The 54,132-nt window shown below is 70.9% G+C and carries 59 protein-coding genes (1 of these 59 cut by a window edge); 33 read left to right on the top strand and 26 right to left on the bottom strand.

Annotation, left to right across the window (positions count from 1 at the left end):
* Positions 1-82 precede the first annotated feature (82 nt).
* Genes G5B46_RS17735 through G5B46_RS17720 form a run of 4 tightly spaced genes read left to right on the top strand, consistent with a single transcriptional unit; the run spans position 83 to position 3,790 of the window.
* Entirely contained in the window at positions 83-430 is a 348-nt protein-coding gene (locus G5B46_RS17735; RefSeq protein ID WP_165260893.1) for a YciI family protein, read from the top strand.
* 3 nt (positions 431-433) lie between these two features.
* The gene (locus G5B46_RS17730; protein ID WP_165260891.1) at positions 434-748 is read left to right on the top strand and encodes a YciI family protein; all 315 of its coding nucleotides are present in this window, start codon (positions 434-436) and stop codon (positions 746-748) included.
* The gene (locus tag G5B46_RS17725; protein WP_346764946.1) at positions 745-1,974 is read left to right on the top strand and encodes a DUF6596 domain-containing protein; all 1,230 of its coding nucleotides are present in this window, start codon (positions 745-747) and stop codon (positions 1,972-1,974) included. The genes G5B46_RS17730 and G5B46_RS17725 overlap by 4 nt, the downstream gene beginning before the upstream one ends.
* Before the next feature lie 31 nt (positions 1,975-2,005).
* Complete coding sequence (locus G5B46_RS17720; RefSeq protein WP_165260889.1) at positions 2,006-3,790, top strand: feruloyl-CoA synthase; 1,785 nt, start codon at positions 2,006-2,008, stop codon at positions 3,788-3,790.
* Here G5B46_RS17720 and G5B46_RS17715 read toward each other — a convergent pair.
* Positions 3,777-4,421, bottom strand: coding sequence for a lysoplasmalogenase family protein (locus tag G5B46_RS17715; RefSeq protein ID WP_165260887.1), 645 nt, complete (start codon positions 4,419-4,421; stop codon positions 3,777-3,779). The two genes, G5B46_RS17720 and G5B46_RS17715, sit on opposite strands and share 14 nt — an antisense overlap.
* Before the next feature lie 123 nt (positions 4,422-4,544).
* Between G5B46_RS17715 and G5B46_RS17710 the strand changes: the two genes are divergently transcribed.
* On the top strand, positions 4,545-6,086 hold the full coding sequence (locus G5B46_RS17710) for an acetolactate synthase large subunit (protein ID WP_165260885.1): 1,542 nt from the start codon (positions 4,545-4,547) through the stop codon (positions 6,084-6,086).
* Between the two features lie 309 nt (positions 6,087-6,395).
* Here the strand turns inward: G5B46_RS17710 and G5B46_RS17705 are convergent, their stop codons facing one another.
* Positions 6,396-7,730 (bottom strand): hypothetical protein, encoded by a 1,335-nt coding sequence (locus G5B46_RS17705; protein ID WP_165260883.1) that lies wholly within the window; start codon positions 7,728-7,730, stop codon positions 6,396-6,398.
* 163 nt (positions 7,731-7,893) lie between these two features.
* Between G5B46_RS17705 and G5B46_RS17700 the strand changes: the two genes are divergently transcribed.
* Positions 7,894-8,973, top strand: coding sequence for an MBL fold metallo-hydrolase (locus tag G5B46_RS17700; RefSeq protein WP_165260881.1), 1,080 nt, complete (start codon positions 7,894-7,896; stop codon positions 8,971-8,973).
* Between the two features lie 6 nt (positions 8,974-8,979).
* On the opposite strand, the gene G5B46_RS17695 is transcribed toward G5B46_RS17700, so the two are convergent.
* Complete coding sequence (locus G5B46_RS17695) at positions 8,980-9,255, bottom strand: hypothetical protein (RefSeq protein WP_165260879.1); 276 nt, start codon at positions 9,253-9,255, stop codon at positions 8,980-8,982.
* Between the two features lie 120 nt (positions 9,256-9,375).
* On the opposite strand from G5B46_RS17695, the gene G5B46_RS17690 reads away from it, so the two are divergent.
* Both G5B46_RS17690 and G5B46_RS17685 read left to right on the top strand, forming a co-directional pair.
* The gene (locus G5B46_RS17690; RefSeq protein WP_165260877.1) at positions 9,376-9,837 is read left to right on the top strand and encodes a MarR family winged helix-turn-helix transcriptional regulator; all 462 of its coding nucleotides are present in this window, start codon (positions 9,376-9,378) and stop codon (positions 9,835-9,837) included.
* A complete protein-coding gene (locus G5B46_RS17685) occupies positions 9,834-10,604 on the top strand; it encodes an enoyl-CoA hydratase (protein ID WP_165260865.1) in 771 nt (256 codons plus the stop codon). The genes G5B46_RS17690 and G5B46_RS17685 overlap by 4 nt, the downstream gene beginning before the upstream one ends.
* A gap of 152 nt (positions 10,605-10,756) precedes the next feature.
* Here G5B46_RS17685 and G5B46_RS17680 read toward each other — a convergent pair whose 3' ends face one another.
* Positions 10,757-11,671 carry a DUF4350 domain-containing protein gene (locus tag G5B46_RS17680; RefSeq protein WP_165260863.1) on the bottom strand — a complete coding sequence of 305 codons (915 nt, stop codon included), beginning with the start codon at positions 11,669-11,671 and terminating at the stop codon, positions 10,757-10,759.
* Between the two features lie 110 nt (positions 11,672-11,781).
* The gene (locus G5B46_RS17675; protein ID WP_165260861.1) at positions 11,782-12,465 is read right to left on the bottom strand and encodes a cytochrome c family protein; all 684 of its coding nucleotides are present in this window, start codon (positions 12,463-12,465) and stop codon (positions 11,782-11,784) included.
* A 169-nt stretch (positions 12,466-12,634) separates the two neighbouring features.
* Here G5B46_RS17675 and G5B46_RS17670 point away from each other — a divergent pair, with 169 nt between their 5' ends.
* Both G5B46_RS17670 and G5B46_RS17665 read left to right on the top strand, forming a co-directional pair.
* Positions 12,635-13,369, top strand: a complete 735-nt coding sequence (locus G5B46_RS17670) for a 3-deoxy-manno-octulosonate cytidylyltransferase (protein ID WP_165260859.1) — start codon at positions 12,635-12,637, stop codon at positions 13,367-13,369.
* An 8-nt stretch (positions 13,370-13,377) separates the two neighbouring features.
* A complete protein-coding gene (locus tag G5B46_RS17665) occupies positions 13,378-14,226 on the top strand; it encodes a prephenate dehydratase (RefSeq protein WP_165260857.1) in 849 nt (282 codons plus the stop codon).
* Here G5B46_RS17665 and G5B46_RS17660 read toward each other — a convergent pair.
* Together G5B46_RS17660 and G5B46_RS17655 are read right to left on the bottom strand one after the other, a co-directional pair.
* A complete protein-coding gene (locus tag G5B46_RS17660; RefSeq protein WP_165260855.1) occupies positions 14,223-14,789 on the bottom strand; it encodes a type II toxin-antitoxin system VapC family toxin in 567 nt (188 codons plus the stop codon). The genes G5B46_RS17665 and G5B46_RS17660 overlap by 4 nt on opposite strands.
* Position 14,790: 1 nt before the next feature.
* Positions 14,791-15,084, bottom strand: coding sequence for a hypothetical protein (locus tag G5B46_RS17655; protein ID WP_205691741.1), 294 nt, complete (start codon positions 15,082-15,084; stop codon positions 14,791-14,793).
* A 129-nt stretch (positions 15,085-15,213) separates the two neighbouring features.
* Between G5B46_RS17655 and G5B46_RS17650 the strand changes: the two genes are divergently transcribed.
* Complete coding sequence (locus G5B46_RS17650) at positions 15,214-16,623, top strand: FAD-binding oxidoreductase (RefSeq protein WP_165260853.1); 1,410 nt, start codon at positions 15,214-15,216, stop codon at positions 16,621-16,623.
* On the opposite strand, the gene G5B46_RS17645 is transcribed toward G5B46_RS17650, so the two are convergent.
* The 4 genes from G5B46_RS17645 to G5B46_RS17630 form a co-directional block, all read right to left on the bottom strand.
* Positions 16,620-17,315, bottom strand: coding sequence for a hypothetical protein (locus G5B46_RS17645; protein ID WP_165260851.1), 696 nt, complete (start codon positions 17,313-17,315; stop codon positions 16,620-16,622). The genes G5B46_RS17650 and G5B46_RS17645 overlap by 4 nt on opposite strands.
* Positions 17,305-17,616: a hypothetical protein gene (locus tag G5B46_RS17640; protein ID WP_165260849.1), complete on the bottom strand. Its 312-nt coding sequence runs from the start codon at positions 17,614-17,616 to the stop codon at positions 17,305-17,307. The genes G5B46_RS17645 and G5B46_RS17640 overlap by 11 nt, the downstream gene beginning before the upstream one ends.
* A 46-nt stretch (positions 17,617-17,662) precedes the next feature.
* Positions 17,663-18,169 (bottom strand): hypothetical protein, encoded by a 507-nt coding sequence (locus G5B46_RS17635; RefSeq protein WP_165260847.1) that lies wholly within the window; start codon positions 18,167-18,169, stop codon positions 17,663-17,665.
* A 226-nt stretch (positions 18,170-18,395) separates the two neighbouring features.
* Positions 18,396-18,560, bottom strand: coding sequence for a hypothetical protein (locus G5B46_RS17630; protein WP_165260846.1), 165 nt, complete (start codon positions 18,558-18,560; stop codon positions 18,396-18,398).
* 120 nt (positions 18,561-18,680) lie between these two features.
* On the opposite strand from G5B46_RS17630, the gene G5B46_RS17625 reads away from it, so the two are divergent.
* The 9 genes from G5B46_RS17625 (at position 18,681) to G5B46_RS17585 (ending at position 26,822) form a co-directional block, all read left to right on the top strand.
* Positions 18,681-19,829, top strand: a complete 1,149-nt coding sequence (locus G5B46_RS17625) for a hypothetical protein (protein WP_165260844.1) — start codon at positions 18,681-18,683, stop codon at positions 19,827-19,829.
* A gap of 242 nt (positions 19,830-20,071) precedes the next feature.
* Entirely contained in the window at positions 20,072-20,287 is a 216-nt protein-coding gene (locus G5B46_RS17620) for a ParD-like family protein (RefSeq protein WP_165260842.1), read from the top strand.
* Positions 20,284-21,030 carry a type I methionyl aminopeptidase gene (map, locus tag G5B46_RS17615; RefSeq protein ID WP_165260840.1) on the top strand — a complete coding sequence of 249 codons (747 nt, stop codon included), beginning with the start codon at positions 20,284-20,286 and terminating at the stop codon, positions 21,028-21,030. Before G5B46_RS17620 ends, map begins: the two co-directional genes overlap by 4 nt.
* A 221-nt stretch (positions 21,031-21,251) precedes the next feature.
* Entirely contained in the window at positions 21,252-22,019 is a 768-nt protein-coding gene (gene yaaA, locus G5B46_RS17610; RefSeq protein WP_165260838.1) for a peroxide stress protein YaaA, read from the top strand.
* A 96-nt stretch (positions 22,020-22,115) separates the two neighbouring features.
* Positions 22,116-22,913: a 3-hydroxybutyrate dehydrogenase gene (locus G5B46_RS17605; RefSeq protein WP_101711567.1), complete on the top strand. Its 798-nt coding sequence runs from the start codon at positions 22,116-22,118 to the stop codon at positions 22,911-22,913.
* Between the two features lie 89 nt (positions 22,914-23,002).
* Positions 23,003-24,064, top strand: a complete 1,062-nt coding sequence (locus G5B46_RS17600; protein ID WP_165260836.1) for a patatin-like phospholipase family protein — start codon at positions 23,003-23,005, stop codon at positions 24,062-24,064.
* On the top strand, positions 24,061-24,492 hold the full coding sequence (locus G5B46_RS17595; RefSeq protein WP_101717207.1) for an NUDIX hydrolase: 432 nt from the start codon (positions 24,061-24,063) through the stop codon (positions 24,490-24,492). The genes G5B46_RS17600 and G5B46_RS17595 overlap by 4 nt, the downstream gene beginning before the upstream one ends.
* A 114-nt stretch (positions 24,493-24,606) precedes the next feature.
* Positions 24,607-26,571, top strand: a complete 1,965-nt coding sequence (locus tag G5B46_RS17590) for an alkaline phosphatase family protein (RefSeq protein WP_165260834.1) — start codon at positions 24,607-24,609, stop codon at positions 26,569-26,571.
* 110 nt (positions 26,572-26,681) lie between these two features.
* Positions 26,682-26,822 (top strand): hypothetical protein, encoded by a 141-nt coding sequence (locus G5B46_RS17585; protein ID WP_165260832.1) that lies wholly within the window; start codon positions 26,682-26,684, stop codon positions 26,820-26,822.
* 179 nt (positions 26,823-27,001) lie between these two features.
* Here G5B46_RS17585 and G5B46_RS17580 read toward each other — a convergent pair whose 3' ends face one another.
* On the bottom strand, positions 27,002-28,087 hold the full coding sequence (locus G5B46_RS17580; RefSeq protein ID WP_165260830.1) for a hypothetical protein: 1,086 nt from the start codon (positions 28,085-28,087) through the stop codon (positions 27,002-27,004).
* Between the two features lie 157 nt (positions 28,088-28,244).
* Between G5B46_RS17580 and G5B46_RS17575 the strand changes: the two genes are divergently transcribed.
* Positions 28,245-29,210, top strand: a complete 966-nt coding sequence (locus G5B46_RS17575; RefSeq protein ID WP_165260828.1) for a nitronate monooxygenase family protein — start codon at positions 28,245-28,247, stop codon at positions 29,208-29,210.
* 26 nt (positions 29,211-29,236) lie between these two features.
* Here the strand turns inward: G5B46_RS17575 and G5B46_RS17570 are convergent, their stop codons facing one another.
* Complete coding sequence (locus tag G5B46_RS17570) at positions 29,237-30,241, bottom strand: L,D-transpeptidase (RefSeq protein WP_165260826.1); 1,005 nt, start codon at positions 30,239-30,241, stop codon at positions 29,237-29,239.
* Positions 30,238-30,633, bottom strand: a complete 396-nt coding sequence (locus tag G5B46_RS17565; protein ID WP_165260824.1) for a DNA breaking-rejoining protein — start codon at positions 30,631-30,633, stop codon at positions 30,238-30,240. Before G5B46_RS17565 ends, G5B46_RS17570 begins: the two co-directional genes overlap by 4 nt.
* 112 nt (positions 30,634-30,745) lie before the next feature.
* Between G5B46_RS17565 and G5B46_RS17560 the strand changes: the two genes are divergently transcribed.
* From G5B46_RS17560 to G5B46_RS17545, 4 genes are all read left to right on the top strand, one after another.
* Entirely contained in the window at positions 30,746-31,762 is a 1,017-nt protein-coding gene (locus G5B46_RS17560) for a 2-hydroxyacid dehydrogenase (RefSeq protein WP_165260822.1), read from the top strand.
* A 148-nt stretch (positions 31,763-31,910) separates the two neighbouring features.
* Entirely contained in the window at positions 31,911-32,558 is a 648-nt protein-coding gene (locus G5B46_RS24500; RefSeq protein ID WP_165260820.1) for an RcnB family protein, read from the top strand.
* 23 nt (positions 32,559-32,581) lie between these two features.
* Positions 32,582-33,112: a hypothetical protein gene (locus tag G5B46_RS17550; RefSeq protein WP_165260818.1), complete on the top strand. Its 531-nt coding sequence runs from the start codon at positions 32,582-32,584 to the stop codon at positions 33,110-33,112.
* An 18-nt stretch (positions 33,113-33,130) separates the two neighbouring features.
* The gene (locus tag G5B46_RS17545; protein ID WP_165260816.1) at positions 33,131-33,658 is read left to right on the top strand and encodes a hypothetical protein; all 528 of its coding nucleotides are present in this window, start codon (positions 33,131-33,133) and stop codon (positions 33,656-33,658) included.
* A 34-nt stretch (positions 33,659-33,692) separates the two neighbouring features.
* Here the strand turns inward: G5B46_RS17545 and G5B46_RS17540 are convergent, their stop codons facing one another.
* The 6 genes from G5B46_RS17540 to G5B46_RS17515 form a co-directional block, all read right to left on the bottom strand.
* Positions 33,693-33,953 carry a YjhX family toxin gene (locus tag G5B46_RS17540; protein ID WP_165260814.1) on the bottom strand — a complete coding sequence of 87 codons (261 nt, stop codon included), beginning with the start codon at positions 33,951-33,953 and terminating at the stop codon, positions 33,693-33,695.
* A gap of 165 nt (positions 33,954-34,118) precedes the next feature.
* On the bottom strand, positions 34,119-34,922 hold the full coding sequence (locus G5B46_RS17535) for a CPBP family intramembrane glutamic endopeptidase (protein WP_205691740.1): 804 nt from the start codon (positions 34,920-34,922) through the stop codon (positions 34,119-34,121).
* 2 nt (positions 34,923-34,924) lie between these two features.
* On the bottom strand, positions 34,925-35,719 hold the full coding sequence (locus G5B46_RS17530; protein WP_165260812.1) for a MipA/OmpV family protein: 795 nt from the start codon (positions 35,717-35,719) through the stop codon (positions 34,925-34,927).
* 144 nt (positions 35,720-35,863) lie between these two features.
* Positions 35,864-37,000: a helix-turn-helix transcriptional regulator gene (locus tag G5B46_RS17525; protein WP_165260810.1), complete on the bottom strand. Its 1,137-nt coding sequence runs from the start codon at positions 36,998-37,000 to the stop codon at positions 35,864-35,866.
* A 276-nt stretch (positions 37,001-37,276) separates the two neighbouring features.
* Positions 37,277-38,038 carry a Crp/Fnr family transcriptional regulator gene (locus G5B46_RS17520; protein WP_165260808.1) on the bottom strand — a complete coding sequence of 254 codons (762 nt, stop codon included), beginning with the start codon at positions 38,036-38,038 and terminating at the stop codon, positions 37,277-37,279.
* A 70-nt stretch (positions 38,039-38,108) separates the two neighbouring features.
* The gene (locus G5B46_RS17515; RefSeq protein WP_101711549.1) at positions 38,109-38,318 is read right to left on the bottom strand and encodes a hypothetical protein; all 210 of its coding nucleotides are present in this window, start codon (positions 38,316-38,318) and stop codon (positions 38,109-38,111) included.
* 211 nt (positions 38,319-38,529) lie between these two features.
* Between G5B46_RS17515 and G5B46_RS17510 the strand changes: the two genes are divergently transcribed.
* From G5B46_RS17510 to G5B46_RS17480, 7 genes are all read left to right on the top strand, one after another.
* The gene (locus tag G5B46_RS17510; protein WP_165260806.1) at positions 38,530-38,976 is read left to right on the top strand and encodes a TIGR02301 family protein; all 447 of its coding nucleotides are present in this window, start codon (positions 38,530-38,532) and stop codon (positions 38,974-38,976) included.
* Positions 38,977-39,053: 77 nt separating this feature from the next.
* Positions 39,054-40,013 carry an SPFH domain-containing protein gene (locus G5B46_RS17505; protein WP_165260985.1) on the top strand — a complete coding sequence of 320 codons (960 nt, stop codon included), beginning with the start codon at positions 39,054-39,056 and terminating at the stop codon, positions 40,011-40,013.
* A gap of 4 nt (positions 40,014-40,017) precedes the next feature.
* Positions 40,018-40,482 carry an NfeD family protein gene (locus tag G5B46_RS17500; protein ID WP_165260804.1) on the top strand — a complete coding sequence of 155 codons (465 nt, stop codon included), beginning with the start codon at positions 40,018-40,020 and terminating at the stop codon, positions 40,480-40,482.
* Between the two features lie 169 nt (positions 40,483-40,651).
* Entirely contained in the window at positions 40,652-42,508 is a 1,857-nt protein-coding gene (locus G5B46_RS17495; protein ID WP_165260802.1) for an ATP-binding protein, read from the top strand.
* Between the two features lie 117 nt (positions 42,509-42,625).
* Positions 42,626-42,985, top strand: a complete 360-nt coding sequence (locus tag G5B46_RS17490) for a hypothetical protein (protein WP_165260800.1) — start codon at positions 42,626-42,628, stop codon at positions 42,983-42,985.
* A 79-nt stretch (positions 42,986-43,064) separates the two neighbouring features.
* Positions 43,065-43,991 carry an ABC transporter ATP-binding protein gene (locus G5B46_RS17485; protein ID WP_165260798.1) on the top strand — a complete coding sequence of 309 codons (927 nt, stop codon included), beginning with the start codon at positions 43,065-43,067 and terminating at the stop codon, positions 43,989-43,991.
* Positions 43,988-44,749, top strand: a complete 762-nt coding sequence (locus G5B46_RS17480; RefSeq protein ID WP_165260796.1) for an ABC transporter permease — start codon at positions 43,988-43,990, stop codon at positions 44,747-44,749. Before G5B46_RS17485 ends, G5B46_RS17480 begins: the two co-directional genes overlap by 4 nt.
* Positions 44,750-44,753: 4 nt before the next feature.
* Here the strand turns inward: G5B46_RS17480 and G5B46_RS17475 are convergent, their stop codons facing one another.
* The 5 genes from G5B46_RS17475 to G5B46_RS17455 form a co-directional block, all read right to left on the bottom strand.
* Positions 44,754-45,332 (bottom strand): TetR/AcrR family transcriptional regulator, encoded by a 579-nt coding sequence (locus G5B46_RS17475; protein ID WP_165260794.1) that lies wholly within the window; start codon positions 45,330-45,332, stop codon positions 44,754-44,756.
* Positions 45,333-45,437: 105 nt separating this feature from the next.
* The gene (locus tag G5B46_RS17470; RefSeq protein WP_165260792.1) at positions 45,438-45,950 is read right to left on the bottom strand and encodes a hypothetical protein; all 513 of its coding nucleotides are present in this window, start codon (positions 45,948-45,950) and stop codon (positions 45,438-45,440) included.
* A gap of 63 nt (positions 45,951-46,013) precedes the next feature.
* On the bottom strand, positions 46,014-46,991 hold the full coding sequence (locus G5B46_RS17465) for an L-threonylcarbamoyladenylate synthase (RefSeq protein WP_165260790.1): 978 nt from the start codon (positions 46,989-46,991) through the stop codon (positions 46,014-46,016).
* A complete protein-coding gene (locus G5B46_RS17460) occupies positions 46,922-48,265 on the bottom strand; it encodes a YceI family protein (protein ID WP_165260788.1) in 1,344 nt (447 codons plus the stop codon). Before G5B46_RS17460 ends, G5B46_RS17465 begins: the two co-directional genes overlap by 70 nt.
* A 27-nt stretch (positions 48,266-48,292) precedes the next feature.
* The gene (locus G5B46_RS17455) at positions 48,293-48,916 is read right to left on the bottom strand and encodes a YceI family protein (protein WP_165260786.1); all 624 of its coding nucleotides are present in this window, start codon (positions 48,914-48,916) and stop codon (positions 48,293-48,295) included.
* A 196-nt stretch (positions 48,917-49,112) separates the two neighbouring features.
* On the opposite strand from G5B46_RS17455, the gene G5B46_RS17450 reads away from it, so the two are divergent.
* On the top strand, positions 49,113-50,861 hold the full coding sequence (locus G5B46_RS17450) for an acyl-CoA dehydrogenase (RefSeq protein ID WP_165260784.1): 1,749 nt from the start codon (positions 49,113-49,115) through the stop codon (positions 50,859-50,861).
* A gap of 75 nt (positions 50,862-50,936) precedes the next feature.
* On the opposite strand, the gene G5B46_RS17445 is transcribed toward G5B46_RS17450, so the two are convergent.
* Positions 50,937-54,132, bottom strand: partial view of an autotransporter outer membrane beta-barrel domain-containing protein gene (locus G5B46_RS17445; RefSeq protein WP_165260782.1) — the 3' portion only. It continues 2,852 nt past the right edge of the window; 3,196 of the gene's 6,048 nt are visible here — the last part of the coding sequence; its start codon lies off the right edge, out of view — the gene reads right to left on this strand; its stop codon occupies positions 50,937-50,939.

Below are 54,132 nucleotides of genomic sequence, written 5' to 3'. Positions count from 1 at the left end.
CTGGCGCTGTCGAATGGCGCGTGTCCGGCGCGTCTCTCCCACGAAGGCGGCGCACAGGGCGTTTGCCGGACGGAGACCCGCCATGAAGTACATGCTGCTGATCTACGAGACCGAGGCCCACTACGCCGGCGAGGCCGGCCAGAAGCTGCTGGCCGACGTCATCGCCGGGCACATGCGGTTCACCGACGAACTGCAGGCGGCGGGGCTCGACTGGAGCGGGTCGGAGCTGGCCCCCACCGGCGCGGCCTCGACCCTGACCCAGGACGGCGTCGTGCACGACGGCCCGTTCGCCGAGACCCACGAGCAGCTGGGCGGCTTCTACCTGGTCGACGTGGCCGACCACGCCGCGGCGGTGGACTGGGCGCGCAAGATCCCGCTGTCGCCCGGCGGCAAGATCGAGATCCGGCCCACCGGCGACAACTGCGGCTAGGCCGTGCGCTACGCCCTGCTGATCTACGAGGACGAGGCGGCCGCCGCCTCGCTGGCGCCGGTCCGCCGGACCTTCGCCGCCGCCCTGGCGGCGGCGGGGGTCCTGCGGGGACAGGCGCTGCTGAAGAGCCCGGACACGGCCACCACCCTGCGGCGGGACGCCCCGCTGCACGACGGCCCCAAGGCCGAGACTGACCAGCCGCTGGCCGGCCTCTACCTGATCGAGGCCGGCGACCTGGACGCGGCCCTGGCCTGGGCCCGCCGCCTGCCTCTCGGCGAGGGCGCGGTCGAGGTGCGGCCGCTGGCCCAGGCGGCGTGAGCGCCGAGCTCGACCTGGCGGCGCGCGAGGCCGGCGGCAGGATCATCGCCGCACTCGCCGCCGGGTTTCGCGACCTCGACCTGGCCGAGGACAGCTTCGCCGAGGCCTGCGCCCGCGCGGCGGCGACGTGGCCGCGCGACGGCGTCCCGCGCCAGCCGACCGCCTGGCTCTACGCCGCCACCCGCCGCTGCGCGCTCGACGCCCTGCGCAGGCGGGCCGTGCGCTCGCGGCTGGCGCCCGACGCGCCGGAGCCGGAGCCGACGGTGGAGGACGCCATGGCCTCGGACGACCGGCTGATCCCCGACGAGCGCCTGCGGCTGATCTTCGTCTGCTGCCATCCGGCCGTGGCCCCGGAATCGCGGGCCGCGCTCACCCTGCGCCTGGTCTGCGGACTGTCGGTGCAGGAGATCGCCCGCGCCTTCCTGGTCGGCGAGGCGGCGATGTTCCAGCGCCTGACCCGCGCCAAGAAGAAGATCGCCCAGGCGGGCGTGGCCTTCGAGGTCCCGGGCCCGGACGCCTGGCCCGAGCGGTTTTCGGCGGTGCTCTCGACGCTGGAGGTCGCCTACGCCAAGGCCCACGAGGACGCCGCCGGCGCCGGGGCCCACGCAGGTTACGCCCGCGAAATCCTCGACCTGACGGCGGCGCTGGCCGAGCTGGCGCCGGGCGAGGCCGAGTGCCTGGCCCTGGCGGCGCTGGTCCGCTACGCCGAAGCCCGGCGGCCGGCCCGGCTGGACGAGACCGGGGCCATGACGCCCCTCTCGCAGCAGGACCCGGCCCTCTGGCGGCGGCCGATGATCGACGAGGCGGAAGCCTATCTGCGCCGGGCCGCCGATCTCGACCGGCCCGGCCCCCGTCAGCTGCAGGCGGCGATCCACGCGGTGTGGAGCCATCGCAGGAGCCTGGCCGAACCGCCGCGCTGGGGCGCGGTGCTGGCGCTTTACGACGCCCTGCTGGCCTGGCGCGACGACGCCGTGGTGCGCCTCAACCGCGCCGTGGCCCTGGCCGAGGTCGCCGGCCCGCCCGCCGCGATGGCCGAGCTGGACGCCCTGGACGCCGCGCGCCTGGACGCCTTCGGCCCGTTCCACGCCGTGCGCGCCGACCTGCTGGCCCGCCTGTCGCGACCCGCCGAGGCCCGTGCCGCCTACGACCGCGCCCTGGCGCTGGACCCCGCCCCGGCCGAGCGGCTGTGGCTGGAACGTCGGCGAACGATGCTCGGCCAGGATTGAACGGGCGTTTGCGGCGGGACATAACTGGGCGATGGAATCCCTCGACGACGCCCCTTTCCGTGACGCCCGCTACGCCCCGCGCGCCCTGGAGGTCGAACGTCGCGGCGATGCGCTGATCCTGCGCAACCCCATGCCCTATTCGAAGGCCGTGCGGACGGTCACAGCCCCCCTGGCCCGCTGGGCCGGCCAGGCCCCCGACCGCGTCTGGCTGGCCGAACGGATCGAGGGCCAGGACGGCTGGCGCACGATCACCTATGGGCAGGCCGAAAGCCGCGTGGCGGCCCTGGCCGGCGGCCTTGCGACCCTGGGCCTGTCGCGCGGCAAGCCGCTGCTGATCCTGGCCCGCAACGGCGTCGACCACGCCCTGATCGCCTACGCCGCCATGCGCCTGGGAGCGCCGGCCGCGCCGGTGTCGCCGCAGTACGGCCTTTCGGGCGCGGATCTCTCGCGCCTGGCCCACGCGGTGGAACGACTGAAGCCCGCGGCGGTCTATGTCGACGACGCGGCCGCCTTCGCCGGAGCCCTGGATCACGACTGCCTGGACGGCCTGCCGGTGATCGCCAGCCGCAATCCGCGTCCCGGCGACCAGCTTTTCGAGGCCCTGCTGGCCAGCCCGCCCGCGCCCGACGTGGCCGAGGGGGACGACGTGGCCAAGCTGCTGCTGACCTCCGGCTCGACCGGACGGCCCAAGGCGGTGATCTGCACCCACGCCAACATCGCGCTGAACGCCGCCCAGATCGAGGCCTGCTACGCCGACCCCGATCCGCCGGTGCTGGTCAACTCCGCGCCCTGGAGCCACAGCCTGGGCGCCAACGCCATCCTGCACATGGTGCTGCACCGGGGCGGCACGCTCTATATCGACGCCGGCCAGCCCGTGCCGGGGCGCTTTTCCGAAACGCTGCGCAACCTGCGCGAGGTTTCGCCGACCTATCACAACATGGTGCCGGCCGGCTGGGGCCTGCTGGTCGGCGAGCTGGAGCGCGACCCGGCGCTGGCGCGGACCTTCTTTTCGCGGGTGCGGGTGCTGCAGTACGGCGGGGCCTCGATGGCCCAGTCGATCCTCGACCGCGTGCAGGCGCTGGCCCTGGCCGTCACCGGCGAACGCATCACCTTCGCGGCCGGCTACGGCGCCACCGAGACCGGCCCGACCGCCTGCAACATCCACTGGCTGAACGCCCGCTCGGGCATGGTCGGCCTGCCCACGCCCGGCACGGCCGTGAAGCTGGTCCCGGCCGGCGAGAAGCTGGAGATCCGGGTCGAGGGCCCGCAGGTCTCGCCCGGCTATCTGGACCAGCCCGAAGCGACCCGCCAGGCCTTCGACGAGGACGGCTTCTACCGCCTGGGCGACGCGGCGCGGCTGGCCGATCCGGACGACCCGACCGCCGGCCTCGTCTTCGACGGACGCCTGGTGGAGAACTTCAAGCTGGCCAGCGGGGCCTTCGTGGCCGCCGGCGCCCTGCGGGTGGCGGCGATCTCGGCCATCGGCGGGGCGGCGTCCGACGCCGTGGTCTGCGGCGAGGGCCGCGAGGGCGTGGGCCTGATGCTGTTCCTGGAGCCGCGCACCTGCGAGGCGCTGGGCGGCGAGGCCGCGGCCCGGGCGGCGGTGCGCGCGGGCCTCGAGGCGTTCAACGCGGCCGGCAAGGGCGGGACCGGCAGGATCGCCCGCGCCCTGATCCTGCCCGGCGCCCCCGACGCGGCCAGCGGCGAGCTGACCGACAAGGGCTACATCAACCAGGCCCTGGCCCGCGAGCGCCGTCCCGGCGAGATCGAGCGCCTGTTCGCCGCCGAGCCCGACGACGCGGTCATGCGGTTCTAGGCTCGTCCAGAGCCCCGGCCACGCCGACGCAGATCAGCAGCTGGCCCAGATAGTAGAACCCCCAGACGCCCAGGCCGGTCAGCAGTCCGTCCGGCAGCGGCCCCAGGCGCGCGAAGATCAGAAGGTCGGAGACCACGAACAGCAGCGCCCCCAGCTTGACCGTCCGCCAAGGAAAGTCGCTGAGCAGGGCGGCCGCCGCCATGGTCGCCAGGCCCGTGGCGTAGAGGGCGATCCCCCCGGCGCCGGCGCGCTCGGCCGGCAGTCCGTAGGACAGCGCCGCCACGGCCGGGATCAGCAGCACCGGCAGGGCCTTTCCGGGGATCCGGTAGCGAAGGTAAAGCCAGGCCGCTACCCCGTGGCCGGCCAGGAAGGCCACCGCCCCGACCGTCAGGCCCGCCACGTCCAGCAGCACGTCGCCCAGGGCGCCCAGGGCCATCGCCGCCGTCAGCAGCCAGCCGTCGAAGCCTCGCGCCCGCAGCAGCGCATGCAGGGCCAGCAAGCCGACGCCCGCGCCCTTCCAGCCGGCCTCCAGCGCCGGCGGCAGGTCCAGCCGCCAGGTGACGACATAGCTCGCCCCGGCGACCACCGAGGCGATCAGCGCCCAGCGCGCGGCCGCGCCCATCGTCCGCATGGAAACTTTCCCCCCGTTTTCCGTCCAGACTGCGACGATCGCCCCCGCGGGCGCAATCGTGTTGCGCGCCCATGCCGAAATGTCGGAGACAGGGAGCGGGAGACGACTGGTACGGAGAAGACCATGAACGGCGCCGACGCCCTGATCACCACCCTGGCCGACAACGGCGTGACCGCCTGCTTCGCCAACCCGGGCACCAGCGAGATGCAGTTCGTCTCGGCCCTGGACCGCGAGCCGCGCATGCGCTCGATCCTGTGCCTGTTCGAGGGCGTGGCGACCGGCGCCGCCGACGGCTACGGGCGGATCGCGGGCAAGCCGGCCTGCACGCTGCTGCACCTGGGTCCTGGCTACGCCAACGGCGCGGCCAACCTGCACAACGCCCGCCGGGCCTTCACCCCGATCGTCAACGTCGTGGGCGACCACGCCACCTATCACCGTGGCTTCGACGCGCCGCTCAACAGCGACATCGCCGCCCTGGCCGCGCCCAACTCGCTGTGGGTGAAGTCGGCCGAGTGCGCCGACAGCGTCGGCCCGCTGACCGCCGAGGCGATCACCGCCGCCTATGGAACGCCGGGCGGAAACGCCTGTCTGATCCTGCCGGCCGACGCGGCCTGGAACGAGGCGACCGTGCACGGCGGCGTGGCCGAGGTTCCCGCTCCCTCGGCCCCCGACGCCGAGACCGTGGCGGCCGTCGCCCACGCGGTGAAGGCGGCCAGGGCGCCGGTGCTGCTGCTAGGGTCGGGCGCCTGCCGCGAGGACGGGCTCGCCGCCGCCGGCCGCCTGGCCGCCCTGGGGATCCGCGTGCTGACCGACACCTTCACCGCCCGCCAGGCGCGCGGCGAGGGGCGCTTCCGTCCCGACAAGCTGCCCTATTTCGGCGAGATGGCCCTGAAGGACCTCGACGGGGCCGACCTGATGGTGCTGGTCGCCACCGAGCGGCCGGTGGCCTTCTTCGCCTATCCCGACCGGCCCAGCGTGCTCGTGCCCGAGCACTGCGGACTGGAGACGCTGTGCGGCCGCCAGGTCGACGCGGCCGCGGCGCTGAACGCCCTGGCCGACGCGCTGGAAGCGCCCGCCGCCGGCCACGTCGAGACCTACGCCCCGCCGCCGGCCCCGGCCGGCAAGCTGGACGCCTGGGCCATCGGCGCCAGCATCGCCCGGCACATGCCGGCCCAGACGGTGATCTCCGACGACGCGGTGACCGCCGGCCTGCCGATCTTCACCCAGACCCGCGCCGCCCGGGCCCACGACTGGCTGTCGCTGACCGGCGGCGCGATCGGTCAGGGCATCCCGCTGGCCGTCGGCGCGGCCGTGGCGCGGCCCGAGGCCAAGGTGCTGGCCCTGACCGGCGACGGGGCGGGCATGTACACGGTGCAGGGCCTTTGGACGATCGCCCGCGAGCAGCTGGACGTCGTGGTCGTGGTCTTCGCCAACCACGTCTATCGCATCCTGGGCATCGAGCTTGGCCGCACCGGCGCGGGTAATCCCGGCCCCGCGGCGAGCCGGCTGCTGGACCTTGGCGATCCGCGCATCGACTGGGTGGCGGTATCCGAAGGCATGGGCGTGCCGGCCCAGCGGGTCGACACCGCCGAGGCCTTCGACGAGGCCTTCGCCCAGGCCATGGCGGCCAAGGGCCCGCGACTGATCGAGGCGGCGCTGGCCTAGGGTCTGGACTCAGTTGGCGTGCAAGGAAACGTGTCTTCCCGGCCGGAGGAGCGCGTCAGCGATCCGTAGAGCCGGGATCTCCCACGTCGGCAGGTTCTGAACTGTGGGAGATCCCGGCGCTCCGCTGCGCTGCGGCCGGGATGACAACTACTATAAGCTATTGAAACAGATAACTCATTGCCTTCGGCCAATTGAGTACCGACCCTGTCCCCTCCGGCCCTCCGGGCCACCTCCCCCTTCGGGGGGAGGATTAAAAAAACCCCGCCGGTTCGCACCGGCGGGGTTCTTCGTCAGAGCTCCGAGGAACTCTTACTTCTTGATGTTGGTCGGCAGCTTGCAGCCGCCGCCGACGCCCTTGGCCTGCAGGCAGGACAGGAGCTCGTTCGGCTTGGGCGAAGCCTGGTTCAGCGGGTAGGACAGCACCCAGCCCGGCAGGCCGTCGGCGCAGGCCACTTCGACGAAGCCGCTGGTGTCGGTGCGGCCGATGATGCGCGCGCCCGAGACCTGGCAACCGGCCTTGTTGTAGCTCTTGAGGTCGTCCCACAGGCGGGTGAACTCGACGTCCGGCTTGGTGTAGCTGCAGCGGAAGCCGTTCAGTTCGCCGGTGACGCAGTCATAGACGCGGTTGTCGGCCACCGAGAAGACGCCGATGCCGCCCCGCGGGGTGTTCGAGCACTTCAGCTCGACGATTTCCTTCTTGGGGTCTTGCGACGGGAACAGGCCGTAGGACTCGACCTTGCAGTCGTAGCCGGCCTTCTTGGCCAGGCTGGTGTAGAGGCCGGCCTGCTCGGTCTTGGCCGCGCGGCTGTCGGTCAGGGTGCACTCGGCGCCGCCCGGAGCGTTGGCGCAGTCGATGGCGCGAACCAGCGAACCGCCGGCCACGGCCTGCTGCAGCACGTAGCCCTTGCCATCCTGGCAGGCGACTTCGAAGTAGTTGTCGGTCTTGGTGGTCAGGATGTAGCGCTTGTCCTTGACCGCGCAGTTGTTCTTGGCGGCGGCCGCCAGGGTGTCGACGATCTGCAGCTGGGTGGCGCGATCGGTCAGCTTGCACGAGATGTTGCCGCCTTCCTCGTACAGCAGGCAGCTGTTGGCCACCGTGCCCTCGAGCTTCATCGGCACCGGGATCTGGACGATGTAGCCCGTGCCGCCGGCGCAGGAGACTTCGAAGAACGAGTTGTTGTTGCCGGTGCCGATGGCGCGGGCGTTCTGCAGGTCGCAGGTCGCGCCGGCCTTGGCCAGGTACGGCTTGAGGCCCTGCTTGGCGTCGGCGTTGGCCGGCAGCAGGCACTTCAGGCCCGATTCCTTGCCGTCAGCGCCGGGCTGGCCGGTTTCGACGCACGAGAAGGCCTGCGGAGCGGTGTCCTTCTTGGACACCAGCGCGTAGCCCATGCCCTCTTGGCAGGCCACTTCGTAGTAGGAGGTGGCCGACTTCTTGTCGGCGCCGATCAGGCGGGCGTCCGACACCTGGCAGGCCACGCCGGCCTGGGCGACCAGGGGCGGAGCTTCCTTCATACCGGCTTCACGCGACTTGGCGTCGACGGCGGCGGCGGCGGGCTTGGCATCCTTCGGCGCCGCAAAGGCGGCGGCCGGAACGAGCGCGGCGACCGCGAGGGCGGCCGTCAGGCCGATCGCGAATGGCCTCATGTCTGTAGTCTCCTGGGGGTGGATTCCTCGGGGCGGACTTAAGCCCCCCCTTGCATCGAGGGTCAAGATGTCGTCCGACGGGGGCGCAATCATGGCGCGGCTTGACCATGAAAAATGGGCTGGCGAGACGGCCAGGACGCGCGGCGCGGGGAGTTGAACGGCGATGAGCGACGGGTTCGAGGATGCCGGGGGCGACAACGAGGCGCCGCGCCGGCCGCGCCTGGTCTATCCGTTCGAGGTCGAGCCCGAGCCCGGCTCGGGCCAGGCGGTCGAGGTCGCGCCGGGCGTCCTGTGGCTGCGCCAGCCGCTGGGCGGGTCGCTGGGCTTCATCAATGTCTGGGCGCTGGAGGACGGCGAGGGCTGGGCGATCGTCGACACCGGCATGGCCACCAAGGACACCAGCGCCGCCTGGAAGGCCGCCTTCGCCGGCGCGCTGGCCGGCCGCCCCGTCACCCGCGTCATCGTCACCCACCTGCATCCCGACCATGTGGGCCTGGCCGGCTGGCTGACCCGGCGGTTCGACTGCCGCCTGTGGATGACCCGGCTGGAGTACTTCCAGTGCCGGATGCTGGTGGCCGACACCGGCCGCGAAGCCCCCGAGGACGGCGTGCGGTTCTTCCACGCGGCCGGCTGGGACGACGACGCCGTCGACAACTACAAGACCCGCTTCGGCGGCTTTGGCCGAGCCATCCACGCCCTGCCCGACAGCTATCGGCGGATGAGCGACGGCGAGACCTTCCGCATCGGCCAGCACGACTGGACGGTGGTGACCGGCCAGGGCCACTCGCCCGACCACGCCTGCCTGTGGAGCCCGTCGCTGGGCCTGCTGATCTCGGGCGACCAGGTGCTGCCCAGGATATCGTCCAACGTCTCGGTGTTTCCCACCGAGCCCGACGCCGACCCGCTGGCCGACTGGCTGACCTCGCTGGCCAAGGTCAAGGCGGCCGTGCCCGACGAGGTGCTGGTGCTGCCGGCCCACAACGCGCCGTTCCGCGGCCTGCACGCCCGCATCGACCAGCTGATCGCCGGCCACGAGCGGGGCCTGTCGCGCCTGCTGGGCAAGCTTGCGGAGCCGCGCCGGGCGGTCGACACGTTCGGGGCGCTGTTCGCCCGGCCGATCGGCCCGGACCTTCTGGGCATGGCCACCGGCGAGGCCCTGGCCCACCTCAACTGCCTGATCGCCCGCGGCCAGGCCGTGCGCGAGGTCGATGAGACGGGCGTGGCCTGGTATCGGGCCGGCTAGCCTGGATCAGGCCGCCTTCTTGGGCAGGTAGACGACGCGGCAATCGCCATCGATCGTGGTGTAGCGGCCGTTGGCCGCGTCGACGAACGAGATGCGGCCGGTGTCGCCGTACGAGACCTTGCCCGTCGACCGCCCCTTGAAGACCTCGGTCCCGTAGCTCCAGCAGGTGACATCCGCCGGCAGGTCGCTCCAGGTGGCGTCGTTGCGGGCGCGACGGCTGTCGGTGCAGGCCGAGGAGGCCAGGACGCCGAGCGCGGCGAGGCAGAGAAGTGCGGTTTTCATGGGCGCACCCTTCCATGAGCCGGCGGCGGCCGAAAGCGGAAGTTGAGCGCCCGGCGATGGTCTGCGTCGATCACCGAAACATCCGTTTGATATTTCGCACGCGAAGCATATAGTCGGCGCATGTCGACGCCGCCCTCGCCCGCACCGGACAAACGCTTCGTCTTCCTGCTCGCCGCCGGCCACCGGCGCGTGCAGCGCTGGATCGAGGCCAAGCTGGCGACCGAAGGAAACGGCCTGACCTCGGCGCAATCGGGGGTGCTGTTCTATCTGGGCGCCGCCGACGGGGCGCTGATCGGCGAGGCGGCCGAGGCCCTGGACCTGGCCCCCTCGGCCATGACCGGCCTCGTCGACCGCATGACCCGCGCGGGCCTGGTCGAACGCCGGCCCGATCCCAAGGACGGCCGGGCCCTGCGCCTGCACCTGACCGACCACGGCCGCGCGGCGCGCGAGGAGGCCAAGGCGGGCCTCGCGCACCTCAACGCCCACCTCACCGAGGGCTTCACGGACGACGAGATCGCCGTGGTCGCCCGCTGGCTTTCGAGCCTGCAGACCAAGTTCCCCAAAGGAGACGCTCCCCAATGACCGAGCACGTGAAGACCAGCCTCGAGGCCGGCGTGCTGACCATCACCCTGTCGCGTCCCGAAAAGAAGAACGCGCTCAGCAACGCCATGTACGGCGCCCTGGCCGACGCCCTGGAAGGGGCCGAGACCAATCCCGAGATCCGGGTGGTGGTGTTCCAGGCCGACGGCGACAGCTTCAGCGCCGGCAACGACCTCGGCGACTTCGTGGCGCAGGCCACCGGCGCCTTCACCGAGGAGCGCCACGTGTGGCGGTTCCTCAAGGCCCTGGCCAACGCCACACGCCCGCTGGTCGCCGCCGTCCACGGCCAAGCCGTCGGCGTGGGCACGACCATGCTGCTGCACTGCGACCTGGTGTTCGTCGCCCCCGACGCGCGCCTGACCGTGCCGTTCGTCAACCTGGCTCTGGCCCCCGAGGCCGCGTCGAGCTGGCTGCTGCCGGCCCGCATCGGCCACGCCCGCGCCTACGCCATGTTCGCCCTGGGCGAGGCGGTGGACGGAACGACGGCCGCCGCCTGGGGCCTGGCCAACGCCGTGGTCCCGGCCGACGAGCTGCGCGCCAAGGCCCGCGCCGCCGCCGACCAGTTGGCCAAGCGTCCGCTGGGCGCCCTGACCGTCACCAAGGGCCTGATGCGCGACGCCGAGGCCATCGCCGCCCTGATGGACAAGGAAGGCGCCCTGTTCGCCGAGCGCCTGCAGACCGCCGAGGCCCGCGAAGCCTTCATGGCCTTCGCCGAGCGCCGCGCGCCCGACTTCAGCAAGGCGGGGTGAGATCGATAGAACCTCCCCCTCTGGGGGAGGTGTCGCCGAAGGCGACGGAGGGGGGCCGTTTTCAGCTTCCACTGAGTGGGCTGGCTTCGTGATTACTCCCCCCCAACCGATCGCTAACGCGATCGCCTCCCCCATAGGGGGAGGTTCCTTGTTCAGACCTTTCCCGATAACCACCGCAGCACGTTCAGCAGGAACGCCTTGTTCCGCGAGGCCGTCGGGGCGTTGAAGCCCATCTTGCGGCCCTGCGGCCCGGCGAGCTGGGCGGTGAACATCGCCGCCTCGCCCATGGCCACGACCCGGCCCTTGCCTGCCGACAGGGCCGCGCCGCGCAGCAGGCCCTCGCCGTCGTGACGGGGGGTCTTGTCGTCGAACACCCAGGCCTTCTGCGGCATGGCCACGCTCCAGCCGCCGCGCAGCACCAGCAGCGGCTGGGCCTGCGGCGGGGCGCGGAACGACGAGCCGGTGAAGCTCTGCACCCGGTCGATCCCGCGCGTGATCGGATGGTCCAGCAGCGAGCCGTCGGCGCGCTGGAAGAACTCGGGCCCGCCGCCGGTCCTCTGGGCGAAGCCGTTGTCGAAATCGAAGCCGAAGGCCTTGGCCAGGGGCTGGGCCCCGCCGGGGAACGGCATGTGGTCGGCGATCAGCAGCAGGGCGCCGCCGGCCTCGACCCAGGCCTTAACGGCGGCGGCTTCTTCGGGGGTGTAGGCGCCGGGGTTGGGCAGGCTCCAGTCGCCGACGTTCACGGCGGCCAGCGGATTGGCCACGACCAGCAGGTCGACCCCGGCCAGGCTCTGCGCCGACAGCGGGCCGGTCAGGCCCGAGACCCGGTAGCCGTCGGCCCGGGCCACAGCAGCGAACGGGGCGAAGCGGCCGTCCACGGTGTGGAAGTTGTTGTGCCCGCCGTCGATGGCCAGGCGCGGCCCCTTGCCCTGGGGGTAGGCCGGCTTGGCGACGGAGGTGTCGACATCGGGGTCGGGCGCCTGCTGGCGGGCCTGGGCGAGCCCGCCCGGCGAGGCGCCGAGCAGGGGGACGCAGGCGGCGGAAAGCAGGACCTGACGACGACGCATGGCGCGGATCCCCCGGGAACTTCGCGGGCGAGCCTATCGCGCGTCGGGACAAAGAAAAGGCCGCGGAGCGCAAGCCCCGCGGCCTTCTCGTTTCGATCGTTCGGCCTGGCCTAGTGCGTGGCCGGGGCCGGAGCAGCAGCAGCCGGAGCAGCGCCGACGGCCGGAGCCGGGGCGGCGCCTTCGGCCGGGGCCGCGCCTTCAGCGGCCGGAGCCGCAGCCGCGTCGGCGGCCGGAGCGGCCGCGGGCTTGGGAGCCGGCACCGGCAGGGTCGAGCCCAGGCTGTGCAGGTAGGCGATGATGGCGATGCGGTCCTCCTGCTTCTTCAGGCCCGCGAAGGTCATCTTGGTGCCCGAGATGTACTTGCCCGGGGCCTTCAGGAACTGGTCGACGTGGTCGTAGTCCCACACCGGGTTCTTGCCGCCGAAGTCGGTCATCGAGCCCGAATAGCCGAAGCCCGGGTGCGTGCCCGGCTTCTTGCCCAGGGTGCCGAAAAGGTTGGGACCGGTGCCGTTGGGGCCGCCCGAGGTGAAGGTGTGGCACGAAGCGCACTTGGCCGAGACGGCCTTGCCGGCCTCGATGTTGGCCGGCAGCAGCAGCACCGAACCCCAGTCGGGCGGAACCTCGGCGGCCGCGGCGCCTTCGCCGCCGGTGTCTTCCTGGACGGCGATCGCGTAGCCGGGCTTTTCGACTTCGTGCTTCTTGAAGACGATGTCGGACGCCTCGCGCAGACCGAAGATGACCAGACCGGTCAGAAGCGCGCCGCCGAAAATCTTGTTGAACGTAAGGTCGCTCATCTCAGCCTTGTCAGCCTCTTTATAGACCCGTCTTGCGTGGACGGAGCCGATTTATGAGCGCGGGTCCCCCCATGGTCTCCCCACGCGCGTGTTGCGCTCCGGTCTCTGACACGCTACCGCCCCGTGCGCAACCCGGGCGAACCGCGTTTCGCCTTCCAGACGTGACACCATGAACCCGATCGTCCTCATCCCCGCCCGCATGGCGGCCACCCGCCTGCCCAACAAGCCGCTGGCCGATATCGGCGGCCTGCCGATGATCGTGCGCGTGCTGCGCCAGGCGCAGGCCGCCGGCATCGGCCCGGTGGCCGTGGCGGCCGGCGATCCCGAAATCGTCGCGGCGGTGGAAGCCGCCGGCGGCCGCGCCGTGCTCACCGACCCGGCCCTGCCCTCGGGCTCGGACCGCATCCTGGCGGCGCTGGCCGTACTGGATCCGGACGGCGCGCACGACGTGATCATCAACCTGCAGGGCGACATGCCGTTCGTCGACCCGGCCGTGCTGTCGGCCTGCGCCAGCCAGCTGGCCGACCACGCCGACGCCGACATCGCCACCGTGGTCGCGCCGGAGGCGTCCAGCGCCGACCGCGCCAACCCCGACGTGGTCAAGGCCGTGCTGGCCATGGACGCCGGGGGCCAAAGCGGCCGCGCCCTCTACTTCACCCGCTCGACCCTCTATGGCGACGCGCCCGTCTGGCGCCACATCGGCATCTACGGCTATCGCCGCGCCGCGCTGGAAGCCTTCAACGCCGCCGCCCCTTCGCCGCTGGAGCAGCGCGAGAAGCTGGAGCAGCTGCGGGCCATGGAACTGGGCCTGACCATCCGCGCGGCGGTGGCGGACGAGGCCCCGATCTCCGTCGACAATCCGTCCGACCTGCAGGCCGCCCGCGACCACGCCGAAAAGAACTGAAGAGCTAGATGAGCACCCTCAAGACCATCGCCTTCCAGGGCGAACTCGGCGCCAACAGCCACGAGGCGTGCCGCACCTACTTCCCCGACTACGAGGTCCTGCCCTGCGCCACCTTCGAGGAGGCGTTCGAGGCCATCAAGACCGGCGCGGCCCAGCTGGGCATGATCCCGATCGAGAACTCGATCGCCGGCCGCGTCGCCGACGTGCACCACCTGCTGCCGGCTTCGGGCCTCAAGATCATCGGCGAGCGCTTCAAGCCGATCCGCTTCCAGCTGATGGCCAACAAGGGCGTCGGTCTCGACAGCGTGAAGACCGCCGTCTCGATGCCGATCGCGCTGTCGCAGTGCCGGCATAGCTTGAAGCGCCTGGGCCTCGCCACCGAGGGCGCGGGCGACACCGCCGGCGCGGCCAAGGCCCTGGCGGCCAAGCCCGACCCGACCCGCGCCGCCGTCGCGCCCGCCCTGGCCGCCGAGATCTACGATCTCGACATCCTGGCGCGCGACATCGAGGACGAGCGCCACAACACCACCCGCTTCCTGGTGATGACCGCCGACCCGGCCCCGCCGGCCCCGTCGTTCACCCACCGCTGCGTGACCAGCTTCGTCTTCCGGGTGCGCAACCTGCCGGCCGCGCTCTACAAGGCGCTGGGCGGCTTCGCCACCAACGGCGTCAACATGACCAAGCTGGAAAGCTACATGGAGAACGGCGCCTTCACGGCCACCTTCTTCTACGCCGAAGTCGACGGCCGCCCCGAAGACCGCAGCCTGGCGCTGGCCTTCGACGAGCTGAAGTTCTTCTCCGAGCGCTTCGAGATCCTGGGCGTCTATCCGGCCGACCCGTTCCGCGACCGGGGCTAGACCTTCCGATAGAACAGCACCCGGCCCGTCGGAACCAGCTGCAGCAGGATATCGAACTCCCGAACATTGGCCGTCAGCACGGTCAGGCCCAGCTTCAACGCCTGTAGGAACAGCACGCTGTCCTGCAGCGCCTTGAGGCGGGCGTCGGCGCCGTAGCCCTGCAGGCGGCAGATCATCCCCGCCAGCAATGCGGCACGGCCCAGCACCTCCACGTCGGGCTCGAACAGGCGATGGTCGGGCATGGCCTTGATCTGGCGCTCGATGGCGCTGATCGCGGCGACGCTCCGTGGATCGCCGGGTCGCAGCGCCCCAACGGCGTGCATCAATTCCTGAAGCGCGACGGTCGAGTGGTTGACCTGACGGGTCGCAACCAGGCCGCTGACGACTGGCGGTGAGCGCCCCTGCATCCGGTCAATATAGACGCAGGTGTCGAGCAGCAGGGACGAACCTGCAAGGTCGCCGTCATCGGCGAACGGCAGTTGTGCGTCGCCGCGGCGCGCCAAGGTTCGCCCCGGATCGAAGCGCGCCCAGCGTCGGGCGGCGTCGAAATCGAACCCCGCCAAGTCAGAACCCCAGCTTGAGGTCCGGATCCACCGTGCCGCCGACCGCCTCGAAGGCCTCGGCGAACCGATCTTCAAGCGCCAGGCTGGCCAGGGCAAACTCCAGAAGTTCGGTGTCGCTGACGATGCCGGTATTGGCCTTGGCCTGCTCGATCAGCGCGGCGCTGAGACGACCGCCAATGCGACCATCCTTTTCGGTCATGAGCCCGGAGCGCTGAGCGCTGTTCATCACGGCGACGAACCGGCCGCTCGACGATCGCGGCGGAACGGGCGCGGCGGCGCTGGAAGCTTCCATCATTCCACGTGCGCGCCTAGCCATGCCGATCGTCCAACAAAATTCCATTTTGTCTAACATACATCAAAACTGACGACGACTGAAGGCTGCGCAGCCTTCACCCCCTCCCCGTTCCGCCCTATCCTGGCGGCCATGACCAAGCCCGTTCCCGCCGATGTCGTCTCGCGCCTGAAGTCCGTGCTGGGCGAGGGCGGATGGAGCCAGGATCCTGAGCGTCTGGCGCCCAAGCTGGTCGAATGGCGCGGGCGCTGGAAGGGCGAGACGCCGCTGCTGGTCACCCCGCGCACCACCGCCGAGGTCGCCGCCGTCGTGGGGATCTGCGCGGCCGAGGGCGTAGCGATCACCCCGCAGGGCGGCAACACCGGCCTGGTGGCCGGCCAGATCCCGCAGGGCGAGATCCTGCTGTCGACCGAGAAGCTGCGCGCCGTGCGCGACGTCGACGCCCTGGACGACGTGATGGTGCTGGAGGCGGGCGTCACCCTCCATGAGGCCCACCAGCAGGCCGCCGCCGTCGGCCGCCGCTTCACCGTGGGCGTGGCCTCGGAAGGCTCGTGCACCATCGGCGGCCTGATCTCGACCAACGCCGGCGGCACGGCCGTTCTGCGCTACGGCATGATGCGCGAGCAGGTGCTGGGGATCGAGGCGGTGCTGCCCAATGGCGAGATCTGGAACGGCCTGAAACGCCTGCGCAAGGACAACACCGGCTATGACCTCAAGCAGCTCTTGATCGGGGCCGAGGGCACGCTGGGGATCGTCACCGCCGCGGCCCTGAAGCTGCACGCGCCGCTGGCCTCGCGGGCCGTGGCGATCGTGGGGCTGTCCTCGCCCGCCGACGCCATCCAGCTGCTCGCCCGCGCCAAGGACGAGACCGGCGGCGCGGTCGAGGCCTTCGAGCTGATGGGCCGGCTTGGCTTCGCCCTGACGGTCAGGAACGTGCCGGGCCTGCGCGATCCTCTGCCTACGGAGCACCCCTGGTACGTGCTGATCGAGATCGCCAGCGGCGAGCCCGGCGCGGCCGAGGCGGCGCTGGAACGCCTGCTGGCCGGCGCCCTGGAAAGCGGCCTGATCGCCGACGCCGCCGTGGCCCAGACGCAGACCCAGATGAAGGCCTTCTGGCACATCCGCGAAGGCCATTCGGCCGGCCAGAAGCCGGAGGGCGCGGTGTGGAAGCACGACGTGTCGGTGCCGGTCTCCAAGATCCCCGACTTCATCGGCCAGGCCGACGCGGCCATCGCCAGAGCCTTCCCCGGAACCCGCATCGTCGCCTTCGGCCACGTGGGCGACGGCAACGTCCACTACGATGTGCTCAAGCCCCAGGGTGGCGACGACGACGCCCATGACGCAGCCCGCGAGGCCGGCGCCCACATCGTCCACGACATCGCCGCGGGCTTCCACGGCTCGATCAGCGCCGAGCACGGCCTGGGCGCGATGAAGTCGGCCGAGGCCCTGGCCTACAAGGATCCGGTGGAAGTGGCCGCCCTGCGCGCCATCCGCGCCGCGCTGGACCCCCAGCGGATCATGAACCCGCGGGTGCTGTTCTAGACCTGCGCCAGGCGGCCGAACCACGCACGCAGGCGCATCCACGGCGAGCGCCGGATCGGCAGCGGCGGCGGGCGATAGGGCGGCTCGGCCAGGACCGCGGTCAGCCATGCCGAGACATCGGCCCAGGGGCCGCTCCGGGTGGGCGCATCTCCTTTGCCGCGACCGATCACCTGGCCATCTGGCAGCATGAAATAGCCGACCTGACCCGTGTAGCTGACGTTGCGCGAAGCGAAGAGCACGGCTTCAGGATCCGCCTCCTCATAGCCGTATCGCCAATGGGCGCCGCTCCCGACATCGAGCGGCGCACGGCTCGACCTCGTCAGCAGGGGCGGATCCTGGATCATCGACAGGGGCGCGCCATAGATGTTCAGTTGGAACAGTTCGGCGCCGTTCAGGTGGCGCAACAGTTCGGCCAATGCGGGCGGGAACGCTATTTCGTGCAGGCTCTGATAGGCCTCGATAGCCGACGCCGACAGCCCGGGATAGAGCAGCACGTCATAGGCCTCCGATCCCCGGTCCAGTTGATGCCCGGCCAGCAGAGCGCCGCCCTCGTCCTCCCAGGCGCCGCCTTGCGCAGCAGCCTTTGCGGCGCCGGCGACGGCCGCCAGGCAGGGCGGAAGGCGCGACAGGCGGGCCTCGACGTCTTCGACCGCCAGAGGCCTTTTCGCCCACCCCATGCGTTCAGGCTTCACTCGCCGCCTTGGCCTTGCGGCGGGCGAAGTAGACGGCGATCAGCGACAGCACCGCGCCGGCCGGGAAGGTCGACTTCAGGAAGCCGCCGGCCTGGCCCGGGCCCAGGATGTTGACCGCGAAGGGCACGAAGCCCCACTGGCCGGTGGACGGCTGCATCCAGAAGGCGCCGACGCCCACGAAGCACAGCACGGCCCAGATCAGCCGCAGCTTCAGGGCCCTGGTGCGGGCCACGAAATAGAGGGCCACGATCATCGGCAGCGGCCAGGCCAGGGCGGCTGCGAGGGCGAGGGTCTCGTTCATCCCGCCTTCCTAGCGAGCGTCGCGCGAAAGGAAAGAGCGGTTCGCCTCACGGCCTGGCGCTCACCCGCTGGAGGTCGCGTTCGCGGAAGGTCGCAAGGCGCTCGTAGTGCAGGCTGCAGAGTTCGCCGCCGAGACCGACCAGCATCCGCACCCGCGTCTGGCGGGGCTCGTCATGCCAGATCACCACGCGGAAGATCACGTCGTCCAAGGCCATAAGGGGCTGGCCATATCGGTCGAGCATGGCCTGGACCAGCTTGGGGCAGACGCTCGCGCCCTTCCCGCTCTTGACCGCGTCGACCGAGACCTGCTCCAGGCCCCCGGGTCCGTAATAAAGCTTGGCCCTCCCCTTCAGGCCGTTCACCGCGTGGGGCCCGCTGCTCAGGGCCCGGCCAACATCCAGCGTGTCGCCGAACCGCAGGGCCTTCAGCTCGGGCATGGCGGCCTGCGCCTGCTCGGGCGTCATGCCCCATTCGGTGGCTTCCCAGCCGGCGAAGGCCGCTCCTGGCGCGAGACCCAGGACGAAGGCGAAGACGAGAGCGAGGGCCGGGCGCATGGGAAAACTCCGTTCGCCCAGCAAAACCCAAACCTGCAAAGCTTGGCAATACACCTCAGGAGATTCAGCCGACCTGGCCATGTTCACCGATCTCCCCCGCGAAGGCGGGGGCCAAGCCGCCTTTCAAGGGCTGGCGGGGCCGCGGACGGCCCGCAGGCGCCGCTTGGGTCCCCGCCTTCGCGGGGAAGAACGGGGCTTTGGGAAGCGCCTGTCGCGTGACAACACCTTATCCCTCCTGCACGCCCGCAATCATCGCCTTCAGCGCCGCCAGGTGACCGTTCAGCGCCTTGCGCAGAGTCGCGAAATCGATGGTGTCGACGCCGGCCAGCATGCAGCAGATCTGCAGGCGGTCGGGGGCGTGGATCACCGGGTCGAGGGCGGCCGCGCTCACAGCGCCGCGCCGTCGCGCAGGTCACTGCGGAGCCGCGGCCGATGTGCGGGCGATCACATCCGCAAGTTGAAGACGTGCTAGCCTCTCCGCGACGTCCACGCCCAGCCATGCGAGGCGACCATGCCGCAGACCTCCGCGACCGCCCTGACCCTGCAGCAGCAGGCCTTCTGCCTGTCCTGGCTGTCGAACGCCGCTTCGGACAAGGTCGACACCCTGGCCAACCTGGAAGCCCACGTGCGCCAGGCGGTCCAGGCCTTCCTGGCCGACAACGCCGGCAGGATCGCCGACTGGTCGATCGCCTGGGGGCCGGTCGCGTCCAGCCACGAGGGATCCGACCCGACCGCGCTCTACTACGCCGACAACATGCTGTACGCGGCCAGCGCCACGGTGGCCGGCGCGCCCTGCCTGGTGGTGGCCATGGCCGGCACCAACGAGGACGACGCCTACGACTGGCTGGCCGAGGACTTCTCGATCGTCCGCCAGGTGGACTGGCCCTACGGCAATGGCGGCTTCGACGGCGCGGCCTCGCCCAAGATTTCGCACGCCACGGCGACCGGGATCGCCGCCCTGCTGGCCCTGAGCGATCCGGCGTCCGGCGGGATCGCGGCCTTCGTCACCGGCTGGACCAAGGCCAATCCCGGCGGGACGGTGATCTTCACCGGCCACAGCCTGGGCGGCGCCCTGTCGCCCAGCCTGGCGATGGCCGCGATCGGCAAGAACGGCGGCCCCTTCGCCGGCGCCACCGTGCTGACCCTGCCCAGCGCCGGGCCCACGCCGGGCAACCCCGACTTCGCCGCGCTCTACGCCAGCTTCTTCCCAGCGCCCGCCGCGGGGTCGGCCGACGGCGGGCCGGTCCCGTTCAACACCGACCTGGTCAACGCCCACGACATCGTGCCCACGGCCTGGAACGACGTGAAGCTGACGGGCTTCTTCACCAACACCGGCGACATCGCCTTCAAGCTGGCGATGGACGCCCTGCTGGCGTCGCTGGACGGCCTGGCCCACGGCCTGATCGGCTTCAACACCTACCAGCCGATCGCCCACCAGACCTTCGCGGCCGATCCGCCCGACGTCGACTACGACAGCCTGCAGGGCTATTTCGGCCTGATCGTCACCAACCACCTGGCGGCCTATCCCACCTATGTCGGCGTCGATGACGCGCTGACCGACACCACCGCGGCCATGACCCGCGCCACGCTGCGCCAGGTGCAGACCCACGCCAAGCGCCTGACGGCGGCGGCCAAGGCGCAGACCCCGCCGGCGAGCTGACGCTCGACCCGCACGCGCTCGCGACACTTTTATTGCCGATATTACCGAGCATCCCCGCGAAGGCGGGGATCCAAGCGGCGCTTGCGATCTGGAGCCGCCTCGCCTCCTCCTGAACGTCTGCTTGGGTCCCCGCCTTCGCGGGGAAGTACGGATCTGGCAGTTGCGCACGCGACCCGCCCTTGCCCCCGGCCGTCGCTCGACCATATAAGACATATACGAAACGTATATTCGAAAGCGAAGCCATGGGCATCGTCAACATCGAGGACGAGCTGCATGAGCAGCTGCGCCGCGCCAGCAAGGCCTCGTACCGGTCGATCAACGGTCAGGCGGCGTTCTGGATCAGGATCGGCATGCTCAGCGAGCTCAATCCCGGCCTGACCTTCCAGGAACTGGTGGCCCGCGAGCTGAAGGAGGCCGGCGTCGACGCGCCCGACCTGGCGGCGACCACCAGCGCATGACCATCGACAACGAGGACCAGCTGGACAAGCTGCGGGCGGTCGGCGCCCTGGTGGCCCGCACGCTGGCGGCCATGGGGGCTGCGCTGGAGCCGGGCATGACCACCCGCGAGCTGGACGACATCGGCCGCGCCCTGCTGGAGGCCGAGGGCGCCCGCTCGGCGCCGGAGCTGACCTACGACTTCCCCGGCGCGACCTGCATCTCGGTGGGTCCCGACTGCGCCCACGGCATCCCCGGCGACACGGTGATCAAGGCCGGCGACCTGATCAACATCGACGTCTCGGCCGAACTGGACGGCTTCTTCGGCGACACCGGCGCCAGCTTCTCCGTGCCGCCGACCACCAAGCGCATCGAGCGCCTGTGCCGCGACGGCCGGCGGGCGATGTGGGCCGGCATCCGTGCGGTGCGACCCGGCGGCCGGCTGAACGAGATCGGCCGCTCGATCGAGGCCTTCGCCGACAGGAACGGCTACAGCCTGGTGCGCAACCTGGCCAGCCACGGGGTCGGCCGCTCGCTGCACGACGCGCCCAAGGAGATCCCCACCTGGCACGAACCGCGCGACCGCCGGGTGATCACCGAGGGCCTGGTCTTCACCATCGAGCCGTTCCTGTCGCTCGGCGCCGACTGGGTCGAGGAGCTGGACGACGGCTGGACCCTGCGCCCGCCGGGCCGCGAGGCCACGGTGCAGTACGAGCACACCCTGGTGGCGACGCGGAACGGACCGCTGGTGCTGACGCTGGCTTGAACAAAGGGCTGTCATCCCGGCCGGAGGAGCGCGTCAGCGATCCGTAGAGCCGGGACCTCCCACGTTTCGAATGTGTCCACCGTGGGAGGTCTCGGCGCTCCGCTGCGCTACAGCCGGGATGACAAAAGGGGTGCGGCAAGCGCAGGCGATAGCGCCTTAAGGGTCGGCTCCTCCGTCCCCACCGCTGGCGAAGCGGGACCAAAGCCTCTATCTGCACCCCCATGCTGATGGTCATCTCGCCCGCCAAGTCGCTAGACTTCACCGCCCCGGATCAGGTCCTGCCCCTGACCACCCCGGCCCTGAAGCCGCAGATCGCGGAACTGGCCAAGGTCACCCGCAAGCTGACGGCCGCCGACCTGCGCCGGCTGATGCACATCTCCGAGAAGCTGGCCGACCTGAACCGCGAGCGGTTCCAGCATTTCGACCCCGAGGTCGAAGACGGGCTGCAGGCCGTGATCGCCTTCAACGGCGACGTCTATGCCGGCCTGGCCGCGCGCGAGCTGGACCGTCCGGCCCTGGAGTGGGCGCAAGGCAGCTTGCGCATCCTGTCGGGCCTCTACGGCGTGCTGCGGCCGCTGGACGCCCTGCAGCCCTACCGCCTGGAGATGGGCACCCGCCTGAAGACCAAGCGCGGCGCCAACCTCTACGACTTCTGGGGCGAGACCATCGCCAAGACCCTCAACGAGGCCGCCGCCGGCCACGAGGACCCGACGCTGGTGAACCTGGCCAGCCAGGAATATTTCGGCGCCGTCGACGCCAAGGCGCTGAAGCTGCCGGTCGTCACCTGCCACTTCAAGGAAGAGAAGGCCGGGGCGCTGAAGGTGCTGGGCTTCTACGCCAAGAAGGCGCGCGGCCGCATGGCCCGCTACGCCATCGAGGGCCGCGTCGAGAAGGCCGAGGCGCTGAAGGCCTTCGACCTCGACGGCTATCGCTTCCGCCCCGACCTCTCGACGGAAGCCGACTGGGTTTTCGCTCGCCCGCAGCCCTAATTTCATCTATCGATGAATTTATAAGCGCTCGCTCTTCGCGATAGCGAGCTATATGCTGCAATGCAGCAAGTCGGGCAGGACAGCAGGAGCGCGCCGATGGCCGTGGATTTCGGGTTGCAGGGTCAAGTCGCCATCGTCACGGGCTCGACCAGCGGCATCGGGCACGCGCTCGCCGACGCCATGGCCGCCCAGGGCGTCAACATCGTGCTCAACGGCCTGGGCGAGATGAACGCCATCGAGCGCACCCGCGCCGAGATGGCCGAAAAGCACGGCGTCGAGGTGCTGTATCACGGCGCCGACATGACCAAGCCGGTCGAGATCGCCGACATGGTGCGCGCCGCGAAAGCCGAGTTCGGCGAGCTGGACATCCTGGTCAACAACGCCGGCGTCCAGCACGTGGCCCCGGTCGACGAGTTTCCCGACGACAAGTGGGACCTGATCATCGCCATCAACCTGTCGTCGGCGTTCCACGCCGCCAAGGCGGCGATCCCGATCATGAAGGAGCAGGGCCGCGGGCGGATCGTCAACATCGCCTCGGCCCACGGCCTGGTCGCCTCGCCCTACAAGTCGGCCTATGTCGCCGCCAAGCACGGCATCCTGGGCCTGACCAAGACCATCGCTCTGGAAGTGGCGCAGCAGGGGATCACCTGCAACGCCATCTGCCCTGGCTTCGTGAAGACCCCGCTGGTCGAGGCCCAAATCGCCGACCAGGCCAAGGCCCGCGGCATCAGCGAAGAAGCGGTGATGAAGGACGTGATCCTGGCCGCCCAGCCCACCAAGCAGTTCGTCACCGTCGAGCAGCTGGCCGGCCAGCTGCTCTACCTGGTCAGCGACCTGGGCGCCTCGGCCAACGGCGCGGCGTTCACCGTCGACGGCGGCTGGACCGCGCAGTAGCCTTTCACTCCGCTCAATCCCCGCCTTCGCGGGGAAGCTCGGACCAGGGGGATCCTGAGCTTCGATCGCTCTCGGGAAGAGGCCGCCCCATGCCCATCGCGCCGCTGAGGAAGAAGCCCAAGGGCCCGCGCCCGATCAGCCTGGCGCTGCAGGGCGGCGGCGCGCACGGCGCCTTCGAATGGGGCGTCATCGACCGCCTGCTGGAGGAGGAGGGCCTGGAGATCCAGGCCATCACCGCCGCCTCGGCCGGGGCCATGAACGCGGTAGCCTACACCTCGGGCCTGATCGCCGGCGGCCGCGACGGCGCCAGGGCTGCGCTCGACGACTTCTGGAAGCAGGTCAACCGCAAGGGCGGCCGCAACGTCTTCGGCGACACCAGCATCTGGACCAGCGCCTTTGGGGGCGCGACCGACTGGATCAAGAACACGCCGGGCTGGCGGATGGCCGAGACCCTGGCCCTGTCGCTCAGCCCCTACGAGTTCAACCCGTTCAACCTGAACCCGCTGCACGACATCCTCGAGGAGGCGATCGACTTTTCCGCCCTGCGCGAGCGCTCGCCGGTCAAGCTCTACATCGCCGCCACGGCGGTGCGCACCAGCAAGGCCAAGGTGTTCCGCGAGACCGAGCTGACCGCCCGCCACGTGATGGCCAGCGCCTGCCTGCCGCAGGTGTTCCAGGCGGTCGAGATCGACGGCGAGCCCTACTGGGACGGCGGCTTCCTGGCCAACCCGCCGCTGTGGCCGCTGTTCTACGACCAGACGCCGGACGACATCCTGCTGGTCAGCCTCAACCCCTTCGTCCGCGACGAGACGCCCAGGAGCCCGGGCGAGATCATGGACCGCCTGAACGAGATCACCTTCAACGCGGCGTTGTCCTCGGAGCTTCGCGCCATCGGCTTCGTGCAGAAGCTGCTCGACGAAGGCCTCTTGAAAGACAATGCCCGGGGGCGCTATCGGCGCATGCTCGTTCACGCCATCAAGGCCGACGGGCCGCTGGCCGACCTGTCGCTGGCGTCCAAGTTCAATACCGAGTGGAGCTTTCTGACCGACCTCAAGGCCCGTGGGCGCAAGGCGGCGGAAGACTGGCTCGGCGAGTGCATGTCCCAGGTGGGCGAGCGCTCGACGGTAGATCTGAAGTCTGGTTTCGCATGATTACCCCCGCTCCGACCCCCTCCCCCACCGCCGGCGTCATCTGCCTGCGGGGGCATGAGGTGCTGCTGATCAAGCGCGGCACGCCTCCGCGTCTTGGCCAGTGGAGCCTGCCGGGCGGGCGCATCGAGTTCGGCGAGACGGCCGAGGCCGCGGCCCTGCGCGAACTGCGCGAGGAGACAGGCGTCGAGGCCAGGCTGCTGGGCCTGATCGACGTGGTCGACGGCGTCTTCACCTCGCGCGAGACCGGCGAGACCACCCGCCACTTCGTGATGTTCGACTACGCCGCCGAATGGACCGGCGGCGAGCCCCACGCCGGCGACGACGCCGCCGACGCCCGCTTCTTCACCCGCGAAGAGGCCATGGCCGCCGTGGAATGGGACCTGACCCGCCAGGTGATCGCCCAGACCTACGACCTGTTCCGGCGATAGCAACGGATCAGGCCGACACAAGTAAATATGGCACAAAAATAGATTCTATTTAAAGTTGCAGTCGCATTCCATCGACCCGATCCTCGCGCCAAAGCGCACAGGAGGGCCGCCCCAATGTCGACGCCGCAGACCGCCCAGGTCCAGATCACCAACGGCACCGCCAACCCGGCGATCGTCACGCTCTGGCACAAGAACTCGGACTACGGGACCGAGAGCCAGACCTTCCTGCTTCTCGAACACGCCACCAGCGCGCCGATGACGGTGCACTTCAACACCGGCTGGGGGTCGCTCAGCGTGCTGGACTACTGGGCGGTCAAGCTGGTGGTCGTCAACGGCACCCACAGCGGCGTCTACCACAACACCGGGTCGGGCTGGTGGACCGAATGCCAGCTGCAGTCGGCCGACGCCGGCAAGCTCATCACCCTAACCGTCGACACCGGCGCCTTCACCGTGCCCCTGCCCTCGGGCGGGGTCAGCGTGCCCATGCAGAAGGTCGCGCCCTACACGACGGTCGACAACGTCTTCGTGCTGATGCTGGAAAACCACTCGTTCGACAACATCTTCGCCATGTCGGGCATCCCCGGCATCCAGCACGCGACGAGCGCGAACACCAACACCTATGTCGACGGCACGGGCCAGAGCCACACCTATGCGGTGGGTAGTCAAGCCCCGCAGGCCATGCCCACCGATCCCGGCCACGAGTTCGCCGACGTGCTGGAGCAGTTGTGCGGCGTGGGAACCACCCGCGATCCGTGGACGCCCTACAACCAGCCGATCACCAATTCCGGCTTCGCCGCCAACTACGCCACCTCGAAGAGCGAGGCTCCGACCTTCGGCCCAGACCTGCCGACGGCGAGCCAGATCGGCGACATCATGCAGTGTTTCGACACCAAGAACGCGCTGCCGGTGATCTACGCCCTGGCGACCGAGTTCGCGATCTGCGACCGATGGCATTCCTCGCTGCCGGGTCCGACCTGGCCCAACCGCTTCTTCGTGCACGGCGCCTCATCGGCGGGTTGGACGGACTCGCCAGGGCCGCTCACGATCGGCGACTGGGTGGGCCACAGCGGCTTCGTCTACCCCAGCGGGGCGTCGGTCTTCGACCGCATGGACGCCGCGGGCCTGCCCTGGCGGATCTATGCCGACCACACCGGCGACGTCGCCGGGGCGGTGCCGCAGGTCGCGTCGCTGAAGGGCATCACCTACAAGCTCGACACGGAGTCCTTCTCCTCCTTGGCGTCCGATGTCCTGGGGCCCTACCCCTACGCCTACACCTTCATCGAGCCGAACTACGGCGACGTCGTCTTCGGCACCTACAAGGGCGGCTCGTCGCAGCACCCTATGGACTCGATGACCAATGGCGAGGCGCTGATCAAGGCGACCTACGAGGCCATCCGCAATTCGCCGCTGTGGAACCGCAGCCTGCTGATCATCACCTACGACGAGCACGGCGGCTTCTACGACAGCGTCGCGCCCGGGGAGGCGCCCAAGCCGGGCGACGGCAGCCCCGAAAACCTGTCGATCAATTCCGGCGGCTTTCTGTTCGACCAGTACGGCGTGCGCGTGCCGGCCGTGGTGGTCTCGCCCCAGATCGCCAGGAACACGGTCAGCCACACCCTCTACGACCACGCGTCGGTGCCGGCCACGCTGGCCAGCCTCTACGGCTTCCCGCACATGACCGCGCGGGACGCCAGCGCCAATACGGTGCTGGACGTGTTCAACGTCTATCCGCCACGCGGCGACTGCCCAACGATCCTGCCCAACCCCGTGGCCGCGCCCACGCCGGCGCCCGCGGCCGCCGTGCGCGACCCCAGCGCGCCGCTGCCGGAGGGCGGCAACGCCCAGGCCCTGCTGCAGACCCTGGCCAAGACCCAGATCGACCTGGCGCGCGGCGACCCGGCCGAGGCCGCGGCGATCCGGGCCCACGTGGCCACGATCAAGACCAGCGGCGAACTGGAGGCCTACGCCATCCAGGTGCAGGCCATGGCCGCCCAGGCCGTCGCCGCATCCTCGCCGGACGATCCGACCGGCCCGAACATCCCGCGCTCGACGTTAATTGGACCGGCGAGTCCACAATAACCCTTTGAAAGATAGGGACTTGTCGAACCGAAGCTTCGGTGAGACGCTTTCCTCGTGATCGGTAGCCTCGACGTCAGAGCGCGGCGCCGGCTCACGAGGAAACGAGAGAGATGACCCCGCAAGACATCGTGGGCCTGGCCCCGCCGCGCGGACTTCTGGCGATGATCGCGCTGATGCTGTCGGCCATGGCCGCCTGCTTCTGGACCCCGGAAATGGATCCCGAACGCATCCTCGACGACGAGCGGCGATAGAGCCTGGTTCGGATCGGCGCTCGACCGCTCTGGCCCTCTACTACCGAGCCTCCCCGCCTTCGCAGGGAAGGACGGATTTGGGGACGAGCATCGCGTGACTGTCCACCGCCCCTAGGGCCCGGACTCAATTGGCGTGCAAAGAAACGTGTCTTCCCGGCCGGAGGAGCGCGTCAGCGACTCTAGGGCCGGTAGTTCCCCCAGCCCCAGCAGCCGGGACGCGGCGTTCCGGCCAGCCCTTCTGCGTCGACGCACAGCAGGCCCGCGTCCGGCCCCGCGCCGCCGGGCGGCGAGATCCAGGACACCACTCCGTTCTCCACCCCGACCAGGACCGCGTCGCGCTTGTCCGACAGGTTGCGGCTCTTCCAGCCGCCAAGGTCGATGGTCAGCACGCCATAGCCCGACCGCGCCGAGGCGTGCCAGCGCAGGCCGTCCCGCCGCGCGAAGGTCTCGGGATCCTGCGGCAGGCGCTGGCCGATGGCGAGGCCGGCCAGGGTCTGCGCGCCCTGATCGCGCGCCCGCGCCCGATCGCGGTTCATGGCCGGCAGCTTCACGGCGAACGGCAGCAGGGCCAGGCCCTGCATGTCGCTCTCGTCCAGGGGCCGGCGGCGGGCCGGGCGTGCGATCGCCGGCCGCGGCGGCGGCGGCGCGCAGTCGACCGACAGCCGCTCGGACGTCTGCAGACGGGCCGCTTCCCAGCGCGCCAGAAAGCCCGCGCCGTCCTCCAGCGGCAGTTGACCGAAGCCGGCCAGGAACGGCCCGGCCCGCCGCTGCCGGACCCAGCGCTCATAGGCCTTGCGCTCGGCCATCGGCGGGGCGGGCGCCCTGGCGCGATCGCGCACCGGCCGCAGCACCGCCGCCAGCCGCCCGTCGCGGAACGCCAGCACCGGATCGCCGATCGCCAGGTCCCTGGGCTCGGAGGCCAGGCGCGAGCGGCAGACCGGCGCCTCGGGGTCTGGCGCCTCGGCGCCATAGGTGCGCCAGGCCGCCTGCCGGCGCAGCGCCCCGGGATCGGCGACCAGGTCGTCGAGGGTGAAATAGACGTCCGCCCCGCCGTCGCCGGCGACCTCGAAGCCACGCGGCGGCGGCGTCCGGGCCGGAGCGCCGGTCAGCCTGGCGCGGACCTCGACCGGCGTCAGGCCGATCAGGTCGCCGACGGCCGCCTCACCCGCCCATGCGCCGTCGACCGCCAGGAGGGCCAGCGCCGCGGCAAGTCCGATCCTCAAGCCCATGCCGGCCTCCCAGGTCCAACCCTGGGAGGAGAGCATGCCCAGGCCTCGCGCGCCACGAAAAAGTGAGTGAACAATCACACCCGACCTCTGCGCATGCCCTCGCGGAAGGATTGCCGCCGTCCCGACGAGGCGCACACTCGCCGGAAGGGCTCCGTCCGAGGGCCGCCGCAAACGACAAGAGAGGGAGACCGCCATGGCCCTGCGAACGCCGCTGTGCGACCTGCTGCACGTCGACCATCCGATCCTGCTGGCCGGCATGGGCGGGGTGTCCTACGCGCCCTTGGCCGCGGCGGTTTCGGCCGCGGGCGGCTATGGCGTGCTGGGCATGGCCGGGACCTCGCCGGACTTCATCCGCCGGCAGATGCGCCAGGTGCGCGCCCTGACCGACAGGCCGTTCGGCGTCGACCTGCTGGCCGCCACGCCCGACGCCCTGACCGCCAGCGTCGAGGTGATCATCGAGGAGGGCGCCAGCGCCTTCGTCGCCGGGCTGGGCGTGCCCATGCCGATCATCGCCCGGCTGCACGCGGCCGGGCTGAAGGTGATGGTGGTCTGCGGCACGGTGCGCCATGCGCAGAAGGCGCGCGACGCCGGCTGCGACGCGGTGATCTGCCAGGGTGGCGAGGGCGGCGGCCATACGGGCCTGGTCGGCACCCTGCCGTTGGTCGCCCAGGCGGTCGAGGCCGTCGACATCCCGGTGATCGCGGCCGGCGGCCTGCACGACGGACGAGGCCTGGCCGCCGCCCTGGCGCTGGGCGCCCAGGGCGTGTGGATGGGCACGCGCTTTATCGCCAGCCACGAGGCCCACGCCGGCGAGGTCTATCGCCAGGCCGTGCTGGACGCCCGCGACGAGGACACCGTGCGCACCCGCTGCTACTCGGGCAAACCGATGCGGGTGCGCGCCAACCCCTATGTCGACGACTGGGAGACGCGGACCGGCGAAATCCAGCCCTTCCCGCTGCAGGCCATGGCCAGCGTCCAGGCCGGGGTGCTGGGCGGCATCGGCGGCCAGACCGAAGGCCTGGACCCAGACCGCTCATGCCTGGCCATGGGCCAGAGCGCCGGTGGGATCCGCCAGGTGCTGCCGGCCGGCGAAATCGTCGCGGCCCTGGTGGCCGAGGCCGAAACCGCCATCCGCCGCAGCGCGGCGCTGGTGGCCTGAGGGGGCTCCCCTTCAGCTTTTGAGCTCTACCGCCCCGACGACAGCACCGTCAGATGCTTGCCCGTGGTGTCCGGCGCCAACGGCGACTGGGTGACCAGGATCGTCGTGCCGGGAACGATCACCTTGCGCACCGCCGCGCGGAAGCCGTCGGGCATCCGGGTCTTGGCCATCAGGCCCTGGTCGAGCGGCCGGTCGGCCTCGTCCTCGTGGCCGGGCGCGCCGACATAGGCCCAGCGCGGCACGCCGTCCTCGACGCCCGTGCAGACCAGCACGTGGGTCTGGAAGTCCTCGTCGGGGAAGACGACCCCGGCGCGGCCGATCTCGACGCCGTTGCGCAGCACCACGGCCCGGTGGTCGCTGCGCGAGGCGATGATGGTGACGGGGCCGGCCGGCGAGGCTTCCGGCGCCCAACGCCAGTCCTCGCCGTAGGGCGGCGGTTCGGCCCCCTCTTCGAAGCCGGCGTTCATCGGCATGCCCAGCACCCCGGCCGCCTGCGGCATGGCGGCGGGCGGCTCGCCGGCCTTGCCGACCACGATCACCGTGCCGCCCATCGGCGTGATGCCGAACAGCAGCTTGGCGAAGCCCATCGGCAGGTGCACGCAGCCGTGGCTTTCCGGATAGCCCGGCAGGCCGCCGGCGTGCAGCGCCACCCCGTCCCAGGTCAGCCGCTGCTGAAAGGGCATGGGAGCGCTGTTGTAGAGACTGGACCGGTGGTTGGCGTCCTTCTGCAGGATCGTGAACACCCCCGTCGGCGTCTCGTGGCCTTCCTTGCCGCTCGACACCGTAGAGACGGCGATGCGCACGCCGTTGCGATAGACCGTGGCCAGCTGCCGCGACAGGTCGACATGCACCACGACCGGTCCCTTGGGCGCGATCTGCGGGGCCCACACCCACTGGCCGGGCTTGAGCGTCTCGCCCGTGCGGGCCAGCTCGACCGCCGAGCTGGCCTTGGCGCCCTGGGCCAGGGCCGTGCCGGGCGCGATCATCCCGGCGACCAGGACGAGGGAAAAAGCGCGACGCGAAGGGATCATTTGGCGGCGATGGTCAGGGTGTAGCTGGCGGTCTCGTTGCGGCGCGCGGCATTGCGCATCAGGTAGACCTGCACGGTGTAGTCGCCGCTGGACGGGATCTTCACCGTCGCGCTGCTTCCCGAGGTCGAACCGACGAACATCGCCGCATCGGCGCCCGGGGCGGTGATGTTGAAGTTGCTGGAGGCGTTGCTGGTCTTGAGGTCGACCTTCAGGGTCTGGCCGGCGGCGACCCCGACCTTGTAGTTCACGGACGCATAGCCCTTGATCGAGCCCTTGATCGTCTTGGACGAGGTTCCCTTGGCGAAATGCACCGTCTCGGTGCGGGCGGCGTCCTGGGCCATGGCCGGAACCGCGGCGAGCAGGCAGAGCGTGGCGAGCGTGCGGGCGAGCATGTCGATCTCCTGAGCCGGGCGGGCCTCGAAGCGAGGATAGGTTGAGCCCCGGGCTAGGCGCAATCGCACGAACCATCGATAGTCGTCGCGTATCGCAGTCTGGAGCTTCCCCGTGCGCGTCGCCGTGTTTTCGACCAAGGCCTACGACCGTCGCTTCCTGGATCGGGCCAATGCCGGCGGCGACCACGTCATCGACTATTTCGAGGCCCGGCTGGACGCGACCACCGCCGCCCTGGCGGCCGGCTATCTCGCGGTCTGCGTGTTCGTCAACGACCGGCTGGACGCGGCGGCGCTGCGGATCCTGGCGGCGGGCGGCACGCGGGCGATCGCCCTGCGCTGCGCCGGCTACAACAATGTCGACCTGGCCGAGGCCGAGCGGCTGTCGATCACCGTGGTGCGGGTGCCGGCCTATTCGCCCGAGGCGGTGGCCGAGTTCACCGTCGGCCTGCTGCTGGCGCTGGACCGCAACATCGCCCGCGCCTGGGGCCGGGTGCGCGAGAACAACTTCGCCCTCGACGGGCTGATGGGCCGCAACCTGTCGGGCCGCACCATGGGGGTGGTCGGCACGGGCCGGATCGGGGCCCTGGTGGCCCGGAGCCTGAGACTGGGCTTCAACTGCCGGGTGCTGGCCAGCGACGTGGCCCAGGATCCCGAACTGGTCGCCATCGGGGTGGAGTATGTCGACCGCGAGACCCTGCTGCGGCAGGCCGACGTCGTCACCCTGCACTGCCCGCTGACGCCCGACACCCGCTACCTGATCGACGCGGCCGCCATCGCCGCCGCCCGCGACGGCCTGACCATCGTCAACACCAGCCGCGGCGCGCTGATCGACACCGCCGCCCTGATCGAGGGCCTGAAGAGCCGCAAGATCGGCGGGGTGGCGCTGGACGTCTACGAGCAGGAGGCGGACCTGTTCTTCGAGGACCTGTCGAACGAGATCGTCCAGGACGACGTCTTCCAGCGCCTGCTGACCTTTCCCAACGTGCTGATCACCGGCCACCAGGCCTTTCTCACCGAGGAGGCGCTGTCGGCGATCGCGCAGACCACGCTGGCCAGCCTGTCGGAGATCGAGGCGGGCCAGGCCCCGGCCAACCGGGTGACGGCCGAGCAGGTTCGCCCGGCGGGCTGAGCCGCGCGGCCTTGATCGTTTCGCGCAAAAACGTGCGAGGACACTGAAGCCATGGGTTGAAGCTGGGCCAGATTGGGTCTTTCCTGGCGACCCTCACCGGCATCGCCCGGCGCGATACGTCCTTCCTCCCGTTCCCCAGGAGCCGCCAATGGACCGCCGCAAGCTTCTCTCCTTCGGCCTGCTGGCCGTCCTGCCCGGCCTGGCGCACGCCCAGGGCCACGGCAACCATGGCCCCGGCGGCCAGGGTCCTGGACAAGGTCCCGGACAGGGCGGCTCCGGCGGCCAGGGTCCCGGACGCCCCGGACAGGGCTCGGGTCCCGGCTCGGGCGGCGGCCGTCCCCCGGGACAGGGCTCCGGGCAGGGACCCGGCCACGGCTCCGGCGGTCCGGGCCAGGGACACGGCCCCGGGCATCCCGGCGGCGGCTCGCCGTCGCGTCCGCCAACCACGCGTCCCCCCGCCACGCGCCCGCCGTCGGGCCACCGTCCGCCGGGTCGCCCGCGTCCCACCCCGCCGATGGGTCCGCATCGTCCCGGCGCGGGCCGCCCGCCCGGCTTCCGGCCGATCCAGGGCGGCCGCTGGCGCTATCCCCCCGGCCAGCGCTATCGCCGCTGGGCGATCGGCGGGATCCTGCCGGGCCTGTTCCTGTCGTCGGGCTACATCTTCGACGACTACTGGCGCCTGGGCCTGGGCGGCCCGCCCTACGGCTATCACTGGGTGCGGTACGGACCCGACCTGTTGCTGGTCGAGTGGCGCACCGGCCGCGTCGTCGACGTGATCTACGGCGCCTTCTACTGATCGTCCCCGGCCAGGAGACCTCGATGAACAGGATCACGAGGGTCGCCGTGGCGGCCGTCGCGGGCTTCGGTGTGCTGGCGACCTCGCTGGCCGCCGCGGCCCAGCCCCGCGACCTGATCGGCGCCCGGGCCGGCCAGGGCGAAAACAGCCTGCGCTCGCGCGGCTACCAGCTCGATCACGCCGACGGCGGCGTGCAGTACTGGTGGCATCCAGGCAACCGGGAATGCATCAACCTGTTCGTCGACGACGGCCGCTACGACGCCATCGATCGGCGGCCGACCTCAGAGTGCAATGCGGGCAAGGGCGGCAAGAAGGACAACACCGGCGCCATCGTCGCCGGGGCGCTGGCCATCGGCATCCTGGCCGCCGCGGCCGCCTCGTCGAAGAAGAAGCACGAGGACGACCGCTATCGCGACGACGACGACCGCCATCGCGATCCGCCCTACTCGCCCGCCCGGGGCGTCGACTGCTACCCCACGCAGCGAGCCTGCTACGAGCGCGGACGCGGCTATTCGCCGTCGTGGACGTCGCGCGAATTCGGCTACCGCTACTAAGGCCCGGAGGACGAGATCATGCAGACCCTCCGCGTACTGACGTTCGCCCTCGTCGCCGCCGCCTTGGCCGCCGGCTGCACGCCCAAGCCCGAGGCCGGCAAGGAGGCCGCCACCGCGCCGGCGCCCGTCGGCAAGGACGCCGCCCGCCAGGAGACCGGCGCCCTGCTGGCCGACCTGATGTCGCCGACCTTCACGGTCGAGCAGCAGGGCCGCATCCTCAACATGGGCTACTTCATGGCCGCCTCGTCGCTGTGCCCGGATCTGTCGGTCGATCCGCTGAAGATGGGCCGCGCGGTCGACGCCGTCATGACCCTGGGCCCGCCCGAGCAGACCGACGCCGAAAAGGCCCACCAGCGCGACGCGGTGATCATGTTCCTGGGCATGGCCAGCGGGGCGATGATCGGCTCGCACGCCGACGACAAGACGCAGTTCTGCGAGGACGCCGCCAAGGTGAAGGGCGGCGCTTCGGAGACCCACCTGTTCGCCGCCGGCGCGCCGGCCGATCCCTCGACCGCGCCGGTGCCGGAAGCTCCGGCAAAGCCGTGATGGACCGGACGCGTTCGCGTCCGGTCCACACTCCCTACCCCCTGTTGTCCAGCTGCGGACGCACGGCCTCGCGGCCGCGGCGGGAGATGCGATAGGGCCCCGACGCGCGGGACTCGATCAGGCGCTTGCGCTTCAGCTTGCCGAAGATCGCCAGGTTGCAGCTGGCGAGCACCAGCCCGTCACGGGTGACGCATTCGACGCGAGTGATGCGACGGCCCTCGTCGCGATGGGCGCGCACGCAGCCGCCCTGGGCCAGGACGTGCAGCACGCGCTGCTCGTCTCTCGAGATGTTCATTTGGAAAAAAGCCAGTCTGGAGTTCGGCCAAGCCCGAACGCGCCGCGTCAAGCGGCGGGAAGGTTCGGGCTGCGAGCCGCGCGCGCGAGGCGTGCGGCAGCCGTTCAGACAAGCTCAGGCATGAACATCCGGGCTTGATGCCGCAGAACGGCGATCGCCGCAACCTCACGACTGCAGGATCACCACCAGCACGGCGGCGACCAGCACCAGCCCCTCCACCCCGTGGATGACCACCGCCAGCCAGTTGGAGCGGAAGGCCTGGGCCGGCAGGGCGTAGCAGAGGCAGCTGATCACCAGCCCCGGCATCAGCCAGAACTTGTGCACGTGATAGGCGCAGAACAGCAGGCCGTTTCCCAGCCACGCCCAGCGCCCCCAGGCCCGCTCCATGCGCGGCAGCAGCACGCCGTGGAACAGCAGCGCCTCGCCCAGGCCGTAGTTGAACAGGCTGGAGACCAGAGCCAGGCCCAGGATGTCCCAACGCCCGCGGGCCTCGGGCGCGATCAGGCGTTCGATCATCGCGAAGGACGGCGCCAGCTGCGCCAGCCGCTCGCCCAGGGGCGTGGCCTGGAACAGCAGGGTGGCGGCCTCGTCGCCGAGGAAGCCCAGGGCCACGAACAGCGGGACCAGCAGGAAGGCGCCGATGAAGGCCCGCCCGCTGGAGCGCCAGACCGGCGGCGTCAGCCACAGGCGCCGGCGCAGCTGCGACCAGCGCAGGCGGATCCCTTCCAGCTTCAGCACCACCACCGACAGCACCAGCTGCCAGGCCATGCCCAGCACCACCATGCGCCAGAAGACGAGGCCCGGCAGCGGATCGCCGGGGGCCATCAGCCTGGGCGCGACCACCCAGGCCAGCACCGCCATCGGCGCGGTGGCCGCCAGCCAGATCAGCAGGATCGCCGCCGTCCGGCCGATGGCGACCAGCCGCGCCGGCACGCCGGGCGAGATCAGCGTCGCATGCACCTCGCTCACGCCTAGAACCTGCGCACCAGGCCGACGAAGCCGGCGGCGGCGCTTTTCTTGGCGACCAGGGGGCTTCTGGTGATGTCGTCGTCGAACAGCTCGATCTCGGCGGCGGCGATGACATAGGCCCGCTCGCCGATCCGGTAGCGGGCCTGGGCGCCCAGCGACGGCACGACCACCCCGCCAGACGGCGCGCCGCGCGTGCGGCCGAACTCATAGGCCCGCCCCGGCCCGACCTCGCCGGTCTTCAGGCCATAGAGCCAGGTGGCCAGCTTCTCGTCCTTCCACGACAGGCCGGCGGCCGCCTGCAGGGTCAGCCGATCGGTGGGCGCGGCTTCCAGCGTCAGGTCCAGATTGACCTCCTGGCCCTTGGTCTCGCCCGACACGTCGGCCAGGTATTCGAGGCTGAGCGTCGCGGGGCCCAAGCCCGTGCTGGCCCGGCCGCCGACGTCGACGCCGAGGTCGCGCTCCAGGAAGGCGAAGTCGCGGGTCTCCTTGGGGTCGACCAGCTGGAAGCGCGGCGCGATGCGCCCCTCCAGGGTGAGGCGGTCGCCGGCCAGGACCTTGACCGCAAGGCCGCTCAGGTCGGCGGTGAAACGCCGGTCCTGGTAGAAGAACAGCGGCAGCACGCCGGTCCCGGTCTTTTCCTTGGCGCTCTCATAGGGGTTGGCCGCGGCGTAGGCCCCGGCCCCCAGCAGGAACAGCCGCTCGGGCTCGGCCTCCTCGGACTGGGCGCGGGCGGGCGGCGCGAGCGCGACCAGCAGGCAGGCGGCGAGCAGGGCGGCGCCGGACAGGCGATCGATCATGACGGTTCTCTCTCGAAACGGGGGGAGGACGGTCACGACCCTGGCCGGCGCGGCGCTGGGCGTCGTCCGAACGGGCAGGCCCGGAGCGCAAAGGCGTCCGATCCTGCCGGTCAGGACATGGCGGGCGACGTTCGGCTGGCGCGGTCAGGCGGCCGGGCGGAAGGCGCTGGGCGGCCGGCCGGCGTGCTTCTTCACCGCGGCGTTGAAGGTCGAGCGCGAGTTGAAGCCGACCTCGTAGGCGATGGCCAGGATCGGCTCGTCGGAGGCGCCGATGCGCGCCACCGCCTCCTCGACCCGCCAGCGGTTGACGTAGTCGAAGAAGCTCTGGCCCAGGTGCTCGTTGAGCACCTGCGACAGATGGTTGGGCGTGACGCCGATGCGCCCCGCCAGGCCGCTGAGCGACAGCAGCGGATCGCGATATAGGCCCTGGGCGCGCATGGCCTGCTCCAGGCGGGCGGCGATCTCGACCTGGCGAGGTTCGGCCAGGGCCGAGCGGGCGTACTTGCCGGCCGCGGGCAGCACCTGCGGCGTCTCGGTCTGGGGCGTGTAGATCGGCTTCTGCGACAGGCCAAAGAGGCCGATGGCGACGATCCAGGCCAGTTCGACGGCGGCGGCCGACGCGTCCAGCCAGCCCTCGTGCGCCGCGCCGGCGGCCAGGGCCGACTTCACCGCGCCCCAAAGCCAGGCGGCCAGCATCACCAGCAGCAGCGCCCGCAGCCAGCTGAGCGTGCGATCCTCGAGGTTGGAAAAGAGGTCGCGCACCCGCCGCACGTGGCGGCCCAGCACCGCGAAGGCGGCGGCCAGATAGCCCAGGGTCACGGCCAGGAACAGCGCCACGAAGGCCAGCTGCAGCGGTCCGGCCAGCGGATCGGCCTGCGCGCCCTGGCCGGTATAGACCGCCAGCCGGGTCGAGACCGGCAGCAGGAAGAACGGCAGGACCAGCAGCATGGCCAGCCCCGCCGGCCAGCCGATGCGCGCGATGCGCTTCAGGGTCCAGCCCCGCTCCGGATCACCGGTCATGGCCAGCACATAGGCCAGGATCGACGGACCCAGGCCCAGCGACGTGGTCCACAGGATCCCCGTCGCCCAGGGCGCGGCGGCGTAGGCGCCGGCGCGGTCGAGCATCAGGTCCAGGCCCGACAGCGCGCTGAGCAGCAGGAACACCGCCAGGGCCGTCGAGGGCGCCGTGCGCCAGTCGCGGCGCACGCCCAGCTGCGCGGCGGCGAACAGCCCCACGCCGGCCGCCGCCGAGGCCAGGATCAGCACCACAGTGTCGGCCATGTCCCCCCGCGCCCGAATGAAAACGGCGCGGAGAGTGTCGCGTAACGCCGGTCGGCGCAATCGCGGGAGGAGCGGCCGCCAGCTTGAATCAGCCATGCTCGCATCAACAAGGTCGTCATCCCGGGCGAAGGTCCGCGCAGCGGGCCGCAGACCCGGGACCCAGGGGCTACCGGCGGTGCGTCGGCCCCTGGGTCCCGGCTCTCCGCTTCGCTGCGGCCGGGATGACGATGACAGGGACCTTGAAGTGTAAGGCTCGCAGCCTCGGGCGAGCCGCCCCTACTCCTTGATCTCGGGCAGCAGCCGGCCGAAATGCGCCTCGACCTGGCCGTAGCATTCGCAGGCGCGGCGTTCGAGCTTGCGGCGGTCGAGGATCTCGACCCGGCCGCGGCGGGTCTGGATGATCCCGTCGACCTGCAGCACCTTGGCCGCGGCGGTGACGGTGGTGCGCTGCACGCCCATCATGTCGGCCAGGGCCTCCTGGGTCAGGCGCACGACGTTCTCGCCCGAGCGGTCGTGGGCCGCCAGCAGCCAGCGGCAGCAGCGCTGCTCTATCGTGTGCAGCGCGTTGCAGGCCACCGACTGCATCATCTGGGCGATCATGGCGTCGGCGTAGCGGGTGAAGAGGTCGCCCATGGCCGGAAAGCGCTGGCGCATCTCGTCCAGCCGCGCGGTCGGCACCACGAAGGCCGGCCCGGGCACCTGCACCACCGCGCGGCCGTAGGCGGGTTTCAGCCCGCCGCTGACGATGCCGCCCAGCGCGCCTTCCCAGCCGACGGTGGCGGCCTCGACCTCGCGCCCCTCGGCGGTGACCACCAGGAGGGCGACCATGGTCGGCCGGCACGGCAGGTAGGTGTTGCGCACGTCCTCGCCGACGTCGAACAGCACCTGGCCCCGCGCCAGGGCGGTGAGGGACAGGCCCGTCTTCAGCGCGGCGCGCGCCTCGTCGGGCAGGGCCAGCAGCAGGCGATTGCCGGCATAGGCCTGGGTGACCCGCTCGGCGCGGGCGTCTCGGTCGGTCAGTTCTGCGGAGTCGGCCATGGCGGCATCCAACGGCGGCGCTTGCTCACCGTTAAAGCGCGCGGAGGCCGCCTTTCGTTGCGTGAAGCCTTCAGCTCAGCAGGGTGGGCCTGTGCAGCTGTCCGGTTTCGTCCTGCAGGTGCATGCGCACCGGCAGGCCAAGGCCCGTCGCCTGCTCGGCCAGCCGGGCTGCGGCGCGTTCGGCTTCGTGGCGGTTGCGGTAGGCCCCGAACCGGAGCTGGTCACCGATGATGGTCCACCGGTCGCCCACCTGGACGACGCCGTAGTGCACTTCGGCCATGACACGTCCTCCCTTCTGCGCTGTCGGAGTGGTCGTTTCTCGCCGCCCCTGACTTATCCACAGCCTGACGCCGATCCTTGTTGATAGCAAGGCCCTGAAGAGTCGAAGTTTCGACTCCAAAAGGGCAAGCGCGGCTGTGGATGAAACGGCCAAGCTCGCCCGGCGCGGGCGCGGCGATGACAGGCGACGCCCTTGCGGCGATAATGGCCCCATGCTCCGCGCGCGCTCATTCGTCCCGGCCCTGGCGGCCCTGCTGCTGACCGCTCCCTTGGCCATGCCGGCCCACGCCCAGGAGCGCGAGCCCGCCGATCGTCAGCGCCTGCTCGACCTGGCCTGGGCGCTGGGCCAGAGCCACGCCCTGCGCCAGGCCTGCGAAGGCGCGGGCGACCAGTTCTGGCGCGCGCGGATGATGCGCCTGATCGACGTCGAGGCGGCCGACACGACCTTCACCGACAAGCTGCGCGACCGCTTCAACGGCGGCTTCGCGGCCAGCCAGGCCGGCCATCCCGAGGGCTGCAGCCCCGAGAGCCGCCGGGCCGAGCGCCAGGCCGCCCAGCGCGGCCGCGCCCTCGCCTCCAAGCTGTCGCAGACGGTGGTGATCAACGACCCCGCGCAAGCTTCGCCGGATTCCGTGGCGGACGGGCGAGCCGCGCGCTAAATTCTTCCTATGGGCGCGGGCGACTGGCGGCGAGGCCGCCGGGCCGGCCCTCTCGGGAGGCGTTCTTGGCGGCTTATCTGGTTCCCCTGGTCCTGCTCGTGCTGGCGATCCTGCTGGTCGTCAACGTCATCAAGATCGTGCCCCAGGGCCGCGAGTTCACCGTCGAGCGCTTCGGGCGCTACACCCGCACGCTCAAGCCCGGCATCAGCATCCTGACCCCCTTCGTCGAGACCATCGGCCGGCGGGTGAACATGATGGAGCAGGTGCTCGACGTCCCCAAGCAGGAGGTCATCACCAAGGACAACGTGTCGGTGACCGTCGACGCCATCGTCTTCATCCAGGTGATGGACGCCTCGGCCGCGGCCTATCGCGTCGACAACCTGATCTACGCCATCACCCAGCTGGCCCAGACCAACCTGCGCACCGTGGTCGGCTCGATGGAGCTGGACGAGGTGCTCTCCCAGCGCGACCACATCAACTCGCGCCTGCTGGCGACGATCGACGACGCCACCGGCCCGTGGGGCGTCAAGGTCGCCCGCATCGAGATCAAGGACCTGACCCCGCCGGCCGACATCACCAACGCCATGGCCCGGCAGATGAAGGCCGAGCGCGAGCGCCGCGCCGTCATCACCGAGGCCGAGGGCGAGAAGCAGGCCCAGATCGCCCGCGCCGAGGGCGCCAAGCAGTCGGCCATCCTGCAGGCCGAGGGCCGCCGCGAGGCCGCCTATCGCGACGCCGAGGCCCGCGAGCGGGAAGCCGAGGCCGAGGCCAAGGCCACCGCCTTCGTGTCGGAGGCCATCGCCCGCGGCGACGTCAACGCCATCAACTACTTCGTGGCCCAGAAATACGTCGAGGCGTTCGGGGATCTCGCCCGCTCGCCCAACGCCAAGACCGTGATCGTGCCGGCCGACTTCGCCGGCATCACCGGCACGGTGGCCGGGGTCGGCGAACTGATCCGCTCGCTGGGCGGACCGGACGCCACCCCGCCCGTGCGCACCGCGGCCGTGCCGACCAGCGCGCCGCGCAAGGGAGGCTGAGGCCATGACCGGCCTGATCGACTTCTACGTCGCCCACCCCTTCTGGCTGTGGCTGTCGGCCGCGGCCGTGTTCCTGGCGATCGAGGTGGGCACCGGAACCGGCTGGCTCCTGTGGCCCGCCGCTTCGGCGGCGGCGGTGGGGGTCGTGGCCCTGCTGCTGCCGACGGGCCTGCCGGTGGAGATCGCCCTCTTCGCCGTGCTGACCATCGCCAGCACCTATTTCGCCCGCCGCTTCCTGCGGCCGGCCCTGGCCGGGCCAGATCCCGACCTCAACGACCCCACCCTGCGCCTGCTCGGTCGCCCGGCCGAGGTGGTCGCCGCCTTCGAGAACGGCCGCGGCCGGGTCTTCGTCGACGGCAAGGAGTGGGCCGCCCAGACCGAGGGTGAAACCGAAGGCCAGGCGCCCCCGGAAACCGGGACGCGGGTCTCGGTGATCGGGGTGCACGGCGCGGTGCTCACGGTCCGCTGACGGTTCGTCCGCGGGCCGGCGGCGCCTTTCGCCGTTTCGCGCGTTACGAGGGCTGCGTGTGCTGAAGCTTCTTCGCGAAGCGGGGGCGTCGCATGGCCGCAAAGTCGCCTAGCCGACGACCAGGGCGGCCAGGCTGTGCTTTATCTCGTCCGCGCTTACAGGAACGGCCATGCTCGACGTCTTCTATCCGGAACCGTCACGACCCGCCCGCAGGCGCGCGATCGCGCCGCCGGACGACTTCGCCGACATCGAGTTCCTGCACGGCATCAGCCTGGAGCTGATCGGCGAGCAGGACCGCGTGGAGCTGTACGGCAAGATCGTCGACGCGGCGGTCTCGATCACCCGCTCGCAGTTCGGCACGATGCAGCTTCTGTGCCCGCAGGGCGACCCGTCGGGCCACGGCGGGGAGCTGCAGCTTCTCAGCCATCGCGGCCTGCCGCCCGAAGCCGTCGCCTTCTGGCGGTGGGTCAGCCCGGCCGCCCACAGCAGCTGCACGCTGGCGCTGCGCTCGGGCCGCCGCGCGATCATCCCCGACTACGAGGCCTGGGACGAGATCGCCGGCGCCGAGGACCTGCAGGCCTTCCGGCGCACTGGCATCCGCGCGGCCCAGACCACGCCCCTGCGCGCCCGCGACGGCAGCCTTCTGGGCATGATCTCGACCCACTGGAGCAAGGTCCACCGCCCGTCCGAACGCGACCTGCGCCTGCTCGACATCCTGGCGCGGCAGGCGGCCGACCTTCTGGAGCGGACCATCGCCGAGGAGGCGCTGCGCGCGCGCGAGCAGGAACTGGCCCACACCGTCACCGCCCTGCGCGCCGCCGAGGGCGAACTGCGCAGCCTCAACGAGACCCTGGAAACCCACGTCCAGCAGCGCACCAACGCCCTGCTGGCCGCCGAGAGCCAGGTCCGCCAGATGCAGAAGCTGGAAGCGATCGGCCAGCTGACCGGCGGCGTGGCGCACGACTTCAACAACCTGCTGACCGTCATCCGCTCGTCGGCCGAGCTGCTGCGCCGCCCCTCGCTGCCCGAGGAAAAGCGCGGCCGGTACCTCGACGCGATCTCCGACACCGCCGACCGCGCCGCCAAGCTGACCGCGCAGTTGCTGGCCTTCGCCCGCCGCCAGACGCTGCGGCCGACCACCTTCCACGTCGGCGACAGGATCGCCAGCACCGCCGACATGCTGGGCGCGGTCGTCGGCGGTCGTATCCGCCTGGTCGTCGAGCACTGCCCCTCGGCCTGCTTCGTCGAGGCCGACGCCAGCCAGTTCGAGACCGCCCTGGTCAACATGGCGGTGAACGCGCGCGACGCCATGAACGGCGAAGGCGACCTGGTCATTCGCGCCTTCGAGGTCGCGTCGCTGCCTGCGATGCGGGGGCACGGCGGCCACGAGGGCCCGTTCGTCGCCGTCTCGATCACCGACACCGGCACGGGCATGTCGCCCCGGGTGCTGGAGCAGATCTTCGAGCCGTTCTTCACCACCAAGGACGTCGGCAAGGGCACCGGCCTTGGCCTGTCGCAGGTCTTCGGGTTCGCCAAGCAGTCGGGCGGCGACGTGGACGTCGAGAGCCGCGAGGGCGAGGGTTCGACCTTCACCCTCTACCTGCCGCGGGTGGACGCCCCGGCCAAGGCCGACGCGGGCGAGGCGGTGGAGCCGTCCGGCGACGAGCGCGGCGCGATCCTGATCGTCGAGGACAACGCCGAGGTCGGCGACTTCGCGCGCCAGCTGCTGGAGGACCTGGGCTACGAGACCTGCCTGGTCGCCAACGGCCAGCGCGCCGTCGCCGTGCTGGAAGAGCGGGCCGAGGCCTTCGACTACGTCTTCACCGACGTGGTCATGCCCGGCATCAGCGGCCTGGAGCTGGCCCGGCGGATCAACGCCCGCTGGCCCGACATGCCGGTCGTGCTGACCAGCGGATACAGCCAGGTGCTGGCCGACGACGTCCACCACGGCTTTCCGGTGCTGCAGAAGCCCTATTCGATCGGCGAGCTTGGACGCATGCTCCGCTCGGCCCGCCGCGCCCGCTGACGACTGCTGACAGATCCGGGCGCGGCGACAGGCTAGGCCCACCACCTTGACCGGGGCGGACCGGGGACGCGCGCCCCGCCCTGGTCGCCGTTGCAGCGTCGCGTCGCCGGGACCCGAATGAGAAGATCGCTTTGCGCGCTGGTCGGCGCGGCTCTGTTGGGGACCAGCGCCGGCGCGGCCTCGGCCCAGGACCTCTACATCGGCACGCTGGAGGTCAGGAAGGACGAGGTGATCCTGGTCCGCTGCGACCTGGCCGCCAACCGCTACCTCCTGCGGGATCGCCAGGGCGAGCCGGAACAGCCGGTCGCCAAGCTGCGCGAGAAGCTCAAGACGCTGAAGGCGCCGGTCTATGTCGAGGTGATCGGCCAGTATGTCGAGATCCAGGGCCACGAAGGCAACGCCCTCGACGTGATCGGGCTGGAGAACGTGAGCGCCGGAAAGTCTTGCCACCTGGTCGACGCTCTGGGATCGAAATAGGCGCGCCGGGCGCCACTGGCGCCTGCCGCCCCGCGCCCCCATCTGGGCGCGGACCGCACGCACGAGAGGGAACGAACGGGTGGAACCCATCATCACGGTGTCGGGTCTGACCAAGACCTACGCCTCGGGCCACCAGGCCCTCAAGCAGGTCGACCTGACCATCAATCGCGGCGAGATCTTCGCCCTGCTCGGCCCCAACGGCGCGGGCAAGACCACGCTGATCAGCATCATCTGCGGCATCGTGCGGCCCTCGACCGGCACGATCCTGGCCGACGGCCACGACATCGCCCGCGAGTACCGCCCGGCCCGCACCAAGATCGGCCTGGTGCCGCAGGAGTTGACCACCGACGCCTTCGAGACGGTGATCGCCACCGTCACCTTCAGCCGCGGCCTGTTCGGCAAGCCCCCGAACCCGGCGCTGATCGAAAAGATCCTTCGCGACCTGTCGCTGTGGGACAAGAAGGACGCCAAGATCATGACCCTGTCGGGGGGCATGAAGCGGCGGGTGATGATCGCCAAGGCCCTGTCGCACGAGCCGTCGATCCTGTTCCTCGACGAGCCCACCGCCGGCGTCGACGTCGAGCTGCGCCGCGATATGTGGGAGATGGTCCGCAAGCTGCGCGAGACCGGCGTGACCATCATCCTGACCACCCACTACATCGAGGAGGCCGAAGAGATGGCCGATCGGGTGGGGGTGATCCGCAAGGGCGAGATCATCCTGGTCGAGGACAAGGCCGCCCTGATGCAGAAGCTGGGCAAGAAGCAGCTGACCCTGCACCTGCAGGCGCCGCTGGAGGCCGTGCCGCCGGGCCTGTCGGACTACGCCCTGGAGCTGGCCGCCGACGGCCACGAGCTGGTCTACAGCTTCGACGCCCAGGCGCCCGAGACCGGCATCGCCCAGCTGCTGCGCCGCCTGTCGGCCGAGGGCGTCGACTTCACCGACCTGAACACCCGCCAGAGCTCCCTCGAGGAGATCTTCGTCAGCCTGGTGAAGGACCGGCCATGAACCTGCACGCCATCGCCGCCATCTATCGCTTCGAGATGGCGCGGACCTTCCGCACCCTGCTGCAGAGCATCGCCGCCCCGGTGCTGTCGACCTCGCTCTACTTCGTGGTGTTCGGCGCGGCCATCGGCTCGCGCATGACCGCCGTCGACGGCGTGCCCTACGGCGCCTTCATCGTGCCGGGCCTGATCATGCTGTCGATCCTGACCGAGAGCCTGTCGAACGCTTCGTTCGGCATCTACATGCCCAAGTGGTCGGGCACGATCTACGAGGTGCTGTCGGCCCCGGTCTCGCCGTTCGAGATCGTGCTGGGCTATGTCGGCGCCGCGGCGTCCAAGTCCCTGATGCTGGGCGCGATCATCCTGGCTACGGCCCGCCTGTTCGTACCCTTCGAGATCGCCCACCCGCTGTTCATGATCGCCTTCCTGGTGCTGACGGCCGTGACCTTCAGCCTGTTCGGCTTCATCATCGGTATCTGGGCCGACAGCTTCGAGAAGCTGCAGATCATTCCCCTGCTGGTGATCACGCCCCTGACCTTCCTGGGCGGCAGCTTCTATTCGATCGACATGCTGCCGGGCGCCTGGCGGACCGTGTCGCTGTTCAACCCCGTGGTCTACCTGGTCAGCGGCTTCCGCTGGAGCTTCTTCGGCACGTCCGACGTCGGGGTGGGCGTGAGTCTGGCGGCCACCTGCGGCGTGCTGGTGCTGTGCCTGGCGATCATCGGCTGGATCTTCAAGACCGGCTACCGCCTGAAGAACTGACGCCCTAGCCGAACAGCGCGGCGATGATGTCGCGATAGGCCCGCTCCATCGCCGCCGGACTGGCGGTGGAGCCGCGCGCGCCGCGCATCTGCAGGCCGTCGAGGATCAGGCCCAGGAAGGCGATGCGGGCGACCATGTCGTCGTCGGTCCAGTCCGGCTTGCGGAACGGCGCCAGGGCCTCGACGCCGCGCTCCAGCTGGACCGTCTCGACGTGGTGCACCACGTCGGCGACCACGGGGTTGCGCTCGGCCTCGGCCAGGATCTCCAGGTCCAGGGCCGCCACCTTGGTCTCGCGCGCCTGGCGCAGGGCGGCGGACGCGTCGCGCAGCAGGGTCTCCAGCACCGGCTCGCCCTGTGCGTGGTTCTCGAACGGGTCCAGCACCTTGCGGGCCCTAGCCTGCGCCACCGCGCCGATGATCGCGTCCTTGTTCTCGAAGTGGCGATAGACCTGTCCGACGCTCAAGCCCGCGCCGCGGGCGATCTGGTCCATGGTGGCGGAATGGAAGCCCGACTTCTGGGCGCACTCGGTGGCGGCGATCAGGATGTCTCGCCGCTGCGTGGAAGCCTTCCGCTCTCGCTCCACTCGCTCACTCCCTACGCCGTTCCGCACGCACGCGCCGGCGCGGCCGGAGCGCGGGGCGATCCTACAAGCGTTTGGCGGGTGGTGAAATGCGTTGCGCCGGCCAGATCAGGCGCGGGCGGCGCGCTCGATCCTGATCAGGTCCAGCACGCCGACGATCTGGCGGGCCCGCCAGTTGCTGACCAGGTACGACAGGGGGCCCAGCGCCAGGGTCAGGGCCAGGCCCAGGCAGTTGACCGTGTTGGCGCGCACGAAGGCGCCCAGGTTGTCGCCCATGATTTCGGCCACCAGAGCCGTGATCGAGACCGGCACCGTCAGGTAGGTGATGACCACCGCCCGCAGCATCTGTTCCTGACGACGAGCGTTCAGCCCGGCCAGGGCGGCGACGGCGTCGAAGGTCTTGTCGTCGATCCCTTCCAGCAGCGCGAAGGCGCGCCTGGTCGAGCCGTTGCGGCGAAAGCCGCTGAGGAAGTCGACGCCCAGATAGCCGTAGGCGCCGGGCGAATAGAACCACGACGGCACGAAGCTCCAGGCCGGGAACTCGTTCTTCAGCCTGCGCCACAAGCCCCAGCACGCCAGCTCCTGCTCGGCGGCCGTCTCGACCGGTTCCTTGCCCCCCATACGCGCCCCATCAACCCAGACTAGAGATTCGGATCGACCCTAGCCGCGGCCGAGCGGTCTTGCCTACCCCACGAACCCCGCCGCGCGGCGCAGGCGGTCGTTGATGGCCTCTCCCAGGCCCTCGTCCGGGATCGGCGCCACGGCGATGGCCGTCGGCGCCGTGCGGTCGGCGGCGCGCAGGTAGGAGAACAGATTGGCCGCGGCCTGCGCCAGGTCGCCCGTCGGGCTGAGGTTGAACACCCCCTCCCCCTGCGGCCACGGGCCGAAGGCGAGATAGGCCTCGCCGGTGCCCGGGGCCTCGGCGTTGATCCGCACCGGGGCGTCGGGGGCGTAGTGCAGGGCCAGACGCCCCGGCGAGCGCTTGGCGTCGTCATCGGCTTCAGCCAGCGGGCCGACCACCGCTTCCAGCTGGGCGCGGGTGACGGCGCCGGGCCGCAGCAGGCGCACGGGACCGTCGAGCACGGCCACGACGGTGGATTCCAGGCCGACCTGGCACGGCCCGCCGTCCAGCACGGCGGCGCACTTGTCGCCGGTCTCGGCCTGGGCGTCTTCGAAGGTGGTGGGGCTGGGACGGCCCGAGCGGTTGGCCGACGGGGCCACCACCGGTCCGCCGAACGCGGCCAGCACGGCGCGGGCCAACGGATGACCGGGCACGCGGATGGCCACGGTCTCCAGCCCGGCGCGGGCCAGATCGCAGACGGCCGAAGCGTCGGCGATCGGCGCGACGATGGTCAGGGGGCCGGGCCAGAAGGCCTCGGCCAGGGCCCGCGCCCGCTCGTCGAAGGCGGCGATGCGGGCGGCGGTGGCCAGATCGGCGACGTGGGCGATCAGCGGGTTGAAGCGCGGACGGCCCTTGGCCTCGAAGATCGCCGCCACGGCCGCGGGGTCGGAAGCGTCCGCCCCGAGGCCGTAGACGGTTTCGGTGGGCAGCAGGACGAGCCCGCCCGAGGCGAGCGCGTCCGCTGCGCGGGCTACTTCTTCTTGGCGGTCAGGGCGAAGCTCACCTTGATCTTGCCCGGTATCTGATCCGTCGACGCCCATTCGCCCTGTCCAACCCCGAACACCGTCCGGTCGACGGTGGTTACACCGCGCGCCGTGGCCGTGTCGCCGTCGATCTTCAGGCTGAAGGGCAGGCTGAGCGGCTTTTTCACGCCGCGCAGGTCCAGCGTGCCGTCGGCGACGAAGCGGCCCTCGGCGGTCTTGCGGAACTTGCTCGCGGTGAAGGTCGCCTTGGGATTGGCCGAGGTGTTGAAGAAGTCGGGCCCCTGCAGACTCTCGTCGCGCTGGCCGTCGCCCGTGCCGGCCGAGGCCAGGTCGATGCTGACGGTCAGCTTCGAGTGGTCCAGCGCCTCGGGCGAGAACAGGATGTCGGCGGTCCAGCGGCTGAACCGGCCCTGGATGGGCGTGTCGGCCCAGGCCAGGTTGAAGTCGAGATGCGAGCCCTTCTGCACGGCCCAGGCGACGGGGTCCTTGAGCGCGGTGTCGGCAGGCGGGGCGGCCTCTTCGGCCTTGGCCGGCTCGGCGGTCGCGGGCGCGGCCGGCGTGACGGCGGCCGGAGCGGCGGGCGCCTCGTCGGGCAGGGCCAGCTCGTCGGCGGCGCTCTGCTCGGGCGCGGGCTGGGGCGCCTTGGCCTTGGCGGGCGTGTAGAGATAGCCGGCGGCGACCACGGCGGCGAAGCCGGCGGCGGCCAGCCACAGGCGCGGCTCCTTGAGGCCCGGCTTGGCGCCGGCCGCCATGTGGCCGAACACCTCGTCGCGATCGAGGATCTGGTGCTTGGCCACCGCGCCCAGGTGCAGGGCCAGGAGCACGTAGGTGAACTTCACCAGCACGCTGTGGCCGATGTGGCCGAAGTCGTTCCAGGCGTCCTTGGCCCCGGCGGCGAGCTCGGGCAGGCCCGGCAGGTGCGGCCAGGGGATGGCGCCGTAGAGGACGGTCGGGATGTTGATGCGGCTGGTCGAGGCGATGATCCAGCCGGTCAGGGGCAGGCCGATCATGATCACGTAGAAGCCGACGTGCACGGCGCTGGCGGCCAGCTTCTCCCAGGTCGGCTGGCCGGCCGGGGCCGGCGGCGACTTGTGGGTCAGCTTCCACAGCAGGCGCGCGACGCTGAGCACCAGGATGGTGATGCCGATCGACTTGTGCAGCTGGAAGAGCGCGAAGGTCTCGGCTCCCTTGGGGCCGTCGTCGGCCCGCCAGCCCAGGATCACCTGGAAGATCAGAGCGGCGGCGATCAGCCAGTGCAGGATGATCGCCACCGTCGAATAACGGGAAGGACCCGCCGCCGAGGCGGGTTTTGAAAGCGTCTCGGCGGTCATTGGGCCGTCCCTAACTCGGTACTTCGCTTACTTCTTCGGATTGAATTCGGCTTCGATCGCCAGGTCGACGTCGTCCGAGACCATCGGCACCAGGTGGGTGAAGCCGAACTCCGAGCGCTTGATCTTGCCGGTGGCCGAGAAGCCCATGATCTGCGAGCCGAACGGGGTCTTGGCGAAGCCGTTGTAGGTGACGTCGAGGGTCACCGGCTTGGTCACGCCGCGGAAGGTCAGGTCGCCGGTCAGCTTGCCCTTGCCCGCCGAGGTCTGCTCGATCTTGGTCGAGACGAAGGTGATGGTCGGGTACTTGGCCGAGTCGAAGAACTTCGGATCGTCCGAGATTTCCTTGTTGAAGTTCGGCAGGCCGGTGTCGACCGACTTCGGATCGACGGTGATCGACACCTTGGAGTCGAGCGGCTTGGCCGGGTCGAAGCTGTACGAGCCGTCCAGGCCCGACAGGCGGAAGGTGTAGTTCGAGGTGCCGAAGTGCTTCACGCGCAGGGTCAGGCTGGCGTGGCGCTTGTCCAGAGCCCAGGTCCCGGCCGGAGCGGCGGCGGGATCCGTCGCCGGTTGCGCCAGGGCGGCGACCGGGGCCGCGAGCGGAGCGGCGAGAAGGGCGCCGGCCAGAATGGCGTAGGCGAAGGGGCGAGCCATGGTCTCAGATCTCCAAACTGACAAAACTGTCATAGTGACGGTTGCTGATTACCCCGACTTAGGAACTTCACCGTCGAGTTGAAGGGGCGTCTCCTCACGAAGCCGTGATCGACAGGCGGTCCTTGGCGCGGTAGGTCGTGCGATCTAAACAGGGATCACATACCCCAACCCGACGCTTGAACAGATCGGCCCCCACATGACTTTCCGCGCCCCCGTCCGCGACCTCGCCTTCGCCCTGCGCCATGTGGCCGACTTCGGCCGCCTGGCCGACGCCTATCCCGAGGCCGACGCCGACACGGTCGACGCGGTGCTGGAAGCCGCCGGCGTGTTCGCCTCGGAAGTGCTGGCCCCGATCAACCGGGCGGGCGACCTTACGGGCGCCAAGCTGGAAAACGGCGTGGTGCGCAGCGCGCCCGGCTTCGCCGACGCCTACAAGGCCTTCGCCGAGGCCGGCTGGACCTCGCTGGCCGCCTCGCCCGACCATGGCGGCCAGGGCCTTCCCAAAGCGCTCGAGATCGCCACCCTGGAGATGGTGCAGGCCGCCAACATGGCCTTCGGCCTGTGCCCGATGCTGAGCCTGGGCGCCATCGAGGCCCTGGCCCTGCACGGCACGGATCGCCACAAGAGCGTGTTCCTGCCCAAGCTGGTCTCGGGCGAATGGACCGGCACCATGAACCTGACCGAGCCGCAGGCCGGCTCGGACCTGGCGGCCCTGACCACCATGGCCACCCCCGACGGCCAGGGCGGCTACACCCTGTCGGGCCAGAAGATCTTCATCACCTGGGGCGACCACGACGCGACCGACAACATCGTCCACCTGGTGCTGGCCCGCACCCCCGACGCCCCTCCCGGCGTGAAGGGGATCTCGCTGTTCCTGGCCTCCAAGGTGCTGGTAGACGACAACGGCAAGATGGGCGCGGGCAACGACGTGCGCGTCGGCGGGCTGGAGCACAAGCTGGGCATCCACGGCTCGCCCACCTGCGTGATGCTGTTCGAAGGCGCCAAGGCCGAGCTGGTCGGCAAGCTGCACCAGGGCGTGGCGCACATGTTCACGATGATGAACGCCGCCCGCCTGCAGGTGGGCGCCCAGGGCACCGCCATCGCCGAACGCGCCTACCAGCAGGCCCTGAACTTCAGCCTGGAGCGCGTGCAGGGCCGCTCGGCCTGGACCGGCGCCTATCCCTCGCGCCTGTTCGACCACCCGGACGTGCGCCGCACGCTGCTGCTGATGAAGGCCAAGATCGAGGCCGCCCGCGGCATCTGCCTGTCGACCGCCGTCGCCGCCGACCTGGCCCACGCGGCCGCCGACGAAGAGACCCGCGCGGCCGCCAAGCTGCGCGAGGAGCTGCTGACCCCCATCGCCAAGGCCTGGTCGACCGACGTCGGCGTCGAGGTCGCCTCGCTGGGCGTGCAGATCCACGGCGGCATGGGTTTCATCGAGGAAACAGGCGCGGCCCAGCACTATCGCGACGCCCGCATCACCCCGATCTACGAAGGCACCAACGGCATCCAGGCCATCGACCTGATCGGCCGCAAGCTGGGTCTGGCCGACGGCCAGGCCGTGGCCGACCTGATGGACGACATCCGCGACACCATCGAGGCCCTGAAGGCCGCCGACGCCTCGCTGACCCCGGTCGCCGGCCGCCTGGAAGCGGCGCTGAACGCCGCGGCCTCGGCCACCGCCTGGCTGGTCGAGCGCCGCGCCCGCGCCATGCCCGACGCCCTGTCGGGCGCCACGGCCTATCTGAAGCTGCTGGGCGACACCGTCGGCGGCTGGATGCTGGCCAAGGGCGCCCTGGCCCCGGAAGCCGAGGCCCTGCGCGGCCAGCTGCTGCGGGTCTATGCCGAAAGCGTCCTGGCCCAGGTCCCGGGCCAGCTGGCCGCCGTCACCCTCGGCGACGCCGACCTCGTGACGGTGACGCCGGAGGCGCTGGGGGTTCACTGACCCCCGCCCCTTCACCGCCCAGCGTCCAAACAGAAAACCCCGGGAGTCGCCTCCCGGGGTTTTCCTTTGCCTGGATCAGAACTTCCAGTTCAGCCCGACCAGGGCCGCCTGGCGCCCGCCGTCGCCGAACTCGCCGGCGTAGGAGGTCGAGACCGTCAGTCGCTCGGTGAGGTCGTAGCCGACCCCGGCTCCCAGCGTGCCCAGCGTGCGTTCGCGGCGCACGCCGGTGGCCAGGATCACGGCGTCCAGGCCCGTCAGGCGGGCCGAGGCGGCCGCATCGTCGCCGCCGACACGGCTGCGGAAGCCCAGCGAGGCGTACGGATGGACGCGGGCGCCGGCCGCCTGGCCGCCGCGAAGCTCCACCTGGCCGTCGACGAACCAGGTGGTCGTCGTCTCGCTGGCGAGGGTCAGCCCCAGGCCGCCGCCGCCGCGCTCGACCAGGTCGCCGCGCTTGGTCGCCACATAGCTGGCCCCCAGGCTCGGACGAACGGCCCAGTCGTCGCCGACCGCCACCGGATAGCTGAGGTTCACGTCGGCGAACCAGCTCTTGAGCTTGTAGTCGCCGCTGGCCTGGCCGCCGGGCGCCGCGCGACGGGTGTCGGCGTCGGCGCGGTCGTGCGCCACGCTCGCGCCCAGGGTCAGGCCCCGGTACTCGGCCGAACCCATGACCCCGACCACGAAGCTGTCGAGGTCGGTGCGGGCGTCCAGGACGCCGATGCGCTGGCGGCCGTTCAGATAGCCGACGAAGGCGCCGGCCCAGGCCGACTTCACGCCGTAGCCTACGCCGCTGATCACGCCCGCGCCGTCGATCTTGGCGCCGGCCACGCCCGCGCCTGCGTCGCCGTCGAGATCGCGGCGACCGGCGATCGCCTGGCCGAAGCCGAACAGGCCGGCCGTCTGCGGCGCGAAGCGCGACTGCTCGCGCGCCGCGTCGATGACCGAAAGGCCGTCCTCGGTCGCCAGCTGGGCGGCCGAGGCGTAGGCCTGCGGCGTCAGGCGGGCCAGGGCCGCGCCGTTGCTGACTCCGGTGGTCGGGTCGACCAGCGCCGGCAGGGCCGACACCAGGCCGGCGCTGGCCTTGTCGGCGATCAGGGCGGTGTTGAGGGTCGTCACCAGGCTCGAGACTTCCTGCGAGAAGCCCGGGCTGGTGGTGAACAGGCCCAGCGCCTGCAGGCGGGTGGCCGACTGGCTGAAGTGGAGGTTCAGGCCCTCGCCGCCCTGGATGGTCGAGAACGCGCCGCTGATGCCGCCGTCGGCGACGATCAGGTCCAGGCGACGGCCGGGCGTCAGGGCGGTCGCCGCCCCGGTCAGCTTCAGGGTCGCGCCCTGGGCGATGGTCACCCGACCCGAGACCGCCAGCTTGTCGCTGAGGGTCGGCGTCAGTTCGAACAGGCTGGTCGAACCGCCGGCCAGCGTCACGTTGCCGATCACCGTCATCGTGCCCGGCGAGGCGCCCGGGCTCAGCGTGCCGTTGACGACGACGTCGCCGACCACGGTCCCGGCCGAGCCGAAGGTCGCGCCCTGGCCGACGGTGACCGAACCGGCGATGCGCGAGCCGGCCAGGCCGATCAGGCGGCCGCCCGACACCCGGATGGTCTCGAAGCCGTAGTCGCCCGCCAGGCTGACGACGCCCGACTGCAGGCCCAGAGCCTCGAAGCCGGTGAAGGCGCCGCTGCCGAAGGCGATCGGGGCTGCGTCCGTGCCGCCCAGGGCCAGTTCGATCCGGTCGTAGCCGGCGCCGCCGTTGGCCGAGCCGCTGAACGACGCGCCCGAGGTCAGGCGCAGCAGGTCATCGCCCGCGCCCAGGTCCAGGCGGCCCTGGAAGGCGCCGTCGACGGTGACGGTGTTGGCCGCCGCGCCCAGGGTCACGTCGCTGGCCGAGAGACTCGAGCCGGAGGCGATCGACAGGGTCAGGCTGGAGGTGATCAGGCGGTCGAACTTCGCCGCCCCGCCCGTGAAGTTCAGCGCGCCCGTGCCCGTGACTTCCAGGATCTCGAACTGCTGCAGCTGGTCGCCGCGCAGCGACAGGTCGGAAATGAGGTCGATGCTGACGCGGTCGCTGCCCGCGCCGCCCAGCACCGCGCCCGCCAGGGTTCCGCCGGCCGCCAGGTTGAGGACGTCGTCGCCGGCGCCCAGGTCGACCGTGCCGTTCAGGACCCCGCCGGCCAGGATCGACAGGGTCTGGCCGCCGTCGCCGAAGCTCATCACGTCGCCCGCCGCGCCGAGCGAGCCGGCCACCGACAGCGCGCCGCCGTCCAGCCTGATCGTCTCGAAGCCTGAGACCTGGCCCGTGATGGTGACCGGGCTCGTGGCCGTAAAGCGCAGCAGGTCGACGCCCGCGCCGCCCGACTTCAGCCCGCCGATCACGGTCGCGCCGAGGGTCAGGCTGTCGTCGCCGCCGCCGAGGCTGACGGTGGCGATCTCGCCGTCAAACGACACCGCCTCGGCCTTGTCGCCGCCGGTGACCGAGCCCACGGCGTAGCCGCCGCCGACCATGTCCAGCGACGCGCCGTCGAGGCTGATCTGGCTCCAGCTCTGGTCGAGCGCCAGGGTCAGGCGGCCCGAACCCTGCACGCCCAGGCGTTCGAAGTTGGTGCGCGCGCCGATGCCGGTGCGGTCGCCGGCCAGTTCGACGATGTAGGTGTCCTCGCCCGCGCCGCCGTCGACGCCGCGGGTCACCGACGAGCCGGCGCCTTCGGTGAAGACGTCGTCGCCCGCGCCCAGCGCCACCGCGCCGGTGATGGTTCCGCGGTTGACGGCCGTGTCGGTCCCGCCGCCCAGGCTGATGCTGCCTGCGATGCGGCCGGCGTTGTCGACATGCTCGCTGCCGTCGCCGCCGCTGAACACCGTCACATAGCCCGAGGTCGAGACCGAGGTCCCCGCTTCGACGATCGCCGAGCCGCCTTCCAGGCGGATGGTGTCGGCCGAGAAGACCCCGGCATAGACGATGCCGCCGTCGCCGATCTGGGTGAAGCGCTCGAAGTTCAGGAACTGGGCGCCGGTGATGCGGCCGCCGCCGGTGGAGTCGATGGTCAGGGTGTCGAGGCCCCAGCCGCCGTCGACGACGCCGGTCATCGAGCCGCCCACCCATTGGACGAAGGTGTCGTTGCCGTCGCCCAGGTCGACCCGCCCGGTGATCGAGCCGTAGTTCTCCAGGCGGTCGTCGCCGTAGCCCAGGCTGATGTTGCCGACGATCTCGCCGTCGTTGCGGACGGTGTCGGCGAAGTAGCCGGTCTGGATCGCCGTGCCGCCGACCGCCTCGATGAGGCCG

It is taken from the genome of Caulobacter sp. 602-2, assembly GCF_011043625.1.
Lineage (GTDB): Bacteria > Pseudomonadota > Alphaproteobacteria > Caulobacterales > Caulobacteraceae > Caulobacter.
This window is presented reverse-complemented; position numbering and strand designations above follow the sequence as displayed.

What these genes read in the sequence shown, in the direction of transcription:
- G5B46_RS17510 (WP_165260806.1), top strand. Translation starts at nt 38,530, where the DNA reads ATGCTCCGCGCGCGCTCATTCGTCCCGGCCCTGGCGGCCCTGCTGCTG.
- G5B46_RS17665 (WP_165260857.1), top strand. Translation starts at nt 13,378, where the DNA reads ATGAGCACCCTCAAGACCATCGCCTTCCAGGGCGAACTCGGCGCCAAC.
- G5B46_RS24500 (WP_165260820.1), top strand. Translation starts at nt 31,911, where the DNA reads ATGGACCGCCGCAAGCTTCTCTCCTTCGGCCTGCTGGCCGTCCTGCCC.
- G5B46_RS17455 (WP_165260786.1), bottom strand. Translation starts at nt 48,916, where the DNA reads ATGGCTCGCCCCTTCGCCTACGCCATTCTGGCCGGCGCCCTTCTCGCC.
- G5B46_RS17460 (WP_165260788.1), bottom strand. Translation starts at nt 48,265, where the DNA reads ATGACCGCCGAGACGCTTTCAAAACCCGCCTCGGCGGCGGGTCCTTCC.
- G5B46_RS17545 (WP_165260816.1), top strand. Translation starts at nt 33,131, where the DNA reads ATGCAGACCCTCCGCGTACTGACGTTCGCCCTCGTCGCCGCCGCCTTG.
- G5B46_RS17680 (WP_165260863.1), bottom strand. Translation starts at nt 11,671, where the DNA reads ATGCGTCGTCGTCAGGTCCTGCTTTCCGCCGCCTGCGTCCCCCTGCTC.
- G5B46_RS17690 (WP_165260877.1), top strand. Translation starts at nt 9,376, where the DNA reads ATGTCGACGCCGCCCTCGCCCGCACCGGACAAACGCTTCGTCTTCCTG.
- G5B46_RS17530 (WP_165260812.1), bottom strand. Translation starts at nt 35,719, where the DNA reads ATGATCGATCGCCTGTCCGGCGCCGCCCTGCTCGCCGCCTGCCTGCTG.
- G5B46_RS17585 (WP_165260832.1), top strand. Translation starts at nt 26,682, where the DNA reads ATGACCCCGCAAGACATCGTGGGCCTGGCCCCGCCGCGCGGACTTCTG.
- G5B46_RS17580 (WP_165260830.1), bottom strand. Translation starts at nt 28,087, where the DNA reads ATGCTCTCCTCCCAGGGTTGGACCTGGGAGGCCGGCATGGGCTTGAGG.
- G5B46_RS17515 (WP_101711549.1), bottom strand. Translation starts at nt 38,318, where the DNA reads ATGGCCGAAGTGCACTACGGCGTCGTCCAGGTGGGCGACCGGTGGACC.
- G5B46_RS17655 (WP_205691741.1), bottom strand. Translation starts at nt 15,084, where the DNA reads ATGATGGAAGCTTCCAGCGCCGCCGCGCCCGTTCCGCCGCGATCGTCG.
- G5B46_RS17700 (WP_165260881.1), top strand. Translation starts at nt 7,894, where the DNA reads ATGAGCGACGGGTTCGAGGATGCCGGGGGCGACAACGAGGCGCCGCGC.
- G5B46_RS17600 (WP_165260836.1), top strand. Translation starts at nt 23,003, where the DNA reads ATGCCCATCGCGCCGCTGAGGAAGAAGCCCAAGGGCCCGCGCCCGATC.
- G5B46_RS17540 (WP_165260814.1), bottom strand. Translation starts at nt 33,953, where the DNA reads ATGAACATCTCGAGAGACGAGCAGCGCGTGCTGCACGTCCTGGCCCAG.
- G5B46_RS17470 (WP_165260792.1), bottom strand. Translation starts at nt 45,950, where the DNA reads ATGGGGGGCAAGGAACCGGTCGAGACGGCCGCCGAGCAGGAGCTGGCG.
- G5B46_RS17640 (WP_165260849.1), bottom strand. Translation starts at nt 17,616, where the DNA reads ATGAACGAGACCCTCGCCCTCGCAGCCGCCCTGGCCTGGCCGCTGCCG.
- G5B46_RS17650 (WP_165260853.1), top strand. Translation starts at nt 15,214, where the DNA reads ATGACCAAGCCCGTTCCCGCCGATGTCGTCTCGCGCCTGAAGTCCGTG.
- G5B46_RS17595 (WP_101717207.1), top strand. Translation starts at nt 24,061, where the DNA reads ATGATTACCCCCGCTCCGACCCCCTCCCCCACCGCCGGCGTCATCTGC.
- G5B46_RS17525 (WP_165260810.1), bottom strand. Translation starts at nt 37,000, where the DNA reads ATGGCCGACACTGTGGTGCTGATCCTGGCCTCGGCGGCGGCCGGCGTG.
- G5B46_RS17575 (WP_165260828.1), top strand. Translation starts at nt 28,245, where the DNA reads ATGGCCCTGCGAACGCCGCTGTGCGACCTGCTGCACGTCGACCATCCG.
- yaaA (WP_165260838.1), top strand. Translation starts at nt 21,252, where the DNA reads ATGCTGATGGTCATCTCGCCCGCCAAGTCGCTAGACTTCACCGCCCCG.
- G5B46_RS17635 (WP_165260847.1), bottom strand. Translation starts at nt 18,169, where the DNA reads ATGCGCCCGGCCCTCGCTCTCGTCTTCGCCTTCGTCCTGGGTCTCGCG.
- G5B46_RS17565 (WP_165260824.1), bottom strand. Translation starts at nt 30,633, where the DNA reads ATGCTCGCCCGCACGCTCGCCACGCTCTGCCTGCTCGCCGCGGTTCCG.
- map (WP_165260840.1), top strand. Translation starts at nt 20,284, where the DNA reads ATGACCATCGACAACGAGGACCAGCTGGACAAGCTGCGGGCGGTCGGC.
- G5B46_RS17675 (WP_165260861.1), bottom strand. Translation starts at nt 12,465, where the DNA reads ATGAGCGACCTTACGTTCAACAAGATTTTCGGCGGCGCGCTTCTGACC.
- G5B46_RS17720 (WP_165260889.1), top strand. Translation starts at nt 2,006, where the DNA reads ATGGAATCCCTCGACGACGCCCCTTTCCGTGACGCCCGCTACGCCCCG.
- G5B46_RS17500 (WP_165260804.1), top strand. Translation starts at nt 40,018, where the DNA reads ATGACCGGCCTGATCGACTTCTACGTCGCCCACCCCTTCTGGCTGTGG.
- G5B46_RS17480 (WP_165260796.1), top strand. Translation starts at nt 43,988, where the DNA reads ATGAACCTGCACGCCATCGCCGCCATCTATCGCTTCGAGATGGCGCGG.
- G5B46_RS17705 (WP_165260883.1), bottom strand. Translation starts at nt 7,730, where the DNA reads ATGAGGCCATTCGCGATCGGCCTGACGGCCGCCCTCGCGGTCGCCGCG.
- G5B46_RS17685 (WP_165260865.1), top strand. Translation starts at nt 9,834, where the DNA reads ATGACCGAGCACGTGAAGACCAGCCTCGAGGCCGGCGTGCTGACCATC.
- G5B46_RS17520 (WP_165260808.1), bottom strand. Translation starts at nt 38,038, where the DNA reads ATGGCCGACTCCGCAGAACTGACCGACCGAGACGCCCGCGCCGAGCGG.
- G5B46_RS17495 (WP_165260802.1), top strand. Translation starts at nt 40,652, where the DNA reads ATGCTCGACGTCTTCTATCCGGAACCGTCACGACCCGCCCGCAGGCGC.
- G5B46_RS17735 (WP_165260893.1), top strand. Translation starts at nt 83, where the DNA reads ATGAAGTACATGCTGCTGATCTACGAGACCGAGGCCCACTACGCCGGC.
- G5B46_RS17490 (WP_165260800.1), top strand. Translation starts at nt 42,626, where the DNA reads ATGAGAAGATCGCTTTGCGCGCTGGTCGGCGCGGCTCTGTTGGGGACC.
- G5B46_RS17590 (WP_165260834.1), top strand. Translation starts at nt 24,607, where the DNA reads ATGTCGACGCCGCAGACCGCCCAGGTCCAGATCACCAACGGCACCGCC.
- G5B46_RS17550 (WP_165260818.1), top strand. Translation starts at nt 32,582, where the DNA reads ATGAACAGGATCACGAGGGTCGCCGTGGCGGCCGTCGCGGGCTTCGGT.
- G5B46_RS17450 (WP_165260784.1), top strand. Translation starts at nt 49,113, where the DNA reads ATGACTTTCCGCGCCCCCGTCCGCGACCTCGCCTTCGCCCTGCGCCAT.
- G5B46_RS17710 (WP_165260885.1), top strand. Translation starts at nt 4,545, where the DNA reads ATGAACGGCGCCGACGCCCTGATCACCACCCTGGCCGACAACGGCGTG.
- G5B46_RS17695 (WP_165260879.1), bottom strand. Translation starts at nt 9,255, where the DNA reads ATGAAAACCGCACTTCTCTGCCTCGCCGCGCTCGGCGTCCTGGCCTCC.
- G5B46_RS17670 (WP_165260859.1), top strand. Translation starts at nt 12,635, where the DNA reads ATGAACCCGATCGTCCTCATCCCCGCCCGCATGGCGGCCACCCGCCTG.
- G5B46_RS17605 (WP_101711567.1), top strand. Translation starts at nt 22,116, where the DNA reads ATGGCCGTGGATTTCGGGTTGCAGGGTCAAGTCGCCATCGTCACGGGC.
- G5B46_RS17570 (WP_165260826.1), bottom strand. Translation starts at nt 30,241, where the DNA reads ATGATCCCTTCGCGTCGCGCTTTTTCCCTCGTCCTGGTCGCCGGGATG.
- G5B46_RS17715 (WP_165260887.1), bottom strand. Translation starts at nt 4,421, where the DNA reads ATGCGGACGATGGGCGCGGCCGCGCGCTGGGCGCTGATCGCCTCGGTG.
- G5B46_RS17625 (WP_165260844.1), top strand. Translation starts at nt 18,681, where the DNA reads ATGCCGCAGACCTCCGCGACCGCCCTGACCCTGCAGCAGCAGGCCTTC.
- G5B46_RS17465 (WP_165260790.1), bottom strand. Translation starts at nt 46,991, where the DNA reads ATGGGCGTCGACGGATCAGATACCGGGCAAGATCAAGGTGAGCTTCGC.
- G5B46_RS17620 (WP_165260842.1), top strand. Translation starts at nt 20,072, where the DNA reads ATGGGCATCGTCAACATCGAGGACGAGCTGCATGAGCAGCTGCGCCGC.